The 57671-nt window shown below is 72.9% G+C and carries 50 protein-coding genes (2 of these 50 cut by a window edge); 16 read left to right on the top strand and 34 right to left on the bottom strand.

Going from position 1 to position 57671, the window contains the following annotated elements; genetic code table 11:
- Together ABZU32_RS17830 and ABZU32_RS17835 are read right to left on the bottom strand one after the other, a co-directional pair.
- A protein-coding gene (locus tag ABZU32_RS17830) for a 5-(carboxyamino)imidazole ribonucleotide synthase (RefSeq protein WP_354923432.1) crosses the window boundary here: on the bottom strand, positions 1 to 563 show its 5' end (the start). Its footprint begins 607 nt before the window's first position; the window shows 563 of its 1170 coding nt (coding positions 1-563); its start codon is at positions 561 to 563; the stop codon falls past the left edge of the window.
- Positions 564 to 643: 80 nt separating this feature from the next.
- Positions 644 to 1603 carry a hypothetical protein gene (locus tag ABZU32_RS17835; protein ID WP_354923435.1) on the bottom strand — a complete coding sequence of 320 codons (960 nt, stop codon included), beginning with the start codon at positions 1601 to 1603 and terminating at the stop codon, positions 644 to 646.
- Between the two features lie 178 nt (positions 1604 to 1781).
- On the opposite strand from ABZU32_RS17835, the gene ABZU32_RS17840 reads away from it, so the two are divergent.
- On the top strand, positions 1782 to 2378 hold the full coding sequence (locus tag ABZU32_RS17840) for a GtrA family protein (protein WP_354923438.1): 597 nt from the start codon (positions 1782 to 1784) through the stop codon (positions 2376 to 2378).
- Here the strand turns inward: ABZU32_RS17840 and ABZU32_RS17845 are convergent.
- From ABZU32_RS17845 to ABZU32_RS17885, 9 genes are all read right to left on the bottom strand, one after another.
- Positions 2362 to 3633 carry an ATP-binding protein gene (locus ABZU32_RS17845; protein WP_354837195.1) on the bottom strand — a complete coding sequence of 424 codons (1272 nt, stop codon included), beginning with the start codon at positions 3631 to 3633 and terminating at the stop codon, positions 2362 to 2364. The two genes, ABZU32_RS17840 and ABZU32_RS17845, sit on opposite strands and share 17 nt — an antisense overlap.
- Positions 3634 to 3644: 11 nt before the next feature.
- A complete protein-coding gene (locus tag ABZU32_RS17850) occupies positions 3645 to 4313 on the bottom strand; it encodes a response regulator transcription factor (protein ID WP_030451323.1) in 669 nt (222 codons plus the stop codon).
- Between the two features lie 280 nt (positions 4314 to 4593).
- Positions 4594 to 5082, bottom strand: a complete 489-nt coding sequence (gene bfr, locus ABZU32_RS17855) for a bacterioferritin (RefSeq protein WP_354923441.1) — start codon at positions 5080 to 5082, stop codon at positions 4594 to 4596.
- 24 nt (positions 5083 to 5106) lie between these two features.
- Positions 5107 to 5322, bottom strand: a complete 216-nt coding sequence (locus ABZU32_RS17860; RefSeq protein WP_354923444.1) for a (2Fe-2S)-binding protein — start codon at positions 5320 to 5322, stop codon at positions 5107 to 5109.
- A 112-nt stretch (positions 5323 to 5434) separates the two neighbouring features.
- A complete protein-coding gene (locus tag ABZU32_RS17865; RefSeq protein ID WP_354837203.1) occupies positions 5435 to 6058 on the bottom strand; it encodes an MBL fold metallo-hydrolase in 624 nt (207 codons plus the stop codon).
- A gap of 40 nt (positions 6059 to 6098) precedes the next feature.
- Positions 6099 to 7184 carry an S-(hydroxymethyl)mycothiol dehydrogenase gene (locus ABZU32_RS17870; protein ID WP_354923447.1) on the bottom strand — a complete coding sequence of 362 codons (1086 nt, stop codon included), beginning with the start codon at positions 7182 to 7184 and terminating at the stop codon, positions 6099 to 6101.
- Between the two features lie 86 nt (positions 7185 to 7270).
- The gene (locus ABZU32_RS17875) at positions 7271 to 8278 is read right to left on the bottom strand and encodes an adenylate/guanylate cyclase domain-containing protein (RefSeq protein ID WP_354923449.1); all 1008 of its coding nucleotides are present in this window, start codon (positions 8276 to 8278) and stop codon (positions 7271 to 7273) included.
- 33 nt (positions 8279 to 8311) lie between these two features.
- The gene (locus ABZU32_RS17880) at positions 8312 to 8824 is read right to left on the bottom strand and encodes a PH domain-containing protein (protein WP_354923452.1); all 513 of its coding nucleotides are present in this window, start codon (positions 8822 to 8824) and stop codon (positions 8312 to 8314) included.
- A 77-nt stretch (positions 8825 to 8901) separates the two neighbouring features.
- Entirely contained in the window at positions 8902 to 10434 is a 1533-nt protein-coding gene (locus ABZU32_RS17885; protein ID WP_354923454.1) for a serine hydrolase domain-containing protein, read from the bottom strand.
- Between the two features lie 109 nt (positions 10435 to 10543).
- Here ABZU32_RS17885 and ABZU32_RS17890 point away from each other — a divergent pair, with 109 nt between their 5' ends.
- Positions 10544 to 11692 (top strand): histidine kinase, encoded by a 1149-nt coding sequence (locus ABZU32_RS17890; RefSeq protein ID WP_354923457.1) that lies wholly within the window; start codon positions 10544 to 10546, stop codon positions 11690 to 11692.
- Positions 11683 to 12339, top strand: a complete 657-nt coding sequence (locus ABZU32_RS17895) for a response regulator transcription factor (RefSeq protein ID WP_354923459.1) — start codon at positions 11683 to 11685, stop codon at positions 12337 to 12339. The genes ABZU32_RS17890 and ABZU32_RS17895 overlap by 10 nt, the downstream gene beginning before the upstream one ends.
- A 99-nt stretch (positions 12340 to 12438) precedes the next feature.
- On the opposite strand, the gene ABZU32_RS17900 is transcribed toward ABZU32_RS17895, so the two are convergent.
- Positions 12439 to 13263, bottom strand: a complete 825-nt coding sequence (locus tag ABZU32_RS17900) for a biotin--[acetyl-CoA-carboxylase] ligase (RefSeq protein WP_354923462.1) — start codon at positions 13261 to 13263, stop codon at positions 12439 to 12441.
- A 213-nt stretch (positions 13264 to 13476) separates the two neighbouring features.
- Here ABZU32_RS17900 and ABZU32_RS17905 point away from each other — a divergent pair, with 213 nt between their 5' ends.
- Together ABZU32_RS17905 and fdhD are read left to right on the top strand one after the other, a co-directional pair.
- Positions 13477 to 15693 carry an FdhF/YdeP family oxidoreductase gene (locus ABZU32_RS17905; protein WP_354837219.1) on the top strand — a complete coding sequence of 739 codons (2217 nt, stop codon included), beginning with the start codon at positions 13477 to 13479 and terminating at the stop codon, positions 15691 to 15693.
- The gene (gene fdhD, locus ABZU32_RS17910) at positions 15690 to 16616 is read left to right on the top strand and encodes a formate dehydrogenase accessory sulfurtransferase FdhD (protein WP_354923465.1); all 927 of its coding nucleotides are present in this window, start codon (positions 15690 to 15692) and stop codon (positions 16614 to 16616) included. Before ABZU32_RS17905 ends, fdhD begins: the two co-directional genes overlap by 4 nt.
- 122 nt (positions 16617 to 16738) lie before the next feature.
- Here the strand turns inward: fdhD and ABZU32_RS17915 are convergent, their stop codons facing one another.
- The 3 genes from ABZU32_RS17915 to ABZU32_RS17925 form a co-directional block, all read right to left on the bottom strand.
- On the bottom strand, positions 16739 to 19432 hold the full coding sequence (locus ABZU32_RS17915; RefSeq protein WP_354923468.1) for a phosphoenolpyruvate carboxylase: 2694 nt from the start codon (positions 19430 to 19432) through the stop codon (positions 16739 to 16741).
- Between the two features lie 124 nt (positions 19433 to 19556).
- Positions 19557 to 21113: a hypothetical protein gene (locus ABZU32_RS17920; RefSeq protein ID WP_354923471.1), complete on the bottom strand. Its 1557-nt coding sequence runs from the start codon at positions 21111 to 21113 to the stop codon at positions 19557 to 19559.
- Complete coding sequence (locus ABZU32_RS17925; RefSeq protein ID WP_354837227.1) at positions 21089 to 21931, bottom strand: ABC transporter ATP-binding protein; 843 nt, start codon at positions 21929 to 21931, stop codon at positions 21089 to 21091. The genes ABZU32_RS17920 and ABZU32_RS17925 overlap by 25 nt, the downstream gene beginning before the upstream one ends.
- 174 nt (positions 21932 to 22105) lie before the next feature.
- Between ABZU32_RS17925 and ABZU32_RS17930 the strand changes: the two genes are divergently transcribed.
- The 5 genes from ABZU32_RS17930 (at position 22106) to ABZU32_RS17950 (ending at position 27609) form a co-directional block, all read left to right on the top strand.
- Entirely contained in the window at positions 22106 to 23704 is a 1599-nt protein-coding gene (locus ABZU32_RS17930; protein ID WP_354837229.1) for an acyl-CoA carboxylase subunit beta, read from the top strand.
- Positions 23705 to 23713: 9 nt separating this feature from the next.
- Entirely contained in the window at positions 23714 to 23917 is a 204-nt protein-coding gene (locus ABZU32_RS17935) for an acyl-CoA carboxylase subunit epsilon (protein WP_354837231.1), read from the top strand.
- A gap of 103 nt (positions 23918 to 24020) precedes the next feature.
- On the top strand, positions 24021 to 24962 hold the full coding sequence (locus ABZU32_RS17940; RefSeq protein WP_354837233.1) for an NYN domain-containing protein: 942 nt from the start codon (positions 24021 to 24023) through the stop codon (positions 24960 to 24962).
- Positions 24963 to 25184: 222 nt separating this feature from the next.
- Complete coding sequence (locus ABZU32_RS17945) at positions 25185 to 27017, top strand: AlkA N-terminal domain-containing protein (protein WP_354923473.1); 1833 nt, start codon at positions 25185 to 25187, stop codon at positions 27015 to 27017.
- A gap of 85 nt (positions 27018 to 27102) precedes the next feature.
- Complete coding sequence (locus tag ABZU32_RS17950; RefSeq protein WP_354923476.1) at positions 27103 to 27609, top strand: methylated-DNA--[protein]-cysteine S-methyltransferase; 507 nt, start codon at positions 27103 to 27105, stop codon at positions 27607 to 27609.
- A gap of 20 nt (positions 27610 to 27629) precedes the next feature.
- Here the strand turns inward: ABZU32_RS17950 and ABZU32_RS17955 are convergent, their stop codons facing one another.
- The 14 genes from ABZU32_RS17955 to cutA all read right to left on the bottom strand — a co-directional run bounded on the left by ABZU32_RS17955 (position 27630) and on the right by cutA (position 41830).
- Positions 27630 to 28280, bottom strand: coding sequence for an MOSC domain-containing protein (locus tag ABZU32_RS17955; protein WP_354837239.1), 651 nt, complete (start codon positions 28278 to 28280; stop codon positions 27630 to 27632).
- Between the two features lie 198 nt (positions 28281 to 28478).
- The gene (locus tag ABZU32_RS17960; RefSeq protein WP_354923478.1) at positions 28479 to 29627 is read right to left on the bottom strand and encodes a serine hydrolase domain-containing protein; all 1149 of its coding nucleotides are present in this window, start codon (positions 29625 to 29627) and stop codon (positions 28479 to 28481) included.
- Positions 29628 to 29781: 154 nt separating this feature from the next.
- A complete protein-coding gene (locus ABZU32_RS17965) occupies positions 29782 to 30726 on the bottom strand; it encodes a hypothetical protein (protein ID WP_354923481.1) in 945 nt (314 codons plus the stop codon).
- Positions 30723 to 31496, bottom strand: a complete 774-nt coding sequence (locus ABZU32_RS17970) for a hypothetical protein (protein ID WP_354923484.1) — start codon at positions 31494 to 31496, stop codon at positions 30723 to 30725. The genes ABZU32_RS17965 and ABZU32_RS17970 overlap by 4 nt, the downstream gene beginning before the upstream one ends.
- A gap of 268 nt (positions 31497 to 31764) precedes the next feature.
- On the bottom strand, positions 31765 to 35109 hold the full coding sequence (locus ABZU32_RS17975) for a BTAD domain-containing putative transcriptional regulator (RefSeq protein ID WP_354923486.1): 3345 nt from the start codon (positions 35107 to 35109) through the stop codon (positions 31765 to 31767).
- A gap of 1 nt (position 35110) precedes the next feature.
- A complete protein-coding gene (locus ABZU32_RS17980; protein WP_354837249.1) occupies positions 35111 to 35554 on the bottom strand; it encodes a pilus assembly protein TadG-related protein in 444 nt (147 codons plus the stop codon).
- The gene (locus ABZU32_RS17985) at positions 35551 to 36015 is read right to left on the bottom strand and encodes a TadE/TadG family type IV pilus assembly protein (RefSeq protein ID WP_354837251.1); all 465 of its coding nucleotides are present in this window, start codon (positions 36013 to 36015) and stop codon (positions 35551 to 35553) included. Before ABZU32_RS17985 ends, ABZU32_RS17980 begins: the two co-directional genes overlap by 4 nt.
- The gene (locus tag ABZU32_RS17990; RefSeq protein WP_354837253.1) at positions 36012 to 36248 is read right to left on the bottom strand and encodes a hypothetical protein; all 237 of its coding nucleotides are present in this window, start codon (positions 36246 to 36248) and stop codon (positions 36012 to 36014) included. The genes ABZU32_RS17985 and ABZU32_RS17990 overlap by 4 nt, the downstream gene beginning before the upstream one ends.
- Positions 36249 to 37175, bottom strand: coding sequence for a type II secretion system protein (locus tag ABZU32_RS17995; protein ID WP_354837255.1), 927 nt, complete (start codon positions 37173 to 37175; stop codon positions 36249 to 36251).
- On the bottom strand, positions 37168 to 38082 hold the full coding sequence (locus tag ABZU32_RS18000; RefSeq protein WP_354923631.1) for a type II secretion system F family protein: 915 nt from the start codon (positions 38080 to 38082) through the stop codon (positions 37168 to 37170). The genes ABZU32_RS17995 and ABZU32_RS18000 overlap by 8 nt, the downstream gene beginning before the upstream one ends.
- Positions 38082 to 39389 carry an ATPase, T2SS/T4P/T4SS family gene (locus ABZU32_RS18005; RefSeq protein WP_354923489.1) on the bottom strand — a complete coding sequence of 436 codons (1308 nt, stop codon included), beginning with the start codon at positions 39387 to 39389 and terminating at the stop codon, positions 38082 to 38084. The genes ABZU32_RS18000 and ABZU32_RS18005 overlap by 1 nt, the downstream gene beginning before the upstream one ends.
- A gap of 221 nt (positions 39390 to 39610) precedes the next feature.
- Complete coding sequence (locus ABZU32_RS18010) at positions 39611 to 40402, bottom strand: hypothetical protein (protein WP_354837259.1); 792 nt, start codon at positions 40400 to 40402, stop codon at positions 39611 to 39613.
- Position 40403: 1 nt separating this feature from the next.
- Complete coding sequence (locus ABZU32_RS18015; protein ID WP_354837261.1) at positions 40404 to 41105, bottom strand: hypothetical protein; 702 nt, start codon at positions 41103 to 41105, stop codon at positions 40404 to 40406.
- 371 nt (positions 41106 to 41476) lie between these two features.
- Positions 41477 to 41830, bottom strand: a complete 354-nt coding sequence (gene cutA / locus ABZU32_RS18020; protein WP_354923492.1) for a divalent-cation tolerance protein CutA — start codon at positions 41828 to 41830, stop codon at positions 41477 to 41479.
- Positions 41831 to 42366: 536 nt separating this feature from the next.
- On the opposite strand from cutA, the gene ABZU32_RS18025 reads away from it, so the two are divergent.
- Positions 42367 to 47046: an FtsK/SpoIIIE domain-containing protein gene (locus ABZU32_RS18025; RefSeq protein WP_354923495.1), complete on the top strand. Its 4680-nt coding sequence runs from the start codon at positions 42367 to 42369 to the stop codon at positions 47044 to 47046.
- 23 nt (positions 47047 to 47069) lie between these two features.
- On the opposite strand, the gene ABZU32_RS18030 is transcribed toward ABZU32_RS18025, so the two are convergent.
- Positions 47070 to 47534 (bottom strand): TadE family protein, encoded by a 465-nt coding sequence (locus tag ABZU32_RS18030; protein WP_354923498.1) that lies wholly within the window; start codon positions 47532 to 47534, stop codon positions 47070 to 47072.
- A gap of 61 nt (positions 47535 to 47595) precedes the next feature.
- Positions 47596 to 47868: a WXG100 family type VII secretion target gene (locus ABZU32_RS18035; RefSeq protein ID WP_354837269.1), complete on the bottom strand. Its 273-nt coding sequence runs from the start codon at positions 47866 to 47868 to the stop codon at positions 47596 to 47598.
- Between the two features lie 229 nt (positions 47869 to 48097).
- Between ABZU32_RS18035 and ABZU32_RS18040 the strand changes: the two genes are divergently transcribed.
- The 3 genes from ABZU32_RS18040 (at position 48098) to ABZU32_RS18050 (ending at position 53012) form a co-directional block, all read left to right on the top strand.
- Entirely contained in the window at positions 48098 to 49843 is a 1746-nt protein-coding gene (locus tag ABZU32_RS18040; protein ID WP_354923501.1) for a biotin carboxylase N-terminal domain-containing protein, read from the top strand.
- A gap of 294 nt (positions 49844 to 50137) precedes the next feature.
- Positions 50138 to 51529: a hypothetical protein gene (locus tag ABZU32_RS18045; RefSeq protein ID WP_354923503.1), complete on the top strand. Its 1392-nt coding sequence runs from the start codon at positions 50138 to 50140 to the stop codon at positions 51527 to 51529.
- 253 nt (positions 51530 to 51782) lie between these two features.
- Positions 51783 to 53012 carry a pentapeptide repeat-containing protein gene (locus tag ABZU32_RS18050; protein ID WP_354837275.1) on the top strand — a complete coding sequence of 410 codons (1230 nt, stop codon included), beginning with the start codon at positions 51783 to 51785 and terminating at the stop codon, positions 53010 to 53012.
- A gap of 32 nt (positions 53013 to 53044) precedes the next feature.
- Here ABZU32_RS18050 and ABZU32_RS18055 read toward each other — a convergent pair whose 3' ends face one another.
- On the bottom strand, positions 53045 to 54436 hold the full coding sequence (locus tag ABZU32_RS18055; protein ID WP_354837277.1) for an NAD(P)H-quinone dehydrogenase: 1392 nt from the start codon (positions 54434 to 54436) through the stop codon (positions 53045 to 53047).
- Between the two features lie 220 nt (positions 54437 to 54656).
- On the opposite strand from ABZU32_RS18055, the gene ABZU32_RS18060 reads away from it, so the two are divergent.
- A complete protein-coding gene (locus tag ABZU32_RS18060; RefSeq protein ID WP_354837279.1) occupies positions 54657 to 55109 on the top strand; it encodes a gamma-glutamylcyclotransferase in 453 nt (150 codons plus the stop codon).
- Positions 55110 to 55117: 8 nt separating this feature from the next.
- Here the strand turns inward: ABZU32_RS18060 and kynU are convergent, their stop codons facing one another.
- Entirely contained in the window at positions 55118 to 56302 is a 1185-nt protein-coding gene (kynU, locus tag ABZU32_RS18065; protein ID WP_354923506.1) for a kynureninase, read from the bottom strand.
- Positions 56303 to 56413: 111 nt separating this feature from the next.
- Complete coding sequence (locus ABZU32_RS18070) at positions 56414 to 57031, bottom strand: RDD family protein (protein ID WP_354923509.1); 618 nt, start codon at positions 57029 to 57031, stop codon at positions 56414 to 56416.
- 86 nt (positions 57032 to 57117) lie between these two features.
- Here ABZU32_RS18070 and ABZU32_RS18075 point away from each other — a divergent pair, with 86 nt between their 5' ends.
- A protein-coding gene (locus ABZU32_RS18075; protein WP_354923512.1) for an RNA polymerase sigma factor crosses the window boundary here: on the top strand, positions 57118 to 57671 show its 5' portion. Its footprint extends 85 nt past the window's final position; 554 of the gene's 639 nt are visible here — the first part of the coding sequence; its start codon is at positions 57118 to 57120; its stop codon lies beyond the right edge, outside the window.

A 57671-nucleotide genomic window follows, 5' to 3' on the forward strand; every position in this document is an offset into this window, starting at 1 on the left:
GCCTCGGCCATCACCTCGGTGCCGCTGGCCAGGACCGCCGCGACCTCCTCGGCCGAGGAGCAGACCCACACGCCCCTGCCGTCGTAGCCGCCGCGCACGGCCTTGAGCACGACCGGCCAGCCGTGCTCCTTGCCGAAGGCGTCCAGGTCGTCGGCGGAGGAGACCCGGGCCCAGGCCGGGCAGGGGACGCCGATCGCGGTGAGGCGCTCGCGCATCACGGCCTTGTCCTGGGCGTGCACCAGCGCCTCGGCGCCGGGGCGGACGGCGAACCCGGCCGCCGCGAGGGCCTCGATGTGGCCGGTGGGCACGTGCTCGTGGTCGAAGGTGATCGCGTCGCAGCCCTCGGCGAACGCGCGCAGCGCGGCGAGGTCGCGGTAGTCGCCGAGCCGGGTGTCGGCGATCACCCGCGCCGCGCTCTCGTCGAAGGAGTTCGCCAGGACGCGCAGTTCGACGCCGAGCGCGATGGCGGCCTGCTGGGTCATCCGGGCGAGCTGGCCCGCGCCCACCATGCCGATGACGGGCCCGATGTGAGGGGTTTCCCTCCTGGTCACAACACTGGTCACAAGCCCAAACCCTACCCATGACGTTCCGGTGGCCGTGCTGTCGCCCGGGCCCCTCGCGGCCCGGGACGGTCAGGGGCCGGTCAGCGGGTGATGTCGGCGAGCCCCCGGGACATGGCGACCGTCGTCAGCTTCCCGTCCTGGGCGACCTTGGTGGCCAGCGAGACGATCTCGGTGACGTGGACGACGGCGCGGTCGCCGCCGCCGGTGAAGGCGCGCACGGCGGCGCCGCCGAACAGCGGGTGGGCGAGCTTGCGCCCGTGCGCCTTCTGCGTGTAGGTGATCTTGATGGCGTGGAAGACCAGCGCGCCGCCGCCGTCCACCCCGAGCGCCCTGGTGTCGCCCGGCAGGAGCTGGACGTCGTAGCTGAGCCGGTCGGGACGCACGGTGGCCGGCTTCCTGACCAGCTCGGTCAGCAGGCTCCTGATCGGGTCGCCCGAGGCGAAGCGCACGCCGCTGAGACCGACGCGGTCGGACAGGAACGCCAGGTGCTTCTGCGGCACCAGCCTGGCGCGCAGTCCGTCCTCGGGGTCGTCGGTGGGGACGACCCGGGTGATCGCGTCGGCGTCCAGGCGGGGCGCGTTCCCGACGAGCCGCACCGGGCCGTACGCCAGCCGCCAGCGGTCCTCCTCGTAGGCGAAGACGAAGTAGGACGGTTGCGGCTTGCGCGCCAGCGCGGCGAACCAGGGCCGCTCCTCGGGGCTGTCGGGCAGGAAGTACTCGACGTCGCCGTAGGAGACGGGCGCGGGAACCGGGCGGCCGTTCCGGGTGGCCTCGCAGGCACGACCGCCCAGTTCGCTCGCGGCGGAGGTGGTCAGGAACAGGACCTTGTCGCAGTCGCGCTTCCCGCGCGCTTCGTCGAGCTCTTTGAGCAGCCCGAACGCCGTCGCGGCCTCGTCCTCCACGACCGTGCGGGCCGTGGCGCCCTCGGAGGCGGGCTCCGGCGCAGGAGTCGCCTCGCCCCCGCTCCGCGCGCCGCATCCGGTCAGCAGGGCGACGCTGATGAGCACAGCGACCAGTCGGCGCAGCACGGCGGGAGCCACCTCTCCATGGCACACCTTGGCGATCTGCGGCGCAGCCTAGCGCACCACCTCGGTTACTCGCCGTGAAAGTACCGATATTTCAGTAAATAGCGGAAAGGACGCGCTTGGAGGACAAGACCCAGAGCGGCCGGCACACCGGTAACCTGAGGAGGCTCCCGGACACCTAGGAAGGACCGTTGTGCAGTTCATCCGTCGCCTGTATGACCAGTTCTCCTCGCTCCTCCGAGAGCTCGCCAAGTTCGGCATCGTCGGCGCGGTCGCCTTCATCGTCGACTGGGGTTCCACCAACCTGCTGAGGTACGTGGTCGAGCTCGGCCCGCTGACCTCCAAGACCTTCGCCACGGTGCTCGCCGCCACGCTGGCCTACCTGGCCAACCGCTACTGGACCTGGCGGCACCGCGAGAAGAGCGGCCTGGCCAGGGAGTACTTCCTGTTCTTCGTGCTCAACGGCATCGGCCTGCTCATCTCGCTGCTCATCATCGGCTTCGTCGAGTACACGCTGAAGATGACCGACCCGCTGAGCTACAACGTCTCCCTCGTCATCGGAACCGCGCTCGGCACGCTGTTCCGGTACTGGTCGTACAAGAAGTGGGTGTTCCTGCCGCCGGAGCTTCCCCCGGTCGACCCGCACACCGGGCTGCCCGAGGCCGGCCCGGCCGACGAGCAGCCCCCTCAGCGCGGCGCCCACCCGCTCCCGGGTCCGCAGCTCCCGCCGGTCACCGGCGCCGAGACCAGCGCCAACGGCAACAGTCCAGGCATCACGCCGGTCCGCTGACCACGCGGTGGCGGGCGGTCTCGCCGGCCGGCCGCAGGAACAGCGCGAACACCGCCGGGCGCATGCGCACCAGCTCCAGGCGGCCGCCGTCGGAGGCGGTGAGGGCGCGGGCCAGCGTCAGACCGAGCCCGGTGCCACCGCCGCCGCTGACGTTGCGGTCGAACACGCGGGCGCGCAGGTGCTCGGGAATGCCCGGTCCCTGGTCGGCGACCTCGATCACGATGGACTTGTCCGAGCTGCCCGTCGTGATCGTCACCGCGCCGTCGCCGTGCTCCAGCGAGTTCTCCAGCAGCGTCGAGACCACCTGACTCAGCCCCCCCTTGCTGACCAGGGCGCGCAGGTCGCGGTCGCCGGCCAGGCGGAGCGTCCTTCTGGCCCGGCGGAAGGCCGGCTCCCATTCGGTGAGCTGCTGGCGCAGCACCTCGTCCACCGGGATCGCCTCGGCCTGGGCGTGCCGCTGGCGCCGGGCGGCGGCGAGCAGTTCGTCGATGACCGCGGTGAGCCGCTCGGCCTGGACGATCGCCGCCTCGCCCTCCTCACGGACGATGGCGGGCTGGTCGGCGGCGTCCACGATCTCCTCCAGCCGCATGGTCAGCCCGGTGAGCGGCGTGCGGAGCTGGTGGGAGGCGTCGGTGGCGAACTCCCGCTCGCGGCTCAGCAGGTCGGCGATGCGGGTCGCGCTGCGGTCGAGCACCTCGGCCACCCGGTCGAGTTCAGGTATGCCGTAGCGGTGCCTGCTCGGCCGGGCCTCGCCTGAGCCCAGCCGCTCCGCGATCCTCGCCAGGTCCAGGAGCGGCAGGGTGAGCCGGCGTGACTGCACGACGGCGAGCGACACGGCGACCGCCAGCGCCAGCCCGGCGAGGGCCACGATGAGCATGAGCCATCCCCGGACATTGCGCTCGACCTGGGCGCGGTCGCGCGTTATCCGGACATAGACCCCGCTCTCCGAGTGGGTCTCCTCGGTCATCTGGCGGCCGGGCGGGGGCTCGGCCCCGACGATGACGGTCGGGCTGTTGCGGATGAAGATCTGGACGTACCTGCTGGGATACTGCCGCTGCAACTCGTCGGGATCGATCGGCCGATCTTCGATGCGGGCGTATTCCACCTGGCTGAGCAGCAACGTGGCCTGCGCCCGGAGCTGCTGGACCGCCTCGTCGTTGATGAGACGGGTGACCACCAGACCGAGCGGGACCCCCAGGAGCAGGACCGCTATGGCCGCGACCACCAGGGTCGAGGACAGTAACCTCCGGCGCATCTAGCTATGGGCTATTCGCGTTCGAATCGGAAGCCGACCCCACGGACCGTGGTGATGTAGCGCGGCTTGGCGGCGTCGTCCCCCAGCTTGCGCCGCAGCCACGAGATGTGCATGTCGAGAGTCTTCGTGGAACCCCACCAGTTGGTGTCCCAGACCTCCCGCATGATCTGCTCGCGCGTGACGACCTTGCCGGCGTCACGGACGAGCACGCGGAGCAGGTCGAACTCCTTGGTGGTGAGATGCAGCTCCTTGTCTCCCATCCAGGCGCGGCGCGAGTCGGCGTCGATGCGCACGCCCTGGACCACGGGGGTCTCGGACGTGCCGCGCCGCAGGAGCGCCCGCACCCGGGCGAGCAGTTCCGCAAGCCTGAACGGCTTGGTCACATAGTCATCGGCACCGGCGTCGAGCCCGACCACGGTGTCGACCTCGTCGACGCGGGCGGTCAGGATGAGCACGGGCGTGCCGTGCCCTTCGGCGCGGATGCGGCGGGCGACCTCCAGGCCGTCCATTTCCGGTAGGCCCAAATCGAGCACGATGAGGTCGACGCCCCCGGACAGAGCCCTTTCCAGGGCCTGCGGGCCATCGGGGCTCACCTCAACCTGATAGCCCTCTCGGCGCAGCGCGCGCGCCAGGGGCTCGGAGATCGAGGTGTCATCCTCGGCGAGAAGTACGCAGGTCATAAAGCGATCGTAGGACCTTAGGCGATCGTTTCCCGGGTACAGCGCGCGGTTTGACTCGTCGTTGACCCACCAATTGACCTGGGCAAAGACTCAGAAACTCGGACGACCCCGCCCGCATTGCCTTCTACCCCGATGGCCCCAGGAGTACGCTCGCGAACCGGCACGAGAAAGCGGAGCGGCGCGTCGCGGCGACCCTCCGCGACCGGGTCCGGGGACACGCCGAAACGCCCCCCGGTCGCCGGCGGGCCGGCGGTCGGGGGCGCGACACGCGGTCGTGCGATCAGGAGGCGGAGCCGCCGGGAAGGTCCACGTAGCGCTGGAGGTACAGCCCCTCACCCAGGGTCTCCAGCAGCTGCAGCTCGGTCTCGAGGTAGTCGATGTGGTGTTCCTCGTCCTTCAGGATGTCCTCGAAGAGGCGCGCGGAGGTGTGGTCACCGCGCTCGCGCATGAGCTGGATGCCCGGGCGCAGGCGCCGCACGACGTCCAGTTCGAGCTCCAGGTCGGCCGTGTGCTGCTCCAGGATGGTCTGCCCGATGTGCAGCGTGCCGAGCTTCTGGTAGTTGGGAAGGCCCTCGAGGAACAGGATGCGGTCGGTGAGCACCTCGGCGTGCCGCATCTCGTCGATCGACTCGGCTCTGGTGATGGCGGCGAGCTTGGTGTAGCCCCAGTGCTCCTGCAGCTTGGCATGCAGGAAGTACTGGTTGATGGCGGTCAGCTCGGACGTCAACTGCTCATTCAACAGAGCGATGATGTCTTTGTCCCCCTGCACGGGCAGCATCCCTTTCTATGCGTTCTATGCGGTCGCGACCAGATCCTCCGCTCTTTTCAGCATCGCACAGATCTTCCGCACGCACGTCGCGCAGTCCCCTCCGGCGCCCGTGAGATCGCGGATCTGCCGTGCGCTCCTGGCGCCCGAGGCGATGCAGTCGTGCACCTCGTTCTCGGTCACGGCTCGGCAGATGCACACATACATGGGGGTATGCCCTTCACGTCTACGTAGGTAAAGCATACCTAAGGTAACTCACACGGGTAAGGGTTGCCTATGTGAGCTGTGCAACACCGACCGAGCCTTCACCCCGCCATGCCACGCCCCGGCGCGTACCCGCGTCCGGCCCGCCCGCTCAGTGCCCCCGGTCGATCCACTCCTGAAGATCGGGCGCCTCGGCGCCGATGCTGGTGGAGTCGCCGTGCCCGGTGTGCACGACCGTCTCCGGCGGCAGCGTCAGCAGCCGGTCGCGGATGGAGTCGATGATCGTGCCGAAGGACGAGTACGAACGCCCGGTCGCCCCCGGCCCGCCGGAGAACAGCGTGTCCCCGGTGAACACGGCGCCGAGCTGCGGCGTGTACAGGCACACCGCCCCCGGGGCGTGGCCGGGGGTGTGCAGGACGTGCAGCGCCGCTCCGGCGACCTCGATCACGTCGCCGTCCTTGAGCGGCTCGTACTCGCGCTCGGCGTCGTAGACCATCTCCCACAGCACGGCGTCGGCCGGGTGCAGCAAGATCGGCGCCCCGGTCGCGTCGGCCAGCGCGCCGGCCGCGTTGATGTGGTCGTTGTGCGCGTGCGTGCAGACGATGGCCTTCAGCCGCCGGTCGCCGACCGCCTGGCGGATGGCCTCGGCGTCGTGCGCGGCGTCGATCACCACGACCTCGTGGTCGTCGCCGACCAGCCACACGTTGTTGTCGACGTCCCAGCTTCCGCCGTCCAGCGTGAACGTCCCCGAGGTGACGATCTTCCCGATGGTCATCGCGGGCCCTCCTCTCGTGTCACGGCCCGCCGCGCGCGGGTCACAGGACCACCACCGAGCGCAGGACCTCGCCGCGCTGCATCTTGGCGAAGGCCTCCTCGACCTGGTCCAGTTCGATGGTCTCGGACACGAACCCGTCGAGGTTGAGCCGCCCCTGCAGGTAGAGGTCGATCAGCATGGGGAAGTCGCGGCTCGGCAGGCAGTCGCCGTACCAGGAGGACTTCAGCGCCCCGCCCCGGCCGAAGACGTCCAGCAGCGGCAGGTCGAGCGTCATGTCGGGGGTCGGCACGCCGACCAGCACGACGGTGCCCGCCAGGTCGCGCGCGTAGAAGGCCTGCTTGTAGGTCTCGGGACGGCCCACCGCCTCGATGACCACGTCGGCCCCGTGCCCGCCGGTCAGCTCGCGGATCGCCTCCACCGGGTCGGCGGTCGAGGAGTTCACGACGTGCGTCGCGCCGAACCCGCCCGCCAGTTCGAGCTTGCGGTCGTCCACGTCCACCGCGATGATCCTCGCGGCGCCGGCGAGCGACGAGCCGAGGATGGCCGCGTTGCCCACGCCGCCGCAGCCGATGACGGCCACCGAGTCGCCGCGCGAGACGCCGCCGGTGTTGATCGCCGCGCCGAGGCCGGCCATCACCCCGCAGCCGAGCAGGCCCGCCACCGCCGGGCGCGCGTCGGGGTCCACCTTGGTGCACTGGCCGGCGGCGACCAGGGTCTTGGCGGCGAACGCGCCGATGCCCAGGGCCGGGCTGAGCGGCGTGCCGTCGGCCAGCGTCATCCTCTGCGCGGCGTTGTGGGTGGCGAAGCAGTACCAGGGGCGGCCCCGCAGGCAGGCGCGGCAGTTGCCGCAGACCGCGCGCCAGTTGAGGATCACGTAGTCGCCGGGGGCGACGCCGGTCACGTTCGGGCCCACGGCCTCGACCACTCCGGCGGCCTCGTGCCCGAGCAGGAAGGGGAACTCGTCGTTGATGCCGCCCTCGCGGTAGTGCAGGTCGGTGTGGCACACCCCGCACGCCTGCACGTTGACGACCGCCTCGCCCGGCCCGGGGTCGGGGACGATGACGGTCTGCAGCGTCACGGCCTCGCCCTTGCCACCCGCGATCACGCCCTGGACTTCGTACGGCATGGTGCGTCTCTCCCTCTGTTGGCCTGCACAACGTATAGCGGCACGCATGTGCGTTGACAACGTCGACGGGCCCCGGGGCCGCCCGGTCAGGCCGGGCCCTCCGGGGGCCGGCGCAGCACGTAGGGCTGGATCACCCCGAGACCCCGGGCGGGCCTGCGGCGGATGCGGTGGAGCAGCAGGCCGGGGCTGCCCTCGACCGCCTCGGCGAGGCCCGCGTCGACCAGCACCGTGCAGGGCCGGGCGATCGCGGTGAGCCGCGCCGCGAGGTTCACCGTGGTGCCGAAGACGTCGCCCATGGCCGGTAGGACGGGGCCGTACGACAGCCCGATGCGGACGTCCCTGCCCTCCTCGCGGAGCACGTCCACCAGGTCCAGGGCGACGCGCGCCGCCGTCTCGGCCGTCGGCGCGGTGAACAGCACCTCGTCCCCGAGGGTCTTGACCAGCCGGGCGCCGTGGCCGGCGACCACGTCGGAGGTCTTGGCCTCGAAGTTCTCCACCAGCTCGGCCAGGCCCTGCTCGTCCAGCTCGCGCGACACCTGCGTGAACGACACCAGGTCGGCGAACCCGACGGCCATGCTCGGGCGGCCCGGCCCCGTCTCGGCGCCGACGTCGGCCATGGCGAGCAGGCGGGTGCCGGCGGCGGCGAGCTGCGCCCGCCACACGTGCACGAGCAGCGCCTCGAAGTCGGGCAGCAGCCGCCGCGTGGCCTCCACCGCGCCCGCGAGCTCCTGGTCGCCGGGCGGCTCCGCCGGGTCGAACAGCGCGCCGATCATGATCTCGGACTGCCACTGCGCGAGCCGGGCCGTGGTCTGGCCGAGCGCGCGGGCCATCCGCACGACGGTCTCCTCGTCGATCGTCTCGCCGCCGAGCATCCCGGCCACGCGGCGCAGCGCCTCCACGTCGGCGTCGGTGAAGGCGGGGGTGTCGTCGGCGGGCGTGGCGAACCCGAGGGCCCGCCAGATGCGCCGGGCCAGCTCCGGGGGGACGCCGGCCAGGCTCGCCACCTCGCCGCGGGTGTGGCGGGGCGCCGAGCCCACGAACAGCCGTTCGATCTCCTCGGCGGTGGGACGGCGCACGGTGTCGGTCTCAGCCACCTTCAGGAGGTTACGCCACCTTCGGGGCATGTCTCACCGGCCGTCGATGTCCCCGTCGGAGGCGTCCTCCACCAGCCGGAACAGCTCCGACCGGACGGCCTGGATCTTGGGGATGTCCCTGAGGTTGATCTCCCCCTTGTCGGAGGCCGACTCCACCACCAGCGTGCCGCAGCCGAGCATCCGCTCGATGAAGGTCTGGTCGGAGCTCACGCTGTTGACCTTGGTCAGCGGGATGTCGTCGTCGGACTTGCTGAGGATGCCGGTGCTGATGTTGAACCGGTGGGTGGTCAGCGTGTACGAGGTCGTCTTCCACCGCAGGTAGGGGATGAACGACCAGAGGGTGAGCGCGACCACCGAGACGACGGCGACCGCGATCCACGCGTACCTGGCGTACTCGTAATCGGTAGGAATCAGGAGAAAAGCCGCGCTGGACGCGGCGATGACGAGCAGCAGCGCCATGAACGGCAGGACAAGGCGCTTCCAGTGCGGGTGGAACGAGTGGACGACCCGCTCCCCCGTCGTCAGATGATGTTCAGGGAGACCCATAGGGCAAATCGTGACACGCCCAGCGGCCCGGCACCTGCGAACGCCGCCCTCGGCGCGGCGGGTCCCATGCCGGGCTTTTACCGCCGCCGTGCGCCCATGGCGCCGAGGAGCCGCGCGACCACCACCGCCGTGCAGGCCACCGCGGCCACGACCAGCCAGAGCATGAACGTCGGGTAGAGGTACCACAGCTGGATCCACGCGATGTCGCGCCCCCGGGAGAGCACGCGGAACACCGGGACCATCCCCGCGCACAGCGCGAGCGGCGCCAGATAGGGCACCAGGCGCGACCGCTGCCATCCGGTACGCCGCGCGGCCCAGCGCCGGGACCTGGTCACACCGCGAGCGGCCAGACCGGCGGTGGCCAGGGTCAGCGACAGCAGAACGACGTCGATGAGGAGGTAGGGCAGCGCGGAGGGCACCTCGGGCTCGGCGTCCTCGATCAGGGCGACCAGACCGTCCGTGATCGCGTGGGCGTCGCCGAAGGCCGTCCCGGTGTTGGCCATGACCGCGACGCCGTACCCGGACCCCGGCATGCGCAGCTGGTCCGCCGTCGAGGTGAACAGGTCGCCGCCGTGCCCGATGAAGGGGGTGCCACGCCCGGTCGTGCCGAGCTCCCAGCCCAGGGCGTACCGGGCATGCCGCTCCGATGCCGCGCGCAGCTCCCGGGCACTCCGCTCGGACAGCACGCCGCGGTTCTGCGCGATCAGCCATCGGGCCATGTCGGCGGCCGTGGACAGGACGCCGCCCGAGCCGGCGCCGAACCCGGCCGGCTCGGGCACCGCGAAGGGATGGCCCACGACGTACAGGTGGCCGCGCGCGCTGCCGGGCAGGTCGCGCTCGGTGTCGACGGTACTGCTGTGGCGCATGCCGAGCGGCGTGAACACGTGCGCGCGGAGGTAGTGCGCGAACGGCTCGCCGCTGACCACCTCGACCAGCCGCGCGGCGACCTGGAAGTTGGTGTTGTGGTAGCTGAACGCCGTCCCCGGCGCGGCGGCGAGCCGGGCCGTCCTGAGCCGCGCCACGGCGCCTTGGAGCGTCGCGGGCAGCGGGAGGCTCCGCTCGTGGAAGGCGGAGTCGGCCATGCCCGAGGTGTGGTCGAGCAGTTGCCGGACGGTGATCCGCGCCGCCCGGGGGTCCGCCATGGTGAACTCGGGCAGGTGGTCGCGCACCGGCCCGTCCAGGTCCACCTCGCCCATCTCCACCAGTTGCATGACGGCGAGCGAGGTGAACGACTTGCTGACCGAGGCGACGGCCATCGGCGTGTCCGCCGTGACGCGCTCGCCGGTCGCGGTCCGGCCGTCCCCGGCGACGTACACGACCTGGCCCCCCTTGACGACCGCGACCGCGACACCCGGTAATCCCGTCGCCTCCCGGTACCGATTGACGAACGCGTCGACGGCGGCGGGCGTGACGCCGGGCGGGGCGCCCGCCGTGGCGGCGCCCCCCGAGGACGGGACGGCGGCGAGCAGAACGCCCGCCAAGGCCGGGACGGGGGCGAGCGGAACGCGCGCGGATGACGGGAGGGACGCCGGAAACCCGGCGGACGCCGGCAGCGGGAGGGACATGGGCAGCAGGGCGACGCAGAGCGCCGCGAAGGCGTTTCGGACCACCCGACGACGCTAGGGAGCCGCCCCCGCCTCCGACATCACGGAAACCCGTGGCGTCTTTTACGGGAAACCACCATGCCCCTGGCGCCCGCGAGGTGCCTAGACTGCCGCCGTGTCCGGCAACCGCATTGCGCGCACCACCGTCGGCGTGCTCGCGGGCGTGGTCCTCGGCTGGGTGGAGCTGGTGTTCCTCTGCGCGGCCTGGCCGGCCCGCCTGGTCCCCGCCGCGCGTCCGGTCACGGACCGCGGCCTGGCATGGCTGGTGGCCCTGGAGCGCGCCCGGCTGACGGCCTGGCTCGACCACCCCGTCCCGCCGACCGGCGGCGGCTACGGCTTCGTCGCGGCCCGCGCCGCGCTGGGCGTCCTCGGCGGGTACGGCTGCGCCGCCGGGCTGTTCCTGGGCGGGCTGCTGCTGACCGGCGGGCTGTGGGAGCTGGCCTCCGGCGGGGCCGAGGACGTTCCGCTGCGCATGCCGGGGGTGCGGGTGACCACCAACAGCGGGGTGCTCGGACTGACCTGCGCGGGGGGCGTGCTGACCCTGGTCGCCCTCGGCGTCCTCGCCGTGGGGGCGGGCGAGCGGCGGCTGGCCGACCGCTTCCTCGGGCCCGGCGGCGCGGAGTCGATGCGCAGGCGCATCGCCGAGCTGACCCATACCCGCTCGGGCATCGTCCGGGCGGTGGACGACGAGCGCCGCCGCATCGAGCGCGACCTGCACGACGGGGTACAGCAGCGGGTGGTCGCCCTGGCGATGCTGCTCGGCCGGGCCCGGCACGCCACCGACCCGGCCCGCGCCGACGACCTGGTCACCCAGGCGTACGGGGAGTCGCGCCGGCTGCTGGACGAACTGCGCGAGGTGGCGTGGCGGATCTACCCCGCCGCGCTGGACGAGCTCGGCCTGCGGACCGCGCTGGCGAACCTCGCCGATCGCTCGGGCATCCCGGTCACCCTGCGCTACGAGCTGTCGGAGCGGCCGGCGTCGGAGGTCGAGACCGCCCTGTACTTCGTGGCCCGCGAGGCGATCACCAACGCGGTCAAGCACGCGGGGGCGCGGGACATCCTGGTCGAGCTGACCGAAGACCAGCGGGCGGTGACCGTGACGATCTCGGACGACGGCGCGGGCGGCGCCGATCCCGCCGGCGGCGGGCTGGCGGGGCTGGCCAGGCGCGTCCTGGCGCTGGACGGCGCGATGAGCGTGCACAGCCCCGAGGGCGGGCCGACCCGGGTCAGCGCGACCATGCCGAAGGGCGTGCCGTGCGGCTGATCCTCGCCGACGACTCGGTGCTGCTCCGCGAGGGCCTCGCCCGCCTGCTGGAGGACGCCGGGCACGAGGTCGTCGCCGCCGTCGGGGACGCCCCGGCGCTGCTCGACGCCGTCGAGCGGCACCGCCCGGACGTCGCGGTGGTCGACGTGCGCATGCCGCCGACGCACACCGGGGAAGGGCTACGGGCGGCGCTGGAGATCCGGCGGCGCCGGCCCGAGGTGGGGGTGCTCGTCCTGTCCCAGTACGTGGAGCGGACCTACGCCACCCGGCTCCTCGCGGGCGACACAGCAGGGCTGGGCTACCTGCTCAAGGACCGCGTGTCGGAGGTGGCCGCCTTCCTGGACGGGCTGGAGCGGGTGCGGGCGGGCGGCACGGTGCTCGACCCGGAGGTGGTCCGCCGTCTGCTCGCCCACACCGCCCGCGCCGACACCCTGAGCAGGCTGAGCCCGCGGGAGACGGAGGTACTGCGGCACCTGGCGCAGGGCCACGTCAACACGGCGATCGCCGGACGCCTGCACGTGTCGCTCAGCACCGTCGAGAAGCACATCAACGCGATCATGGACAAGCTCGGGCTCCCCCGCGACCCGGAGTACAACCGCAGGGTGCTGGCCATCCTGCGCTACCTCGGCGACGACCCCGGCGGCTGACCGCCCACGCCGGCGCACCCCGCACGCGCCCGGCGGACGGCACGCGCGCCGGGCCGGGCCGGGTGGCGAGAGGACGGTCGCGACGCGCCGCGGCAGGCGTCAGCCCTTGGCGGGGCGGACGTGGACCACGTCGCCGACGCTGAGGGCGTGGTCGGCGCCGTCCGCGCGCACGAGCAGGTGCCCTGAGGCGTCCACGCCGGTGGCCAGGCCCTCCAGCACGCTCCCGCCGGGCAGTTCGACCCGTACCTGCCGCCCGATCGTGGCGCTCGTCGCGGCGTACGCGGCCCGCAGCCCGCTGGCGTCGGCGTCGCCGCCGGCCGCGATCCAGTCGCGGTAGTGCGTCTCGATCTCGCGCAGCACCGCCCTGATCAGCGGGTCACGGTCGGCGCACTCGGCGTTCTCGATGGTCAGCGAGGTGGCGGTGGGGACGGGCAGTTCCTCGGGCCGCAGCGAGACGTTGAGGCCCATGCCGACGACGACGGCGTCCTCCACCCGCTCGGCCAGGATGCCCGCGAGCTTGCGCTCGCCGACGAGCAGGTCGTTCGGCCACTTCAAGCGGACGTCCACGCCGGCGAGGCGGCGCACGGCCGAGGCGGCGGCCAGCCCCACCAGCAGCGTCACCCACCCTTGCCTGGCCGGGGACACCGCGGGCCGGAGCAGCACCGAGAAGGTCAGGCCCGCGCGCGGCGGCGCCGTCCACACCCGGCCGAGGCGCCCGCGCCCGGCCTCCTGCAGTTCGGCGATCAGCACGGCGCCCTCACCGGCCCCGCGGCCCGCCTCCTGGGCCAGGTCGGCGTTGGTGGAGCCGGTGCGGTCGACGACGGCGAGCCGCGACCACAGGCTTCCGGGGCGGACGACCGCCTTGGTCAGCGCGGCCTGCGACAGCGGCGGCCGCTCGAGATCGGTGTACGGCGAGTCAAGCACCCCTCCATCCTCCTCCCTTCCTCCGCGTCGCGCCTCCCCGCCCACGGGACGACGGGCCGACAGTGGGTAGTGCGGTCATCACCGGGAGGCGGCGGAACGGGCCGCCTGCCGCCCGTGAACCGGGCCCGGTTCGTCAGATCCGGCAAATGGGTGATGCTATGAACTAGCCGCGCGAACGGCCGGCAGCAGGGACGAGAAACGGGTGAACGTCCGGTGAGCAAGCGTCTGGACCCTCGAAACTGGGCGAGCTGGAAGCCCTTCGGCATCGGCGAGCGCAAACCCAACAACTATCTGGAGCTGTGGAAGGCCTTCCGGTCGGTCAAGGGCAACCGGCGCTACGCCTGGCGCATCCTCACCCAGGGCACCTGCGACGGGTGCGCCCTGGGCACCCGGGGCATGCGCGACTGGACGATGGACGAGATCCACCTGTGCAACATCCGGCTGCGCCTGCTCCAGCTGAACACCATGCCGCCGCTGGACACCGCCCGGCTGGCCGAGGTCTCGGGGCTCTCCTCGATGCGCAGCGCGGAGCTGCGCGACCTCGGCCGCCTGCCCCACCCGATGCTGCGCCGCCGGGGCGAGCCCGGCTTCACCCGGGTGAGCTGGGATGAGGCGCTGGATCTGGCGGCCTCGCACCTGCACCCCGGTGCGCGGCTCGGGGCGTACCTGACCAGCCGGGGCGTGCCGAACGAGAACTACTTCGCCGCCCAGAAGGCCGTGCGGGCGCTCGGCACCAACTCCATCGACAACGCGGCGCGCATCTGCCACTCGCCCTCGACGGTGGCACTCAAGCAGACCATCGGCGCCGCCGCGACCACCTGCTCCTACACCGACTGGATCGGCTCGGACCTGATCGTCTTCATCGGGTCCAACCCCTCCAACAACCAGCCGGTCGCCATGAAGTACCTGTACCACGCGAAGAAGGCCGGCACCCGCGTCGCGATGGTCAACTCCTACCGCGAGCCCGGCATGGAGCGCTACTGGGTGCCCTCCAACGCCGAGTCGGCGATGTTCGGCACCAAGATCACCGACGACTTCTTCGGAGTGAACGTCGGCGGCGACATCGGCTTCCTCAACGGCGTGCTCAAGCACCTGGTGGAGAACGACTGGCTGGACAAGGCGTTCATCGACGCGCACACCGCCGGCTTCGACGACGCCCTGCGGGCCGTCGCCGGGCAGTCGTGGGAGTCGCTGGAGGCGCTCAGCGGCGCGACGCGCGAGCAGATGTACGAGCTGGCCAAACTGCTCGGCGAGGCGAGGTCGGCGGTGCTGGTGTGGTCGATGGGCATCACCCAGCACTCCTACGGCGAGGAGAACGTCCGCTCCATCGTCAACCTGGCGCTGGCCAGGGGCTTCGTGGGGCGGGACCACTGCGGGCTGATGCCGATCCGCGGGCACAGCGGCGTCCAGGGCGGCGCCGAGATGGGCGCCTACGCCACCGGCCTGCCCGGCGGCCTGCCGATCACCCCGGAGAACGCCGGCCTGTTCGCCGGGAAGTGGGGCTTCGATGTGCCCGCCACACCGGGGCTCACCGCGACCGACATGATCGACGCGGCGCACGCGCGCGAGCTGGACGTCCTGGTCTCCTCCGGCGGCAACTTCCTGGAGGTGCTGCCCGACCCGGCCTACTGCCGCGAGGCGCTGGGCCGCCTGCCGCTGCGCGTCCACATCGACATCGTGCTGTCCAGTCAGATGCTGGCCGAATCCGAGGGCGACGTGCTGCTGCTGCCGGCGCAGACGCGGTACGAGATGGCGGGCGGGGTCACCGAGACCTCGACCGAGCGCCGTGTCATCTTCTCCCCCGAGGTCCGGGGGCCGCGGGTCGGCGAGGCGTGGCCCGAGTGGAAGATCTTCACCGAGCTGGCCGCCCGCGCCCGTCCCGAGCTCGCCGGCCTGGTCCGCTACCCGGGCGGCACGCCGCAGATCCGCCGGGAGATCGAGGACGCCGTGCCGTTCTACGCCGGCATCGCGAAGCTGGCCGCGTTCGGGGACAACGTGCAGTACGGCGGGCGGCACCTGTGCCCCGACGGCCGGTTCCCCACCGCCGACGGTCTCGGCCGTTTCTCCGCCGTCGCCCTGCCCGAGCTGGAACGCCCCGACGGGTCGTTCATGGTGGCAACGCGGCGCGGCAAGCAGTTCAACAGCATGGTCCACGAGCGCCGCGACGGCTTCAACGGCGCCACCCGCGAGGCCGTCCTGATCAGCCCGTACGACGCCGACCGGCTCGGCCTGCCCGACGGCGCCGAGGTCGAGCTGCGCGGCGCCGCCGGGCGGTTCACCGGCCGGGTGCTGCGCGCGCCGCTGACGCCGGGCAATCTGCAGATCCACTGGCCGGAGGGCAACGTCCTGCTGGACGCCGCCCGCCGCTCCCCCGACGCCCGCATCCCCGACTACAACGCCGTGGTCACGCTCACGAAGACCGCGCCATGACCACCGGCGAGCTGCCGGAGCGGCGGGTGGCCGGCGCCCTCGGCCACCCGCGCCCCGGGCCGACCAGCAGGGTACGGGTGCGCGAGGTCTCCGGCACGGCCGTGCGCGACCGCCGCGACGACCTGGCGACCGAGGAGCCGCTGGAGATCCGCATCGCCGCGGGCGGCGACACCCGCACCCTGGCGATCACCATGCGGACGCCGGGGGCGGACTTCGAGCTGGCGGCCGGGTTCCTGTCCGGCGAGGGCATCGCGGGGCCGGACGACATCGCCTCGATCGCCTACTGCACCGACGAGGACCTGCCGCCGGAGGCGCGCTACAACACCGTCACCGTGCACCTGCGCGGCCGCGTCCTGCCCGAACACCCCTCCATGCAACGGCACTTCCTGACCTCCAGCGCCTGCGGCGTCTGCGGCACCGCCAGCCTCGACGCCCTCCACACCCGCCACGCCGCCCTCGGCCGGCCCGCCGTCGACCACACCTGCGACCGTGGGCACGCGCTGCCGCCCGTACCCGCACAGGTCCTGTACGAGCTGCCCAACCGCCTGCGGCAGGCCCAGGGGATCTTCGGAAAGACCGGCGGCCTGCACGCCGCGGGCCTGTTCACGGCCGACGGGTCGCTGCTCGCCGTGCGCGAGGACGTCGGCCGGCACAACGCCGTGGACAAGCTGGTGGGCTGGGCGCTGCTGTCCGGCCGCCTGCCGCTCGCGGGCAACCTCCTGCTCGTCAGCGGCAGGACCAGCTACGAGATCATGCAGAAGGCCCTGGCCGCCGGCCTGCCCATGGTGTGCGGCGTCTCGGCCCCGTCCTCCCTGGCCGTCGACCTGGCCAGAGACTTCGGCATGACCCTCATCGGCTTCCTCAGAAACGAACGCTTCAACATCTACGCCGGCCCCGACCGCGTCGTCACCCATCCTGAGTGACACAACAGCCACCACACCTCCCGGCGATGCCGTGGCCACACCATTCCAGCCAGGCGGCCGACAGACACGCAAGATCGTGCGTACCCGGGCCCGGCTGGATCGCCGACACCTCGGCGAAGGTGTCAGCCGGTGTTCTGGAGGCCGGCGGCTACGCCGTTGACGCTGAGGAGCAGGAGGGTCTCCAGGCGTTCGCGCTCGGCCTCTGAGAGGGGCTCCTCGGCGCGGAGGGCGGCGAGGGCGCGCAGTTGCAGGTGGGACAGCGCGTCGACGTAGGGGTCGCGGAGCTGGACGGCGCGCGACAGCACGCGCCTGCTCTCCAGCAGCCGCGCGTGGCCGGTGACGGCGAGCACGAGCGTGCGGGTGAGGTCGTACTCGGCGAGCACCTGCTCGGCGAAGTCCGGACGGCCGCCGAGGGCCAGGTAGCGGGCGGCGATCTCGCGGTCGGTCTTGGCCAGGGACATCTCGGCGTTGTCCATGAGCGAGGCGAACAGCGGCCACTCGCGGTAGGCCTGGCGCAGCTCCTCGAGCCCCGGCCCCGGGTCGGCGGGGGTGGCCGGGTCGGGGCGGGTGGCGGCGAGCAGGCCGCTGCCCAGGCCGTACCAGCCGGGCAGGTTGACGCGGGTCTGCGCCCAGGCGAACACCCACGGGATCGCGCGCAGGTCGTCCAGCGACCGGGGGGCGCCGAGGCCGCGCCGCGCCGGACGGGAGCCGAGGCGCAGCGAACCGAGCTCCTCCAGCGGGCTGACCAGCCCGAACCACTCGGGGAACCCGGGCGCCTCGGTCAGCGAGCGGTAGGCGTGCTCGGAGGCGGAGGCGACCCGCTCGGCCAGCACGCGGTAGCGGGCGGCGGCGTCGGCCGTGCGGGACTCCACCGAAGGAGTGGAGGCGAGCAGGACGGCGTTGGTCACCTGCTCGATGTGCCGGAGGGCGATGGCCGGGTGGCCGTACCGGGCGAAGATCACCTCTCCCTGCTCGGTGACCTTGAACCGGCCGGAGACCGAGCCGGGCGCCTGGCCCAGGACGGCGCGGTTGGCCGGGCCGCCGCCGCGGCCGAGGGCGCCGCCGCGGCCGTGGAACAGCGTCAGCCGCACGTCGTTGGCCTGGGCCCAGGCGGCCAGCTCGGCCTGCGCGTCGTACAGCTTGAGCGTCGCGGCGGCCGGGCCGAGCTCCTTGGCGGAGTCGGAGTAGCCCAGCATGACCTCAAGTCGGCGCCCGTTGGCCTCCACGCGCTTGCGCACGGCGGGCAGGCGCAGCATGCCGGCGAGCACGTCGGCCGAGTTGGCGAGGTCCTCCCCGGACTCGAACAGCGGCACGACGTCGAGCACGGGCGCACGGCCGCCGAGCGCGTGCTCGGCCAGCTCGTAGACGGCGGCGATGTCGTCCGCCGACCGGGTGAACGACACGACGTACCGGGAGCAGGCCGTGACCCCGAAGCGCTCCTGGATCCAGGCGATCATGCGGATGGTGGCCAGGACCTCCTCGGTGCGCTCGGAGAGGGCGCCCTCGGCGATCTCGCGCAGCGCCGCGGCGTGCACCTGGGAGTGCTGGCGGACCTCCAGCTCGGCCAGGTGGAACCCGAAGGTCTCGACCTGCCAGATGAGGTGCTGGACCTCCCCGTACGCCTGGCGCGCCGCCCCGGCCGCCACCAGGGAGGACTGGCACAGGCGCAGGTCGGTGAGCAGGTCGTCGGGCGAGCGGTAGGCGAGGTCGAGGTCGCGGCGGCGGGTGGCGGCGATCTTGGCGGCCACGAACAGCAGCCACTGGCGGTGCGGCTCACGGGGCGAGCGCTTGGCCAGCTCGGAGACCAGCTCGGGGTGGTCGTCGGCCGCCGTGGTCAGCGCCTCTACCAGCTCCTTGCTGGGCGGGCTGTCGCCGTTCCAGACGGTGAGGCTGCGGCCGATGCGGGTGGTGGCGTTCTCCAGGGCGGTGAGCACGTGCTCGGCCTGGATGAGCACGGCCTCCCTGGTCACCCGCGCGGTCACGTTGGGGTTGCCGTCACGGTCGCCGCCGATCCAGCTGCCGTAGCGGATGTAGGCCCGGGCGAGCGGGGCCCGCCTGCCGGTGCCCTCGGCGAGCGCGGCGTCCAGCGAGCGGTAGATGCGCGGCACGGTGCGGAACAGCGTCTCGTCGAAGGCCGCCATCGCCGTGCGGACCTCGTCCAGCGGGTCGAGCTTGGTGTGCCGGAGCTGGGCGGTGCGCCACAGCAGGTCGATCTCCTCCAGCAGGTGGCGGTGGGCCTCCTGCCGTTCGTGCGCCCCGCGGTCGGGGGCGTTGTACTCGGCGAGCTGGACGCTGACACGCTGGATCGCGGTGGCCACGGCGCGGCGGCGCGCCTCGGTGGGGTGCGCGGTGAGCACGGGACGGAACTCCAGCTCGGCGATCAGCCGGGCGAGCTCGTCGTCTCCGAGGTCGTGCTTCAGCTCGCCGACCGCCGCCGCGAGCGACTCGGGCAGCGGCGCCTCGCCGGTGTCGCGCGAGCGCAGGATGCGGATGCGGTAGTGCTCCTCGGCGAGGTTGACCAGGTGGAAGTAGCAGGTGAAGGCGCGGGCGATCTGCACGCTGCGGTCGACCGGCCATTCGGCGACCATGGCGGCCACCTCGTCGACCGACAGCTCGCGCCTGCGGGCGGCGATCACCGCCTTGCGCAGCCGTTCGACGTCGGCCAGGAGGTCGGGCCCGCCGTCCTCGGCGATGACACGGCCCAGCAGCTCCCCCAGCATGCGCACGTCGGCGCGCAGTTCGTCGGGCATCTCGGAGACGGCACTGTGCCGTTCGGCAAGAGAACGTTCTGCCTGCTGTGATGCGTTGGCGGCCATACCACGAAGGGTATCCAGTGTCTCCGACACGCTGGATACCAGTCTCATCCATTGGACTAGACCACTTGCCACGAGCCGGTGAACCGCACGGGACCCGCAGGTGAACCCGCACGCCGGGCCGGGGTCAGGACGGCCGGGAGACGGCGGCGAGCAGGTCAGGAAGGCGGGCGTAGCCGATGGTCGCGGCGAGCCTGCGGCCCCCGACGCCCACCGCCACCCCGTAGGGGACGACCAGCAGCGACGCCCAGGTCAGCCCGAACAGCACCGGCAGCACCACCGGGGCCGACAACAGGCTCGTGCCGAGCATGGCGCCGAACGACCCGGCGAAGGCCACCCCGCCCTGGCCGGGGGCGGCGCTGGTGAAGGCGTTGATCCGCTCGGGGTAGGTGTAGGGCAGCACCACGCTGATCACCGCGCCCACGCCGAGCGCGATCTGCAGCAGCCCGATCGAGGCGAGCAGCGCCGGGACGGCCCAGACCGCGTGCCCGGCGACCAGCCCACCGGCGACGGACAGCAGCGCCAGCAGCGGGGCGGCGACCAGCGAGACGGCCAGATGCCGGCCGGCGAGGTCGGTGCGCAGGTCGCGCTGGGAGGAGTACACGATCGCGTTCATCCACAGGGCCCGCCCGTCGATGCCGAAGGCGTTGGCGCCCTGCAGCCCGATCATGAGCGCTCCGGCGCACGCCGCGGAGACGGCCAGCGTCGCGCCGGCCAGGCCGTTGGGGCCGCTGCTCAAGGAGAACATCAGCACTCCGGAGATGCCCACGGCGGCGATCCAGCCCATGCGTCCTCGCGGCTCGCGGCGCAGGTACTTCAGCTCCTTGGACACGACGGCGCCGAGCGGGCCGGCGGGGAGCAGCCCGTCGAAACGGCTGCGGCGCACCGAGCCCACCTCGGTGGAGGCGTCGGAGCGCACCATCGTCCGGCGCAGCACGACGACCCACACGTCGGCGAGGATCAGCACCACCACGCCCACGGCCGCCACCTCGGCCAGCCCGACGAACGAGCCGTCCGCGATCGCGTGCGCGGCCATGCCCGGCGGCCCCCACCGCACCGCCTCGGCGAGGCTTCTCAGCAGTTCGCGCGGCGCGCCGCCGATGCCCCGGTTGAGCAGGAGGTTGGGCACCTGGGTGAGCAGGATGACGAACACGACGCCGATGGCCAGCAGGTCGCGTCCGCGCCGGGTGCGCAGCACCCGCGACAGCGCCGTGGTGACCACGCGCGAGGCCACCAGGCAGAACGCGAGCTGGAAGAGCGCCGCCACCAGGCCGATCAGCGCTCCGGAGACATCGCGCGACAGGCCGACGACCGCACCTAGGAGCGTGAACAGCGAGGCCAGCGGCCAGGGCCCGGTGACCGAGGCGGCGAACATGCCGACGGCCATCTGACCGGCGGTCAGCGGGAACAGCGACAGCCGCGCCGGGTCGAGGGTCTCGTCCACCCCGAAGACCAGCAGCGGGCCGGCCACCCAGATCAGCGCGAGCAGGGTGAACAGCACCATGCCGGCGTCCGCCGCGACGTCGGCGGGCGCGAGCCGGAGCAGGCTGGTCAGCACCAGGCCGCCGCAGGCCGCCGCGGCCGCCCCGATGAGCGTGAAGACGAAGCCGATCTGGCGCATGGCGTCGCCGCGCAGGTTGCCGGCGATCAGCCGCAGCTTCAGCCGGACGAAGAGCCACGCCATGGGGCCCCCTCTCCGGAACCGAGCCACGACAGGCCCTCCTCGCCGTTGTCCCTGGCGCCGACCAGGTGGAGCAGGGCCTCGTTGAGGGTCTGGCCGCCGCGGACGTCGGCGAGCGGGCCCTGGGCGACGATGCGGCCGAGGTTCATCACCGACACCCAGTCGCACAGCCGCTCGACCAGCTCCATCACGTGGCTGGAGAACACGACGGTGGACCCGGAGGCGGTGTAGCGCCGCAGGACCTCGACCAGCGTGTTCGCGCTGATCGGGTCGACCCCCTCGAACGGCTCGTCCAGGAACAGCACCCGGGGATTGTGCAGCAGCGCGGCGGCCAGGCCGATCTTCTTGCGCATGCCGGTGGAGTAGTCGACCACCAGTTTGTCGGCCGAGCCGACGAGGTCCATGACCGTGAGCAGCTCCTCGGCGCGCCGGGCGACCTCGTCCTTGGCGATGCCCCTGAGCTGCCCGTTGTACATGAGCAGCTCGCGACCCGACAGCCGCTCGAACAGGCGCAGCCCCTCGGGGAGCACGCCGATGCGGGCCTTGACCGCGACCGGGTCGCGCCAGACGTCCACCCCGCCGACCTCGGCCGAGCCGGCGTCGGGCACGAGCAGGCCGGTGATCATGCTGAGCGTCGTGGTCTTGCCCGCGCCGTTCGGGCCCACCAGCCCGGCGAAGCTGCCGCGCGGCACCACCAGATCGACCCCCGCCACCGCCACCTGGTGCCCGAACCGCTTGAACAGCCCTCGTGTGCGGACCGCCTCGGCGCGTCCGGCCTGGCCCGCGTCGGGCGCGTCGTCCCCGGCGGCGAAGTGGGTCATGCCGTCACTCTAACCGCGAGCGCCGCCGCGACCGGCCGAACCGATGCCGTGACCGGTCGAACGACGCCCTGACCGGTCGAACGACGCCCTGACCGGTCGAACGACGCCCTGACCGGTCGAACGACGCCGCGACCGGTCGAACGACGCCGCGACGGGGAGGACTACCCTACGGGCATGAGCGCTGACCCGGTTCCGCACGTCGATGGAGTTGACCCGCACACCACCGCGGGAAAGATCGCCGACCTGGAGCGGCGCCTGCACGAGGCCGCCAACGCCGGGTCCGCCCGGGCCGTGGAGAGGCAGCACGCCAAGGGCAAGATGACGGCGCGCGAGCGGCTGGTCGCCTTCCTCGACGAGGGCTCGTTCGTGGAGTTCGACGAGCTGGCCCGCCATCGGGCCACGGCCTTCGACATGGCGGGCGAGCGCCCGTACGGCGACGGGGTGGTGACCGGGTACGGCACCGTCGCGGGCCGTCCCGTGGCGGTGTTCGCCCAGGACTTCACGGTGTTCGGCGGGTCGCTCGGGGAGGTCTTCGGCGAGAAGATCGTCAAGGTCATGGACCACGCGCTGAAGACCGGCTGCCCGATCGTCGGCATCAACGACTCCGGCGGCGCCCGCATCCAGGAGGGCGTGGTGTCGCTCGGCCTGTACGCCGAGATCTTCAAGCGCAACGTGCACGCCTCTGGGGTGATCCCGCAGATCTCGCTCATCATGGGGCCCTGCGCGGGCGGCGCGGTGTACTCCCCGGCGCTGACCGACTTCGTGCTCATGGTGCGGGAGAAGTCCCACATGTTCATCACCGGGCCGGACGTCATCAAGACGGTCACCGGCGAGGAGGTCACCTTCGAGGAGCTCGGCGGGGCGCGCACCCACAACTCCAGGTCGGGTGTCGCCCACTACGAGGCGGCCGACGAGAACGACTGCCTGGAGTTCGCCCGGGCGCTCCTGTCGTATCTGCCGTCCAACAACATGGACGAGGCCCCGGTGTTCGACTCCCCCGCCGACCTGACGGTCACCGACGCCGACCGCGAGCTCGACACGCTGATCCCCGACTCGGCGAACCAGCCGTACGACATGCACCAGGTGATCGAGCATGTGCTGGACGAGGGTGAGTTCCTGGAGATCCACGCCGCGTTCGCGCCGAACATCGTGGTCGGGTTCGGGCGGGTCGAAGGGCAGCCGGTGGGGGTGGTGGCCAACCAGCCGATGAACTTCGCCGGCACGCTGGACATCGCCGCCTCGGAAAAGGCCGCACGCTTCGTCCGTACTTGCGATGCTTTTAATATCCCTGTGCTGACTTTTGTCGATGTACCGGGCTTCCTTCCGGGTACGGACCAGGAATGGAACGGGATCATCCGACGGGGCGCCAAGCTGCTGTACGCCTACGCCGAGGCGACCGTGCCGCTCGTGACGGTGATCACCCGCAAGGCGTACGGCGGCGCGTACGACGTCATGGGCTCCAAGCACCTCGGGGCCGACATCAACCTGGCCTGGCCCACGGCGCAGATCGCGGTCATGGGCGCCCAGGGAGCGGTGAACATCCTCTACCGGCGCGAGCTGGCCACGGCCGAGGACCCCGAGACCGAGCGCACGCGTCTGATCACCCAGTACGAGGACACGCTCGCCAACCCCTACCTCGCGGCCGAGCGCGGGTACGTCGACGCGGTGATCCGGCCGTCGGACACCCGGGTGCGCGTCGTCAGGGCGCTGCGCGCGCTGCGCAACAAGCGCCAGGCGCTGCCGCCGAAGAAGCACGGCAACATCCCCCTGTAGGAGGCGGCCATGGATCAGCCCTATCTGAGGATCGTTCACGGCGGCGCCACTCCGGAGGAGGTGGCCGCGCTGGTCATCGCCGTCGCCACAAGAACCGCGAAACCGGCCCAACCCGTCCGAAGCCGCGAACTATGGCGTAACCCAGCACATCAGATGAGAAGAGTCTTCCCCACCGGGCCAGGAGCGTGGCGGGCGAGCTCACGGCCTCATTAGATCTTTGGAAGTGGGTGTCAAGCGCGCTGAGAGTTGGGACTATCTAGAAATGGGGGAATATAGTCAGCCGATCATCGCCTAGGACCGAGGCCTGGAGGAGAGCATGGCAATCCCGGACCTCACACCGCATCCCGTGGCGGCGAAATACGCCGTCCTCGTGGACGTCGGCTATCTCTACGCTGCGGCGGGCGAGGTCATCCTGGGGGCCAAGGAGCGCAAGGAATACCGCGTCGCCGCGGACGAGCTCATCCAGGCCCTCAAGAAGCACGCGATGGAGCGCATCCCCGGCGAGCTGCTGCGGGTCTACTGGTACGACGCCGCCCGCGACCGGGTGCCCACCGTCGACCAGCGCGTGATCGCCCAGCTGCCCTGGGTCAAGGTGCGCCTCGGGAACCTCAACGCCCGCGGCCAGCAGAAGGGCGTCGACGCCCAGATCCGCAGCGACCTCGAAGCCCTCGCCCGCCACCACGCCGTCAGCGACACCGTGCTCATCGCCGGGGACGAGGACATGGTGCCCGCCGTCGAGGCCGCCCAGACGTTCGGCGTGCGCATCCACCTGTGGGGGGTGGAGCCGCCCTACGGCACCAACCAGGCCGAGCGCCTGGTCTGGGAGTCCGACACCGTGGAGGAGCTCACCGCCGACTTCCTGCGCCCGTACTTCAGCCGCTCCGCCCAGGTCGTGCCGGCCGCGCCGTCACCGCCCTCGCCCGCCCAGGTGTTCGCCGGGCGCACCGCCATGGCCAAGCCCGTCGTCAAACAGCCCGGTCAGGTCACCAAGCTCGGCCCCAGCCGGCCGAGGGTCGAGGAGGTCGGCGAGCACGTCGCGCAGAAGTGGATCCTCACCCGGGGCCGTGACAACATCCGCGACCTGCTCCCTGGACCGCTCCTGCCGACCGTCATCGACACCGAGCTGCTCATCGAGGCCGAAAAGGAGCTGGGCCACTCACTGCGCCCCTACCCCGAGGCCCGCGTCTGGCTCCGCGACGGCTTCTGGGCCCGCGTCTACCGAGAATTCGACCTCGGCGTCGGCATCTCCACCAAATAACCCCCCATCCCCCGAGCGCCGCCGAGGATCGGTGTACCGCATGCCCACGCCTCATCCTCACCGTCGGACGGCCGATCGACCGGCGCCGCTGCGGCGGGAAGTGGTGCGTCGGGGGCCGGCGCCATCGCGCGGTGGGGGGCCGGGGAAGCGTGGCGCCGAGTGGTCACAGCGGCGTCCGAATTCCGCCGGTCGCCGGGGTTGAGCAGGGCATAGCCTCGATCTGTGACTCCACACCAGACCCTCGACTTCGACTCCTGTTACCGGGCGGCGAGCGCCCGGGACATGCGTTTCGACGGGCGGTTCTACACGGCCGTCACCTCGACCGGCATCTACTGCCGCCCCATCTGCCCGGCCCGCACCCCCGCCAGGCGCAACGTCCGCTTCTACCGGCACGCCGCCGCGGCCGAGGCGGCCGGGTTCCGCCCGTGCCGCCGCTGCCGGCCCGAGCTCAGCCCCGGCGACCCCGGCTGGGACGTCGCCGCTGACCTCGTGGGCCGGGCGCTGCGGCTGATCGACGACGGGGTGGCCGACGAGTACGGCGTGGCCGGGCTGGCACAGCGGTTGCACGTGACCGAGCGCCATCTGCTGCGCCTGTTCACCGCCCGGCTCGGCGCCGGTCCCCTCGCGGTGGCGCGGACGCGGAGGCTGCTGCTGGCCAAGCAGTTGCTGACGGAGACCGCGCTCCCGATCACCGATGTCGCCTTCGCCGCCGGGTTCGGCAGCGTGCGCCAGTTCAACGCGACGATGAAGGAGGCGTACGGCTTCGCCCCGAGTGAGCTGCGCACGTCGAACGGTCCCCTCGCCGCCGCCCGCAGAGCCCCGGCGCCACGGGCGGCCGACCACGCGGTTCCCGGGACACGGCTCAGCGCCGGCCCGGCCGCCGATCGTGATGTTCAGGGCACCCGGCCCGGTGACGCTCAGAACACCCGGCCCGGTGACGCTCAGAGCATCCGGCTCGGTGACGCTCAGAGCACCCGGCTCGGTGACGCTCAGGGCGCCCGGGCGGGTGATGCTCAGGACGCCCGGCTCGCCACCGCCACGGAGCCTCCGGCCGCGCTCACGCTGCGGCTGAACCACCGGGCTCCCTACGACGCTGCGACGCTGCTGGGCTTCCTGGCCGCGCGCGCGATCCCCGGGATGGAGGAGGCGAGCCCGAGTGGCTACCGGCGCGCCGTCACCGGAGGGTCGATCACGCTCACCCCGGCGGACGGGCACGTCAAGCTGTCGGTGACCCTGGACGACACCCGCCACCTTGCCAAGATCGTCTCGCGCTGCCGCCGCCTGCTGGATCTGGACGCCGACCCGGTCGCGATCGCCGACGCGCTGGGCGCGACCACGCTGCGGGCGCTGGTCGCCACGCGGCCCGGGCTCCGGGTGCCGGGCGCCTTCGACGGCTTCGAGCTGGCTGTGCGCGCCGTGGTGGGCCAGCAGGTCTCCGTGGCCGGCGCCAGGACCCTGCTCGGCCGCATCGTCGCCCGCGCCGGCACCCCCGCCAGACCGACCCCGCCCGGCGGCGGTATCGCCAGACCCACACTGCCCACTGACGCGACCGAGCGGCCCACCCCGCCCACTGACGCGCCCGAGCGGTCCACCCTGCCCACTGACATGACCGCGCGGTCAACCCCGCCCGCCGACGCGACCCAGTGGTCCACCCCGTCCGCCGACGTGACCGGCGGGGCCGGAGCCGACGGGCCGTTCCTGCTGTTCCCCACCGCCGAGCGGCTGGCGGAGGCCGATCTGTCCGGGCTCGGGCTCACCGGCCGCCGGGTCGCGACGCTGAAGGCGCTCGCCGAGAAGACCGCCGCCGGCGAGCTGGCCCTGGACGCGGGCGCCGACCCGGCCGAGACGGCGGCGCGCCTGCTGGAGATCCCCGGCATCGGCCCGTGGACCACCGGCTACATCGTGATGCGGGCGCTGCGCGACCCGGACGCCTGGCCCGATGGCGATCTCGGCCTGCGACGGGCCATGCGCGCGCTGGACATCGCCGAGGACGACGTCGAACGCTGGCGCCCCTGGCGCGCCTACGCCGCCATGCACCTCTGGAGCTCGGAGTGATCCCATGCCACCGACCCCGGCACCGATCGAACAAAGCGTGATCCCGGCCTATCAGTTAACGCATTCGCGCATGCAAGGAGATCTCATGACATCGACCGTTGACGCCCAGGTTCTGGCCACGCCGGCGGGGCCGCTGTCGCTGCTCGTTCATGACGGTGTGCTGGTCGCGGCCGGGTTCACCACCGACCCGACGCGGATGTTCGAGCGCCTGCCCGCCGCGCTCAGGGCGCTGCCGCTCCAGGCCGTCGAGGACCTGGGCAAGCCCGCCCAGGCCGTCCGGGACTACCTGGAAGGCGACCTGTTCGCCCTGGACGCCGTGGAGGTGGACCAGCCGGGCACGCCGACCAGGCAGCGCCTGCTGGCAGCGCTGCGCGCGGTCCCGGCGGGCACGACCGTGAGCTACGCCGAACTGGCCGAGCGCGCCGGGCTGCCGAGGACGGCCGCGCGGGCCGCCGGATCGGCCTGCGCCCAGAACCTCATCGCCCCCTTCGTGCCGTGCCACCGGGTGCTGCCCTCCGTGGGCGGTTTCGGCGGCTACTACTACGGCAGCCCGGTCAAGGAGTGGCTGCTCAGGCACGAGCGCGCCATCTGACCCCGTGTGACCGCCACCGCCTATGTCCCCGTACGACGGTGCGCCTGCTGCCTGATCCCCTCGGGGAGCGCCTCGGCGGTGGTCAGGCGGGGCAGGAGGCCGGGTTCCAGGGTGAGCGCGCGGAAGGTGACGGCGACGGTGACGTCGTGGCCGGGCCGGTGGACGATCTCGATCGGGTCGCCGGCCCTGATGTCACCCGGCTCGACGACCCGCAGGTACGCGCCGGGCGACGCCGCCTCGGTGAACCGATCGATCCACCTCTCGCGCTCCAGCCACCCCTGGAAGGTCGAGCAGGGGATCCGCGGGCAGGACACCTCCAGGACCACCTGGGACCCGATGCGCCACCGCTCGCCGATCAAGGCGCCGTTGACGTCCAGGCCGGCGGTGGTGAGGTTCTCCCCGAAGACGCCGTTCGCCAGCGGCCGGCCCAGCTCAGGCTCCCAGCGGTCGAGATCCTCGCGCGCGTAGGCGTAGACGGCCTGGTCGGACCCGCCGTGGTGGGCGAGGTCGTACACCCGGTCCCCGGCGAGGCCGACGGCTCCGGTGCCCTTCGGCCCGGGGTCGGACACCCTCACCGATCCTTCGACGGGCCCTTTGTCGATGCCGGTCGTCCCGGCGCTCTTCCACGGGTTGGGTCTCGGCTTGCCGACGTTCACCGACAGCAGTCTCATACCGGCGACGCTACGTGCCGCCCGCCTCCCGGGACGACCCGATTTCGCGACGAATCCGCTCCCGCGATGTTTCGTTTCTCCAGACGGCCCGTTGTCCGGGACGGCCCGTCCCCCGGGGCGGTCCAGCCTCCAAGACGGCCCGCTCTCCGGGACGGCCCGTTGTCCGGGACGGTCTCTTCCGCGGGCCGCCTCGGGAGGTCAGGCGCCGGCGGCCCAGCGCCAGAAGGCGCGCATGACCGAGGGCGGGGTCGGACCGGCCAGCTCCACCTGGGTGAGCAGGATGGTGACCGCGCCGGTGGCGGGGATGATGTGCGCCGCCGTTCCGGTGCCGCCGACCCAGCCGTAGCGGCCGGGGACGTTCCACGGGTCGATGGCCTCGACGTCGACCGAGCCGCCGAACCCCCAGCCCTGCCCCTCCAGGAACAGCCTGCCGGCTTCGCGCTGCGACGCGGTCAGGTGGTCGCTGGTCATCTGCCGCACCGCCGCGCTCGACAGCACCCGGCGTCCGCCGACGGTGCCCTCGGCGAGGAGCATCCGGCCGAACGACAGCCAGTCATCGGCGGTCGAGACCAGCCCACCGGCGCCGGACGGGAACGCGGGCATGCTGCTCCACTGCCCGTCGGGGGCGTCGACGAGGTCCAGCCCGCCCTCCGGGCTGAGCCGGTAGAAGTGGACGAACCGGTCGCGTTCGGCGGCCGGCACCTCGAAGCCGGTGTCGGTCATGCCGAGCGGCTCGAACAGCCGCTCGGCGAGGTACTCGGGCAGCGGCCGTCCCGTGACCCGGGCGATCAGCACCCCCTGGATGTCGGAACAGGTGTTGTACAGCCAGGCGTCCCCCGGCTGGCACAACAACGGGATGCGGCCCAGCGTCGCCATCCACTCGTCCTGCTCCGGGACGATCTGCGGCTGCGGCGGGCCCTGCTTGAGCTCGGCGAACAACGGCGCGAGCGCCGGCAGCGAGAAGTCGGACGGGAAGCCGTACCCGGCGCGGAAGGTGAGCAGGTCCTCCACGGTGATCGGCCGGGCGGCCGGGACCACGTCGTCCACGGGGGCGTCCATCGTCCGGACCACGGACGGCGAGGCCAGCTCGGGCAGCCACTTCGCGACCGGTTCGTCCAGCGCGATGCGGCCGTCGTCGACCAGCGTCATGACCGCCGCCGCGACGATCGGCTTGCCGATCGAGGCGATGCGGAAGATGGAGTCTCTGCTCACCGGGGAGGCGCCGTGGACGTCGGCCGAGCCGACGGCCTCGACCTCGACGTCGTCGCCGCGCGCCACCAGGGCCACCGCGCCCGGCAGTGTTCCCTCACCGGTGCAGCTCCGCAACAGGCCGTTCAGTGTCGTCATCGGTCCACCCTCTCAAGGGCACGGCCCGAGCGTAAGCCGAACGATCCACCCCGTTCCGGACGAACCCGACTGCGTTCAAGGCCCGCGTTCAAGGCCCGCATATGAGGGCCGTGCCCAAGACCCGCGTTCAGGAGGCCCGTTCAGGAGGCCGCGTTCAGGAGTCGTCGGCGCCGTCCCTGACCGTGGTCTGGACCTCGCCCACGGGAACGTCCCGGGTGGCCGTCGCCTGGACCGGCTGGAAGGCGAAGCCGACGTCGCCTCCGCCCGTGACCGGCCAGACGCTGGTCACCGACATGACGTACACCTTGCGCGGCTGGTCGACCGAGGCGCGCAGGTAGCGCACCCCGCAGCGGAAGGCGCCGCCCTTCACGTAGGGATGGCCGGTCGGGCCGCAGTCGTCCTTCACCTCCGCCCGCCCGGCGGGGGCGCCCGACTTGATCTCGACGCGGGCGAGGGTGGCGGTCACCGTGGCCGACATGACCCCGGGGATCTCCGCGGTCACCGAGCGCGTGGTCTGCCCGGCGCCCGCGAGCCAGACCCAGGTGGGCAGGTTCACGTAGCTCTTGACGTCCGGGCTGAGCTTGATCTGCGGTTCGGGGACGGTCAGCGCGGCCCGGGCGAGCTGGTAGAGCTCCTCCAGGGTGATCCCGCCCGGCGGGGTGCCGCCTTCGGGCACCCACACGGCCCCTTCGAGCCCCGTCCAGCAGGAGAGCCCGTCGGGGTCGGCGGCGTTGTACGCGGGCACCCACCAGCGGCCGTTCTCGCCGACCTTGTCCTTGTACTGCTTGATGAAGGCGTTGAAGTCCTGTTCGGTGCCGTCCGGGTGGGTGTGGAACCAGAACTCCCGGACGCTCTGGTCCTGCTGCCGGTTCAGCATGGTGTCGGCGTTGTCGCCCGGCTCGTACCAGCAGGGCCGTTTGACGCGGTAGCCGTCGCTCTTGGCGCCGAGCCCGTCGCCGCTCAGCACGATCTTGGAGTTGCGCAGGACGACGCCGCTCGTGCGGTCGTTCTGGTACCCCTCGCCCATGGGCCCCCCGGGGTCGGCCATGGGAGCGGTGACCATCGTGGCGGCCAGGACGGACGACAGCAGTGATCTCATCGGCGGCACTCCTTCGCACGCTGATGGGGGTAGGAGGCGTGCATGTAGGTCCGGACCCGGAACGCTCCGTCGTCGCCCTTGCGCACGGCGGCGACCTGCAGGTAGACGGCGGCGGGCGGGCGGGTCCAGGCCGGCTGGCGGGCCACGGGGCGTCCTGCGGCGGCGTCGGTCACCCGGACGCCGGACTCGTCGACGCAGGCGTCGACCTCCGCGCCGCGCCCGGTGACCGAGGCCACGCGGACGGCGTACAGCTTGGCCGACCCGGTGGCGGACTCGCGGCGGTCCACGAAGCCGCGCACCCAGGTGTAGGCGTCGCGGCTCGCCTGGTCTTCGACGCCGGCGAGGTAGCCGTCGTCCTCGCCCTGGCTGACGACGGCCTTCCACGAGGCGACGTAGCCGTCGGTGAACGCCTTGACCATGGCCTGCTGTTCGGCGTCGAGGCCGGCGGGCCACTCGATGGAGACGGTCATGCCCGGGGTGACCTCGACGGTCTGCGCCCACGGGGTGGACAGCGCGCCGGGGGCGTCCGCGGCGGAGGCGGACGGATCGGCGGGGGCGCCGCTGGAGGCGAGATCGCCGCCGGGGGTGAACGGGCGCTCGGGCCCGCGCTCGGCGCAGCCGGCGCCCAGCAGGCAGCCGCCGCCCAGGATGACGGCGGCCAGGACGGCGCGGGCCCGCGTACCGGCCCGCCCCAGCATGCCGGGCCGCCCCAGCATGCCTGGCCGCATCCGCAGGCCGGCCCGCCCCAGCATGCCGGCCCGCATCCGCATGCCGCCGACGCTAATCACGCCCCGGACGGCCGAACCACCGTTATGCACGTATCGGCATGAGTCACTCGAATCACTCCAGCGATACCGGCACGAGTCGCCCGAACCCGGATCACCGCACGGGCATGGCCCACCCGGGCCCGGCGTACCGCGCCGGCATGGGTCGCCCGCGTCTCTCAGGCCCCGTGTCGTCCGAGCCACCACCGTGACCTCTGCCTCCTCACCTGGACGGGCGATCATGCGCGAATCGGATCATCTGGACCGGCGGCCGTCAGGCCGACGGCATCGAGTGCAGCCGCCAGCTCGGCAGCAGTTCGTCGATCAGCGCCTCGGTCTCGGGGGCCATCCCGCCCCCGTAGGGATGGGAGGACGCGCGGCGGTGCAACCCGTCCACGACGGCCCGCAGCTTGAGCGGGTCGCCGGTGGCGTGGGCGGCCCGGAGCAGGTCGCGCCAGAGCCCCTCGTCATCGGCGGCCAGCAGCAGCCCGGCCCGTACCGCGGCGACGGCGGCCTCGGGGTCTCCGTGCGCCAGCCGGACCTCGCAGAGCCGGTGCGCGGCGTCGGCCACGCTGGCCATCACCTCGTACTCCAGCTCGTCGGCCGCGAGCCAGGCGTACCGCCCGCGCGGCCTGCCGTTGAGGAGCGGGCCGCGGACCAGGCCGAGCGCCTTGTCCAGCAGCACGGCGCGCGCGCCGGGGTCGTTGTGGGAGCGGCGGACCAGCTCGCGGAACAGCTGCCAGTCGGAGCGCACCTCGGGGCCGAGCCGCAACCGGCCGGTGTCGTCGGTGCGGAGGTTCGGCCGGCCCTCGCTGTCGGTGCCCAGCCAGTCGGCGACCCGGGCGATCGTCGCGTCCCGGACGACGGCCTGCACGCCGCGCGGCCACAGGATGCCGCCGAGCACGACGGGATGCACGCCGGCCGGATGGGTGGCCAGGTACACGATCATCTCGCACGCCAGCTCGCCGCGGCCCTCCTCCAGCGGCGGCAACGGCCCGATCTCGATCGGGCCGAGGATGCGCACGTTGATGGAGGGCGTGGTGGTGAACTCCCGGGGCGCCTCCTCCTCGCGCACCGGCTCGCCGTCGCTGCGCGCGGCGGTGCGGAACAGGTCGATCACCGCGTCGTAGTGGCGGCGGGGCAGTAACTGGGCCGCCACGGTGACGCCGAGCGCCGCTATCTTCGCCTTGCCGTCGTCGGTGATCTGCCAGGTCCACGTGGCGTGCGGGAAGTCCCCGGCGATGACGTACCCGGCGGCCATCCGGGTGCCCGCGCGGCCGAGCATGGCCAGGCGGCGCGCCTCCTCCGGGTCGGGCGCGATCGCCGAGAGCAGGTAGTGCGGGGGCCAGGCGGGGTCGGCGGCGCGTCCCTGGACCCGGCCGGTCAGCACGTGGCCGCCGGCGGCGGCCGTCTCCTCGGCCCTGGCCTCCAGCTCGGGCAGCGCCTCGGCCAGGCTGCCGGCGACCCGGACGCGGTCGGGGGCGATCATCGCCAGGTCGGCGCCGAAGCCCACGAGCGTGATGCGCATCTGGTCGGACCAGCGGTTGGTGGCCAGCTCGACGGCGAGCGCGGACAGCGCGTCGCGCACCCGGTGCCCGCTGACGGCGATCACACCTTGCGCGGCCTCCAGGTCGATCAGCACGCGGCCGGTCTCGGTCACGCCGAGCGAGACCAGGCCCGGGTACGGCGCGGGCACGTCCGCGAGGGCGTGGTCGTCGATGGCGCGGCCCTCGTGGGCGAGCAGCCGCCAGGTGCGTCCACCGTCGTGCGACTCCCACGGCTCGGGCGCGTCCTGCTCCGGCGGGTGGATCCACAGGTCGAGCCCTCGGGCGGACAGGTGGACGGCGTAGATGGTCGGCGGCACGCGGCCCTGCTCGGCCAGCAGCTTGCCGAGCAGGCGCAGCCCGGTGTCCAGCATGCGGCTGCCGGGAGCGTCGGAGCCGAGGCGCAGCGCGACCTCCGCGCCGGCGGCGTCGCCGCGCGGCCGGGGGATGCGGTGGCCGAAGGCGCGGTGCCAGAGCTGCTCGCGCCGGCGTCGGCCGAGCGCCACGAGCAACCCGGCCGCGGCCAGCGACCCGCCGGCGAGGTACTCCAGCAGGTCGAGGCCGCCGCCGTGGTCGCGGGTCTCGGGCGTCTCGGCCACCGGCGAGACGGTGGCCCTCGGCGCCTTGGCCGAGACGGAGGGCGCCTTGGACGGGGGCGGCAGGTGGTAGGCGCGTTCGGGCAGCCCGGCCGGCGGCAGACCCACGCCGGTGCGTCCCCGCTTCGCCACCTCGCCGTCACCGCCCTGCCCCGCCCGGTCACCCTGCCCACTCTGGCCGTCCTGGCCGCTTTGGCCGCCCTGCCCTGCGCGGTCGGCCTGCCCGGCGCGGTCGGCGCCGGCGCCCTCCCGGTCCGCGTCCCGGCCGGCGTCCGTCGCCTTGGGGCCGCTGGTGGCCGCGGGATCGCCCTTCGCCTCCGGGACCTTCGCCTCCGGGGCTTTGGCCTCCGGGCCGCCGGTGACCGACGGCCGGCTCGTCGCCGTGGGATCGCCGGTCGCCGACGGCCGGCCGGTCGCCATGGGCCCCGTCGTCGCGATCGGGCCGCGCGTCCCGGTGCCGGACGGATCGGCCGTGCCCTGTTCGTGGCCGGTGGCGGAGGGCGCGCGGCCGTGCTCCGCCGGTCCGGTGGTGCGCCGGGAGTGCTGGGTCACGCCGGTGCTCCGGCCGCCCCGCGCGTCGTCCCCGGCCGCGTCTTCGCCCGCGGTGGACGGCAGGAACTGGGTGCGGCCGTCCAGTTCGGCAGGCGCGTCCGCGTGCCTCTTGAGCGTGGTCTCCCGCCGCTCGTCCACCGGGACGACATGGACGTTCCTGGCGTCGTCCGGCATGTCGAGCACCCAGCCCGGCCGGATCAGGTCGGCCATCTGCAGGCGGCTGCCGTCCGGCTGCTGCTTGTGCTGGTTGAGCCGGTAGATCTCGGGGTAGCGGCGCCCGTCCCCCAGGCACTTGTCGGCGATCTCCCACAGGCTCTCGTGGTGGCGGCCGTGCGGCGGCTGGACCACGTAGACCTTCTTGACCTGGCGGACCTCCTCCAGCGCGGACCCGCTCATCACCCCGGCCGTGGAGCCGCCCTCGGGGATGGGCGCGGTCAGTGCCGCGGCCACCACGGCGGGACGGGCCGGCGGCGGCGCGGAGCCGATGCCGGCGATCGGGATCGCGACGGCGGACACGGTGAACAGCATCAGCGCGGTGGAGACCAGCCGGTTGGCCAGCGCCTGCGGCCCGCCCGACAGCGGCACGCGCGCGGGCATGCCGATGCGGCGGATCCCGGAGTAGACCTCCACGATCACGCAGATGACGAGCTGGAACCAGGTGAGCCACACCAGCAGCACCAGGATGGCGACGGCCGTGGTGGTGCTGATCTGCCTGGTCAGCAGGTCGCCGTTGAGCAGGGCGGCGGGGAGCGGGGGGCCGGTCAGGCGCAGCAGGGCGTAGGGGACGCCGCCCATGAGCGCGGCCAGCGCCACGAGCGCCGCGATGCCGGCGATCACGTCGCCTGCGGTCCGCCGCGGCCGGATGCGCTGCACCGGCGGCGCCGCCCGGTACGGCGGGCGCGCGGGGGGTCTGCGCGACGCGGTCATGCTATCCCTCCTGGTCGCCGGGGTCGGGGCCCGCGGTGGCGGTGCCGGACATGTCGGAGCCCGCGAACCCGAACGCCGCGAGGAACATGGCGTCCCAGTGGGCGCTCACCGCGACGGTCACCGCGACCTGCCCGGCGGCGACGCCGCACCGGGTGAGCTTGACGTCGTCGCCGTCGTGCGCGTCGACGATCTCGCGGGCCCGGCCGCAGACGACCCGCTCGTCGCCGAGCAGGCGCACCTGCCCGGTGCCGCGCAGGTTCTCCACGTCGATCTGGTCGGCGGCCGCCCGCGCGGCCTGCTCGGCGACGTCGGAGGCCCGCAGCCGGGCGTTGATCGCCGCGCCGCCGTCCACGAGCAGGCCGGCGAGCAGGAAGACCACCACCGAGAAGATCACCACGAACACCGACATGGACCCGCGGTCCTCCGAGGGCCGCCGGGCGGTCATTCGACCCTCCGGAACTGCTCCAAGGGCACCACCGAGTCGCCTTTCATCCGCCTGGCCGCGCCGAACCCGAGGAAGTCGAGCTTCAACTCGCAGGTGACGCTCGCGCGCACGGTGCCGCCCTCGCGCCAGTCGCTGCCGCTGAGGCTCACCGCCGGCGCGCACTGCGCGTCCAGCGCCGAGCGGGCGGCGTCGCGGGCGGCGCCCTCGGCCGCGTTCAGCGTGCGCTGGACGGACGCGGCGCGGGCGGCGTCCCTGGCGGCGCCGTTGACCTCGCCCTGCGCCTCGACGACGCGTCCCGCGCCGACCAGGAACAGCAGGAACAGCAGGAAGACCGGGGCCAGCATCACCGTCTCGACGGCCATCGACCCCTGGTCGCGCCCGCGCCGCCCGGCGGGCGCCGGGACGCCGCGCGATGCGGCGGCCGCGGTGGCGCCCTGGCCGGGCGCGGGGCGCGCGGTCACGGCTTTCCGCCGGTACCGCCACCCCCGCCGCCGAAGTTGCTCTGGATCTCGGCCTGCTTCTGCGTGACCAGCGTTTTGATCAGCGTGGCCAGGCCGAGGGCCACGCCCGCGATGATGGCGGTGATGATCACCCATTCGACGGCGGAGGCGCCGCGCGAGGGGGCGTTCCTGGCTCGGTCGAGACGCACGTGGAGTACGGCGATCAGGTAGGTGAACCACGGTGGTGTGAACATCTAGGACCCCAACATCTTCATCGCTGCCGGAAAACTCAGGAAGATCACGAAGCCGGCGCAGAGCAGGAGCTGGGCGACCAGCATGGACTGTGAACGCTCCCCCGCCTGGCCCTCGACCTCGGCCAGCTCGCGCCGGCGCATGGTCGCGGCCCGGGCGGTGAGCGAGGCCCGGACCTTGGCGCCGTCGTCGGCGACCAGGCCGAGCGCCGCCGACAGGTCGCGCAGCTCGTCGACGTTGATCTCGTCGCCGAGCCGGCCGAGCGCCTGCCAGGGGGTGATGCCGATGATCCGGGCGTTGGCCAGGGCTTCGCGGATGCGGGCCATCGCCCAGTTGCGCGAGTCGCCGCCCTCGCCGACCGACACCGCCATCAGCAGCGCCTCCGGCACGCCTCGGCCGCCCGCGAGGTTCATGGCGACCAGGTCGAGGAAGGCGCCCACGGCGTGCCGGAAGTCGCGGCGGCGGACGGCGGCGTCCCTGCGGATCTGCAGGTCGGGGAGGAAGAAGAAGACCAGGGCGACGATCAGCGCCGCCCACAGCGGCACCTGGAGCGGGACCCCCGCCTCCATCAGGGTGAGCCAGCCGGCCAGGATCGGGAACGCCAGCAGGCCGGACACCGCGAGCAGCACCTTGGTGGCCAGGTAGCCCTCGAACGACTTGCCCAGCAGCGCCAGGTCGGCGCGGGTGGAGCGCACCTCCCAGCCCCGCGCGGCGTACAGCTGCGCGAGCCGCACGCCGACCTCGCGGCGCAGGGCGCTGACCTCCTCGTCGGGGTTGATCAGCCGCAGCCGCGCCGCGTCGTCGACCTCGCGGGCCGAGTCGAGGGCGAGCAGCCGCGCGACCAGCCCCGGCCGAGGCGGGAACAGCGCCCTGACGAGCAGGAACACCCCGAGGCCGAACACCGCTCCCGCGAGCACGTTCTCAACCATGGACGCTCACCCCTCCCGTCACCGGTTCGCGTTCCAGCGGGGCGCCGGAGACCGGCCCGAGGAGCCGGGCGGGCTTGTCGAAGCGGGCGAGCCGCCGCATCCACGCGAAGCCCGCGCCGAACAGGCCCGCGACGACGACCAGGACGGCCTGTCCGAGCAGGGAGTCGTACTCCACGACGTAGGACGGGTTGAAGATCACCAGGGCGGCGGCGAAGGCGACGGCCGTGCCCACGACGATCTGGACGCTGCGCCGCGTCGAGCGGCGCTCGGCCTCGACGCGGCGGCGCATGTCGAGCTCCTCGCGCGCCGAGACCGCCAGCGCGCCCAGCACCTCGCGAAGGCCCGGGCCGCGCAGTTTGGCGTTGAGGATGAGGGCGGCGATGACCAGGTCGGCGGAGGGGTCGTCCAGCTCGTCGGCGAACATGCGAAGCGCGTCGGGCAGCGGCATGCGGGTGTGCAGGCGGTCGACCATGGCCCGCAGGTGGGGCCGCAGCGTCGGCGCCGCGGCCCTGATCGACGACGGGATCGCCTGCTCCAGACCGGCCGCGCCCGCGATGGTGTCCCTGAGCGACTCGGTCCAGGCCGCCAGCCCTTCCAGGCGGGTCATGGCCGCGCGTTCCTCGGCGGCCCCGCCGGTCAGGCCGCGCCAGGCCAGCACGAGCAGGACCGCGCCCGCCGCCATGACCGGCCAGCGGGTGACGACCAGCACCAGGGCGCCGGTGACGGTCGCGATCGCCGAGCGGGTGGACAGCCGGCGCACCAGCTCGCGCCGCCGGGCCCTCCGGTCGGGCGTCGCCGGGCCCGGGCGCACCCCGTACAGGGCCAGGCCGAGCAGGAACAGGCCGCCGCCGGCCGCCGCTCCCGCGAGGACCGCCAGAGGGTCGAACAGCCCGGCCGGCAGCGGCATCACGACCACGCTCCCATGGTCGGGTCGTAGCCGTGCTCGGCCAGGTCGTCGACGCAGGCGATGGGCGCGTGCGGGACCGCGTGCCCGTCCGGCCCTGGGGCGAAGACCTCCGAGGACAGCACCCGCCCGTCCACGCCGGCGACCTCGCGGACGCTCGCGACGTACCGCCGCAGCCGGCCGCCCTGGTGGTAGTCGTTGCGCTTCTGGATGAAGACCACGAAGTCGATGGCGCCGGCGATCAGCATGTGCGTCGCCTCGATCGGCAGGCGCTCCTCGGCCTGCAGCGCGTAGGTGGCGATGCGGTTGAAGACCTCCATCGAGGAGTTGGCGTGGATGGTGGACAGCGACCCGTCGTTGCCCTGCGTCATGGCGTTCAGCATCGTGACGATCTCGTCGCCCAGCACCTCGCCGACGATCACCCGGCTCGGGTTCATGCGGAGCGAGCGCCGCACCAGCTCGGCCATCGTGATCTCGCCCTGGCCCTCGGAGTTGGGCAGGCGGTGCTCGAAGGCCACGACGTTGGGGTGCAGCTCGGGGAACTGGTCGAGGCCGAGCTCCAGCGCGCGCTCGACGGTGATCAGGCGCTCGTGCGGCGGGATCTCGTTGGCCAGCGCCCGCAGCAGGGTGGTCTTCCCGGCGTTCGTCGAGCCGGCGATCATGATGTTCTTCCTGGCCGCGACGGCCGACGACAGGAAACGGCCGAGCTCGGGGGTCAGGGTGCCGTTGCCCACCAGGTCACTGAGGAAGACCTTGCCCAGCCGCGCGCGGCGGATCGACACCGCGGGCCGCACCGTGACTTCCATGACGGCCGACAGCCGGGAGCCGTCGGGCAGGCGCAGGTCGAGCTGCGGGTTGGCGGTGTCGAACGCGCGGCTCGACAGGCCGCTGTAGGCGGCGAGGATCTGGATCAGCTCGACGAGCTCCTCGTCGGAGTCGGCCACCGGGTCGTGGACGAGCTCCTGGCCGTCGGCGTATCCGACGAACACCCGGTCGCAGCCGTTGACGTCGATGTTCTCGACCTCGGGGTCGTCCAGCAGGGGCTGGAGCCGGCCCACGCCGAACAGCGCGGCGTGGATGCCCGCCGCCAGGGCCTCCTCCTCCTCGGCCGTCGGCGGGGTGCGTCCCGAGCCGATCTCGTTGCGCGCGTGCTCCTCGAGCACCTGCGAGATCAGCGCCCGCGCGAACTGGCGCTCGTCCTCGCCGGACATGGGGGTCAGGCCGCTGGCCTGGTCCAGCCGCCGCTGGTGCGCCAGCCGATCGCCGACCTCCTGCCGGAACCGCTTGACCAGCGTGTGGTCTGTGCTCATCTCCTCGCTCCGCTCGCTGAGTGAGGGCGTCCTTGAGCCGGCGGCTTCCCTCGTCGCTCACAAGCGCTCGTTCCTCGCACTTGCTCCCTCCTCAGTCCAGCCACCGGCACGCCCTCACTCCGCTCATCGGCCCGCTCCACATCCGGGGCGGGGACGTGCCTGAGCCCGCGTCCTGCTCGTCGGCTCCCTCCGCCGGTGGGGCCGGGGCGTCGTCGGGAAGCTCATGCTCGGTCCCCCGTTCTCGGGCGGGGCAGGTCGGTGAGGGGGTCGGCGGCGCGGACGGGGGCGACGCGGGCGGCCAGGCGGCCGGCGAGCTCGCGGGCCGTGCGGATCAGCAGGGAGCGGTCCAGGCGGCCGCCCCACTGGCCCCGCAGCAGTTCGGCGCCCTTGGGGTCGTAGGCCAGGCCCGCGACGAAGGCGACGTCCCTGCTCGTGGCGGCGACGATGCGGCGCACCTCGTCGATGGAGGCGCGGTAGGAACGGGGATCGGAGATGACCACCACGCCGATCTGCCCGCCGATGAGCATGAGCCGCTCGCGCAGGTGGGCCACGTGGTCCAGGCTCGGCCGGGTGAACAGCAGCGTCACCTCGGCCTCGGCGATGAGGTCGGCCATCTGCGGGTGGGCGCCGAGCCGGCCGCAGTCGGCCAGGACGTCGGCGCCGGGCAGCGCGGCGAGAGCCCGGCCGAGCGGCCCCCACAGCCAGGTGAGCCCGGCGGCCTGCTCGCCGTGGGTGAGGCCGGTCAGGACGTCGAGCCCGCCGACGAGCTTCTGGGTGTGCTCGTGCACCTGCTCGGGGCGCAGGCCCCGGCGGGCGGTCGCGCCGAGGCTGAGCAGGCCGCGCGAGGGGTTCAGCACGCCGCCGTCCGCGCCGGGCAGGCGGTAGACCAGGTCACCGCCGGAGGGGTCGCATTCGGCCAGCAGCACCGGCCTCGGCCAGACGGCGCCGAGCGCCGTCGCGGCGGTGGTGACGCCGGGCGCCCCCTTGTCGGCGGCGAGCGCGATGAGGGCCACCTCAGCCCGCTCCGGCGAGCTTGCCCAGGGCGATCTCGCCGCTGGAGGAGTACATGGCGATCGTCGGGGAGACCGTGGCGTCGACGATGACCGACACCAGGCCCGAGCCGCTGCGCTCGCTGTCGCCGACGCTCTCGACCAGCGCGCTCGGGGCCAGCACCTTGCTCTGCGCGGCGCCCCGGCCCGACCCCGGGACGTACACCACCTGCACGTGGTCGCCCGCCCGCAGGCCGAGCGGGACCTGCCCCGCCTTGAGGGCGAGACCGACGACGACCTTGCCGGGGCCGACCTGCTCGCTCGTCCTGCTGGTCATCGGCTCGGTCAGCAGGGTGCCGGGCAGGAGCGTGACCCGGGCGAAGGTCGCGGCGACCTGGTCGCGGTAGACCCAGGGGACGTAGGCGACGCCGGTGTCGGCGATCTGGACCTCTTCCATCGCGTCGGTGGCGATCGGCTGGCCGGGGCCGATCTGCCGGCTGATCTGGATGGCCGAGACGCGGTCGCCGCTGCGCATGACCAGCAGCGTGGTGGCCAGCGCTCCGCCGAGGACCAGGAGCAGCGCCAGAGCCGCGAGTGCGGGTTTGCGCTCGCGGGGCGGCACGGGGAGCTTGCGGGAGGCCGGCCCGGACAGCGCGCCAGGCGACCCCGGGCGCTCCGCGTTCGACGGCGCGCGGCCGTCGCGGTCGGATTTCTCGCTGATCCTCATGGGTGGGGGGCTCCCGGATCGGGGACCGGGCCGGCAGCCTCGACCATGCGCTGACACCGACCAGCGCCAGGGCCGATCGAGATGAACCGCATGACCACGGTGCGGAACGGCATGGTCACGGATATGGAGGACGGGGGGTCGCTGACTTATCTTTCCGGAAATGTCATCTCATTGTGTGCAGCTTGCACCACGTGCAGGGACAGAAACCGGACCCATGCTTATCCACTATGGATCGACTGTCAACGGGAGGGTCAAGAATCGAACTGTCCCCGCGACACCGATGGCGCGGATATATCGGTGGATATTCTCCTTTGTATCGCCGGTAACGCGTGTCACACTTACCACTGCTCTTTCCCCGGCGGGCCGCCGCCTTAACCGCCCGTTGCCCGTTCTTGACCTTCCGGGTCCGGCGAGGTCTCCTCGTCGATCCAGCGCAGATACGCCGGGAGGCCGCCCTCGACGGGCAGAAGGATGATCTCGGGGGTCTCGTAGGGGTGCGCCCGCCGTATGTGCTCGGACAGCTCGCCGGAGCGCTCCTGGGTGGTCTTGATGAGCAGCAGGTACTCCTCGGCCGTCTCCACCTCGCCCTTCCACCGGAAGACGCTGGTGACCGGCCCCACTATCTGGACGCAGGCGGCCAGCCGGGCGCGCACCGCCGAAGCGGCCAGCTCGGCGGCCTTGGCGCGCTCGTCCACCGCGACCTGCACCTGGACGTACTCCGACATGAAGACTCCCTCCCGATCGCCCGGACAGCCCGGACCGCCACATAGGCGATGCACACCGCGTTATCCACAGCACCACGACGTTATCCCCCGGCCCGCATCCGCCCGAATCATCGCCAGATATCCGATTCAAGGCCAGAAATCCCGCCACAAGGTCATCGAGTTATCCACAGGGCGAGCAGTTGTCCACAGCTCCACCCACAGCCCATGTGGGCAACCGTCCCGCCACATCGAACGGCAGCCCCGCTGGCCGCTCAGTACAAATCGCCCTATTAACCACATATGGCATCAAACATGCATGAAGCTCCCGAAATCCGCAGCTCGACCGGCCTTGCCACGGACCGCGAGTGATGGAGAATCACTCGGCATCGGACGGAACAACGTCGGGCGGCGAGTGGTACGTCATTGGGCCTGACGGCAACAAAGTGGACGAGCACGAAGACGGGCACCCGCAGGTCTGGTTGACGTAAACCTCCGGACCGGCCGAACTCCCGTCGCTACGTTGAAGCGCGGGAGCCCGGACCCGGAGGAGACGTCGCATGCGGATCATGCTTACCGTGGTCTCAGAGCACGGCCACCGTGAGGTCGTCGTCGACGGCGACGAGGAGACCACGGTCGCCGGGCTCGCCGCCGCGCTGGACGGCTCGCCCGCCGAGCGTCACGGCAACGTCGTGCGCCTGCCGCGCGCCCGCGCCCCGTACGGGCTCGGCGGGCAGCCGCGGCCGCGGACGGCGCCCGAGGCGCCGTCGCTGTGGGTGGACGGCAGGCGGCTCGCCCCGGACGCGCCGGTCACCGCCGCGCTGCGCGACGGCGACCTGGTCACGCTCGACCAGCGCGCCGCGGGGTCCACCCTCCTGGCCGAGCCGGGCGGCGTGGTCGAGGTCAGGGTGGTGGGCGGTCCCGCCGCCGGCTCGGTCCACCGGCTGGGCCTCGGCGTCCACGTCATCGGGTCCGACCCGTCCTGCGCCGTCCACGTCGATGATCACCACCTGGCGCCGGAGGCCGCCGAGGTGCGGGTGACCCCGGAGGACGTGCTGGTCAGGTCCATGTACTCCTCCGGCGGCAGGGCCGCCAAGCCGTCGCGCCGAGCCCGCCGCGCCGCCCGCCGGCGCGCGCGGGGCCGGGCCCCCCACGGCAAGGGACCGGTCGCCGTGGCCGCGGGCGCCGAGGTCATCGGCGACCTGACGCGCGGAGCCGCGCACACCGTCCCGAGGCTCGCGGGCGAGCCCGTGGGAGCCCCCCGCCCCTGGCCGGAGGGCACGCCGCTGGCCTGCGGGAACTCCGTGCTGGTGCTGCGGGCCACCGAGCCCGCCGACGCGCACCTCGACGCCCTGCCGGACGGCGGCCTGGCCTACAACCGGCCGCCGCGCCTGCGCCCGGCCGAGCGGCGCCGCCGCTTCGAGGTGCCGGCCGAGCCGAGCCGCGGCGAGGGGGCGCGCCTGCAACTGCTCGCCGCCCTCCTGCCCGCCGTCCTCGGCATCACCCTGGTCGCGGTCTTCCACGTCTGGTTCTACCTGCTGATCGCCTTCATGACTCCCGCGATCATGATCGGCCAGTGGATCAGCGACCGCCGGCACGGCCGCAAGAAGTACCGCCAGGCCATGAAGGCCTACCGCGAGCGGCTGGCCGCCTTCGAGGCCGCGATCGACAAGGCCAGGGCCGTCAACGAGGTGGAGTGCCGCGCCGCCTCCCCCGACCCCGCCGAGCTGCTGCTCACCGCGACCGGGCCGCGCGGGCGCCTGTGGGAGCGCAGGAGCCACGATCCCGACGCCCTGCGCCTGCGCATCGGCCTGGCCGACCTGCCGGCCGAGATCGAGTTCGTCCCCGAACGGGGCGCTTCGCCCGACACGCCGATGCCCGAGCCGCCGCTGTCGGGGGCCGTGCCGGTCTCGCTGGCCATGCGGCGCCTCGGCGTGGCGGGCGTCACCGGGTCGCGCGAGGTCGCGCTCGGCCTCACCCGGTCCCTGGCCGGCGCGGCCGCCACCCTGCACAGCCCCCGCGACCTGGCGGTGGTCGTGCTGTCGGCCAACGCCGACGGCGCGGCCCAGTGGGGATGGACGCGCTGGCTGCCGCACTGCGCGCCCAGGGACGCCGAGTGCGTCGCCCTGGTCGGCGCCGACCCCGAGGCGGCGGCACAGCGGGTCGCCGAGCTGTCGGCGCTGATCGCCGAGCGCCTCGGCGACGACGACGCGCACGGCCTCGGCGCGCTGACCTCCGCCAAGGGATGGGGCCGGTCCTTCACGCCGGACGAGGAGCCGCTGTACGCCTCCTACGACGACCGGCCCTACGACGTGCTGCTGATCCTGGACGGCGCCCAGGTGCTGCGCACCCTGCCCGGCATGCCGCAGGTCCTGCGCCAGGGGCCGCGCGCCGGGGTGTACACGATCGCCATCGACGAGGACCGGCGGCTGCTGCCGGAAGAGTGCGCGACGGTCGTCGAGTGCGGGGGCGACGGCTTCGTCCGGCTGCGCGGCGGAGGGCTCGAAGCCATCGGCGAGATCCTCGCCGACCAGGTCTCGCCCGCCTGGTGCGACCGCCTCGCCCGGTCGCTGGCACCGCTGCGGGACGTCAGCAGGGACGACGCCGCGGCCGTGCTGCCCGGCTCCGTCCGCCTGCTCGACCTGCTGGAGCTGTCCCCGTCCGGCCGGGCCGTCGCGGCGCGGTGGCGGGCGGGGGGCCGCACCACCGAGGTGCCGATCGGCGTCGGGCCCGATGGGCCGTTCAGCGTCGACCTGCGCGCGGACGGCCCGCACGCGCTCGTCGCCGGCACCACGGGCGCGGGCAAGTCCGAGCTGCTCCAGACGCTGATCTGCTCGCTCGCCGTCGCCAACCGGCCCGACGAGATGACGTTCGTGCTGATCGACTACAAGGGCGGCGCGGCGTTCAAGGAGTGCGTTCGACTGCCGCACACGGTCGGTATGGTCAGCGACCTCGACGAGCATCTGACCCAGCGGGCGCTGGCCTCCCTGGCCGCCGAGATCCGCCGGCGCGAGCGCCTGCTGCTGGCCGCCGGGGCCAAGGACATCGACGACTACCACGAGCTGCGCGACCACGGCGTCCGGGGCTCCGCCGCGACGCCCCTGCCCCGCCTGCTGCTGATCATCGACGAGTTCGCGGCCATGGTGTCCGAGCTGCCGGACTTCATGGACGGCCTGGTCGACATCGCCCGGCGCGGCCGGTCCCTCGGCATCCACCTGATCCTCGCCACACAGCGGCCGGGCGGCGTGGTCACCGCCGACATCCAGGCCAACACCTCCCTGCGCATCGCGCTGCGCGTCACCGAGCCGTCGGAGTCGGCCGACGTGATCGCGGGGCCCGAGGCCGCGCACATCTCCAAGGCGACTCCCGGACGGTGCTACGTGCGCTCCGGCGCCGGACCGGCGCAAGCCGTGCAGACCGCCCGCATCGGCGGAAGGGCGCCGTCAGCCGCACGCCGCGGCGGCGGGCCGAAGGTCGTCGAGGTGGGCTGGCGTGACCTCGGACATCCGCTGCGCACCGGGCCCGAGGCGGGCGCTCCGTCCGCCGCCGACGCCGGGCCCGCCGCCGACCTGGCCCTCCTGGTGGACGCCGTCGCCGACGCCGCCCGCATGCTGGGGGTGAAAGAGCAGCCCAGCCCCTGGCTGCCGCCGCTTCCCGACACGTTCCTGCTGCCATCGGACGGCCGTGCGGAATCCGGCGGCGCGGCCGAGCAGGGCGAGGTGCCGCCGCTCGCGTTCGGCGTCACCGACATGCCCTGGGCGCAGGACCGCAGGCCGCTCGTGCTCGACCCCGCCCACGGCGGGCACCTGCTGATCGCCGGGACGGCCCGCACCGGGCGCTCCACGGCCCTGCGCACCCTGGCCGGCGCCATCGCCGCCCACGCCTCCCCGCACGACCTGCACCTGCACGCCGTCGACTGCGGGTCGGGCTCCCTGCTCCCCCTGGTCGCGCTGCCGCACTGCGGCGCGGTGGTCACCCGCGACCAGCTCGACCGGGTGGAGCGGCTGCTCACCCGGCTGCGCGAGGAGGTCGGCCGCAGGCAGCAACTCCTCGCCGAGGCCGGGTACGCCTCCCTCGCCGAGGCCAGGGCCGCCCAGCGGCGCGGCCCGGACGGCGAGGCGGCGCCGCGGCTGCCGTGGCTGGTGCTGATGCTGGACCGCTGGGAGGGCTTCACCGCCGCGTTCGAGGGCTACGACTACGGACGGCTGCTCGAGGCGTTCATGCAGCTCCTGCGCGAGGGCCCGGCCGTCGGACTGCGCGCCGTGGTCACCTCCGACCGCTCGGGGCTGCTCGGCCAGATCTCGACGCTGTTCGAGGACCGCCTGATCATGCGGCTGGCCGACCCCGCCGACTACGGCCTGGCCGGCCTGCCCCCGCGCGGCATCCCGTCCTTCCTGCCCCCCGGGCGGGCGATGTCCCTCGGCGAACAGGGCGTCGTCGAGAGCCAGATCGCCCTTCTGTGCGATGACCCGTCCGGGCCGGCGCAGGTCGCCGCACTGCAGGACCTGGCCCGCGCCGCCGCCGAGGCCTTCCCCGAGCCGGCCGCGCCGCTGCGGGTGGACGCGCTGCCCCTGCGCGTCACCGCCGCGCAGGCGCTGGACCTGGCCCCCGGCTTCAAGCCGCCCTCGCCGCTGTGGGCGCTGCTCGGCGCCGGCGGCGACGCGCTGGCCCCGCTCGGCGTCGACCTGCTGGCGCAGGGTCCGGCCGCCGTGGTCGCCGGGCCGTCGCGGTCGGGGCGCTCGTCCGCGCTGGTCACGGCCGTGCGGTTCCTGCTCGGGCAGGACACCCCGGTCGCCCTGGTGGCCCCCCGCCGCAGCCCGCTGCGCGAGCTGTCCGGCGAGCCCGGGGTGCTCGGGGTGCTCACCAGCGACGTCCAGGACCTCGCCGCGCTGGTGGCCGGCCAGGAGCGGTACGTCGTCGTCGTGGACGACGCCGAGCTGGTCTCGCCGGACTCCCCGCTGGGACAGGCGCTGGAGGAGACGCTGCGCAGCGGCAGGGACGGCGAGCACGCCCTGCTGATCGCCGGCACCACGGGAGACCTGGCGACCGCCTACCGGGGGTTCGTGGCCGAGGCGCGCAAGGCGCGGACGGGGCTGCTGCTGTCGGTGCAGAGCCCGGCGGACGGCGACCTGTTCAACGTCCGCCTGCCGCGCGGCGCCGTCGGCGGCCCGCCCGGCCGCGGGCTGCTGGTGACCTCAGGCACGCCCGTGCCCGTCCAGGCCGCCCTCACCGCCCCCTGACGCCCCTCCGGGCTCCGGGGGGGTCACTGGCAGCCGGTGTCGCCGTCGTCGGGGCGGAAGCACTCGATGGGCCCGCCGAACGTCGAGGAGATCTTGAAGGTCATTCCGGGGAACAGGGGGACCACGGCGACGGCGTCGCCTTCGACGACCACGCCGCGCTGGTCGCCCTTCTCCCAGGCGCGCACCTGGACTCCCTGGAGCATCTTGGGCCCGATGGCGCGCACGATGCCGCGCGCCCGGGCCTCGGCGGAGGACTGCCAGCCGCCCGCGGAGGCGCCGGCGCCCCGGGCGACGCGCGCGCCCTCACGGGCCGCGGCGTCGGCCACCTGACGCCCGTGGAAGACCAGCGCGAACTGCACGACGAGCAGGATCACCGCGAGCACGACCGGCATGATCAGCGCCAGCTCGATGACCGAGGCGCCGCGGTCGCCCGCTCGCCCCCGCCCGCCGCCGTCCGCCGTCGCCGTGTCCTGCCGCGGTGTCCTCACTCTCTCTCGCGCCATGGCCGCCACCCGGGCGGCCGCGCGCGAGCACGCCCGGCGCACCGGGCTAACGGGTGGCGGACTCGATGTTGCCCCGGTAGGTCGTGATGATGCGGGACGCCTCGGCCAGCTCCTCCGACATCCGCTGGAAGGCCTGGCGGTAGTTCTGCCAGGCGCCGCCGAAACGCACCGCGCCCGGGCCGGTCCAGGCGGTGCCGACCTTGGCCGCCTCACGGTCGAGCGCGGCCATCGTCTGGCGCACCTGCTCGGCCTGCTGTGTGAACTGGGCTGCCATGTTCTGCATTTCCGCGGGGTCGCCGCCGAGCAAGCTCTGGCTCATGGCCGGTCTCCTTCGGGATCGGTCGCACACAGTGGGTAGCCAAACGCCCCTACTTTAGACGGCCAACCCCTCAGACGCACCGGTTATACCTAGTGATTATCGGCTCCGCGCCGTACAAACGATCGTAGGACGCGCATGTAAGCGGGGGGGTAGGGGCTCACGGCGGATCAAAGCCCGCTTACACTCCGTTGAAGGCGCGCAAGGCCTCTGGAGGAAAGGGACGACCTCGGTGCGGAAGGTCCTGATCGCCAATCGTGGCGAGATAGCAGTGCGGATTGCCAGGGCGTGCAAGGACGCGGGCCTCACCGGCGTCGCGGTCTACGCCGACCAAGACCTCGACGCGCTGCACGTGCGCATGACCGACGAGGCGTACGCGCTGGGCGGGCAGTCGCCCGCCGAGACCTACCTCGACATCGGCAAGCTGCTGCGCGTCGCCGCCGACTCCGGAGCCGACGCCGTCCACCCCGGTTACGGCTTCCTCGCGGAGAACGCCGAGTTCGCCCAGGCCGTGATCGACGCCGGCCTCACCTGGATCGGGCCGCCGCCGTCCGCGATCACCGCGCTCGGCGACAAGGTCGCGGCCCGGCACATCGCCCAGGCCGTCGGCGCCCCCCTGGTGGCCGGCACCCCCGACCCGGTGTCGGGCGTGGAGGAGGTCGTCGCCTTCGCCTCCGAACACGGCCTGCCCATCGCGATCAAGGCCGCCTTCGGCGGCGGCGGGCGCGGCCTGAAGGTCGCCCGCACGATGGAGGAGATCCCCGACCTGTACGAGTCGGCCGTGCGCGAGGCCGTCACGGCGTTCGGGCGCGGCGAGTGCTTCGTCGAGCGCTACCTCGACCGGCCCCGGCACGTCGAGACCCAGTGCATCGCCGACCGGCACGGCAACGTCGTGGTGGTCTCCACGCGCGACTGCTCGCTGCAGCGGCGCCACCAGAAACTCGTCGAGGAGGCCCCGGCCCCGTTCCTGTCCGGCGAGCAGCTCGATCTGCTGTACTCCTCCTCCAAGGCGATCTTGAAGGAGGCCGGCTACGTCGGGGCGGGCACCTGCGAGTTCCTGGTCGGCCAGGACGGCACGATCTCCTTCCTGGAGGTCAACACCCGGCTGCAGGTCGAGCACCCGGTCAGCGAAGAGGTCACCGGCATCGACCTGGTGCGCGAGATGTTCCGCGTCGCCGACGGCGAGCCCCTCGGGTACGGCGACCCCGAGGTGCGCGGCCACTCCATCGAGTTCCGCATCAACGCCGAGGACGCCGGCCGCAACTTCCTCCCGGCGCCGGGCACGCTGACCACGCTGCGCGCCCCCGCCGGCCCCGGCGTGCGCCTGGACGCCGGCTACGAGGCCGGCATGACGGTGCCGCAGTCGTTCGACTCGCTGGTCGCCAAGCTGATCGTCACCGGCCGCACCCGCGAGGAGGCCCTGGCCCGCTCGCGCCGCGCGCTGGAGGAGTTCGTCGTCGAGGGCATGCCCACCGTCCTGCCGTTCCACCGGGCCGTCGTGTCCGACCCCGCCTTCACCGGCGAGCCGTTCTCGGTGCACACCCGGTGGATCGAGACCGAGTTCACCGGCACGATCGAGCCCTACGCCGGGGAGAGCGCCGCCGAGGAGCCGGTCGAGCGCGAGCGGGTGGTCGTGGAGGTCGGCGGCAAGCGGCTGGAGGTCGTGCTGCCCGCCGCCTCGGCGATGACGCGCCAGGCCGCGCCGAAGAAGCCGTCCCGCCGCGCCGGCGGCAAGGGCGCGGCGGCCGCCGCCACCACCGGCGACTCGCTGGTCAGTCCGATGCAGGGCACGATCGTGAAGGTGGCGGCCTCTGACGGCGACGTCGTGCAGGCCGGAGACACGGTCGTGGTGCTGGAGGCCATGAAGATGGAGCAGCCCCTCACCGCGCACAAGGCCGGCGTGGTCACCGGCCTGGTGGCGGCCGTCGGCCAGACGGTCACGGCGGGCGCGGCCATCTGCGAGATCAAGGACGCCTGACCCCGCGCCTCGGCGGTCTGGACACGCGTCTCCGGCGACGGCTCGTATGCGTCTCCCGCGACGGCGCAAGCGATGTCGCCTGCGCGAGGAGACGTGCCACCGCGCGCGAGGAGACGTGCCACCGCATGGGCGAGAAGGTATCTCACGCACGCGCCCGTCGCGATGTCGCATGCGCGAGGAGATCATTTGCGTACGCGTCTGTCGCGACTTCGCGTACGCGTGGAGATACGGTGGCGTACCGAGGAACTCAGACGACCCGCCATTCGTCCTGTAGGACGAAGGAGGCATAAAGCCGTGACCACTCATACGATGCGCCGCGCCACTGCCACGTTCGTGGCCGTGCTGGCCGGACTGCTGACGCTGTTCGCCTTGCCGCACGCGGCACAGGCCGCGGCCCCCCCGGATCCCAACACGATCATCGCCGCCTGGAAGACGGGCGACCCCCTCTACGTCGCCCCCGGCGTCTCGCTCAGCTCCAGCCAGCTCTCGGACATGCGCAAGACCCTCAAGGGCGCCGACAGCAAGATCTACGTCGCCGCGCTGGCCGACGGCACCGTCACCGACAGCGCCTCGGCGGGCCCGCTGATCACCGCGCTCGGCCGGGCCCTCGCCGCCGAGGGCCGTCCGCGTGCCACGGTCGCCGTCCTGGACGGCACCACGCTGTTCGCCGGGTCGAGCGCGATCCGCAAGACGGGCCTGGCGGGCCAGCTCGCCACCGCGGCCACCAGCAACAACAAGGACGTCGTCTCCGGCATGGAGGACTTCGTCCACCGGGTCGACAAGGCCGTGAGCGGTGACACCAAGGGCGCGCTCAAGGCCGGCAGCGCCGCGGGCGGCGGTGGCGGCGGCGGGGTGCTCATCGGCATCCTGGTCCTGGCCGTCGTGGGCGGCCTCGGCATCTTCTTCATCTCCCGCAGCAAGAAGCGCAAGCGCGAGGCCCGCGAGGCCGCCGAGCTCGCCCAGGTCAAGCAGACCGTCGAGGAGGACGTCACCAAGTTCGGCGAGGAGATCACCGCGCTGGACCTCGACGTCAAGGTGTCGGACAACCAGGCCAAGACCAGCGGCGACTGGCAGCAGGCCCTGGACGCCTACGAGCGGGCCAAGAACGAGCTGACCGCGGTCAAGCGCGCGGACGACCTGCGCGGCGTGACCACCGCCCTCGAAGAGGGCCGCTACGCCCTCGCGTGCGTCAAGGCCCGGGTGAACAACGAGCCGCTCCCCGAGCGGCGCGCCCCCTGCTTCTTCAACCCGCAGCACGGCCCGTCCGCGCGCGACGTCCTGTGGGCCCCGCCCGGCGGCGCCCCGCGCGACGTCCCTGCCTGCGCCGCCGACGCGCAGCGCGTGGAGCAGGGCTTCGACCCGCACATGCGCGAGGTCATGGTCGACGGCCAGCGCCGTCCCTACTGGGACGCGGGCCCCGCGTACGCCCCCTACGCCTCCGGCTACTACGGCGGCTTCGGCGGCGACCTGATGACCGGCATGCTCATCGGCACCATGCTCGGCGGATCCTTCGGCGGCTGGGGCGGCGGCGGTTACGGCGCCGGGTACGACGCCGGCTTCGCCCAGGGCGCCGAGTCCGGCGGCGGCGACTTCGGCGGTGGCGGCGGCGACTGGGGAGGTGGCGGCGACTGGGGTGGCGGTGGCGACTTCGGCGGCGGCGACTTCGGCGGCGGCGGCGACTGGTAACCCCTCTCCTCAGACACAGAGCCCCGGCCCGCGCACGCGGCCGGGGCTCTTCCCTTGCCCGCCTTGACCCCGGTCTCCTCACCCGACAGGGTGCTGGATGTGATCGGCGCCGGGGCGGCGGGTCGTGGGACGGCGATGCCGGGGCCGTCGTACGGCGGGGCACCGGTGCACGCGAAAGCGATCTGCAAGGTGGGTGCAACCCGCCGTATATGATCACCTGCCACACTCGGCCCAGTTGTCGAGGAGGCTTGCGTTGCGTCGTTCCATCCCCCTGGCCCTGATGTCCGGGCTGTTCGTTCTCGCCGTCCCCGCCGTGCCGGCGTCGGCGGCGTCCCCTGCCGCCGCCACGGCGGCGCACACAGCGCTGGCGGCGCCCTGCAAGCCCGGGTCCGGGGTGAAGCTCCGCGGCAAGGACTTCACCGACGGGGCCGCCCTTCCGGAGAACCTGCGCTGCGCGGACCTGACGAACGCCAAGCTGGACGAGGTGGACTTCACCCAGAAGGACCTTTCCGGGGCGATCCTGCGCAACGCCTCCATGAAGGAGGCCGACTTCACCCAGGCGCACCTGGAGTACGCCGACCTGACCGGCGCCGACCTGTCCAACGCCGACCTCGGCCAGCTCCACGCCAAGCACGCGACCCTCAGGAACGCCGTGCTCACCGACGCCGACGCCGGCCAGGCCGAGCTGCCGCACGCCGACCTCACCGGCGCGGTCATGGCACGGGCCGAGATGACCCAGGCCAACCTGACCGACGCCAAGCTCTCCGGCGCCGATCTCAACGAGGCCACCCTCGGCCAGTTGCAGGCCAGGAACGCCGACTTCACCAAGGCCAAGATGCACGAGGCGAAGCTGGGGCAGGCCAAGCTCCAGTTCGCGGTGTTCAAGGGCGCCAACCTCAGCGAGGCCGAGTTCACCCAGGCCGAGATGGACGGCGCCGACCTGCACGGGGCGACGGTCGAGCAGGCGTCCTTCACCCAGGCCGACGACCTCGACCTGACCGGGGCGCTCGGCGAGCCCAAGGACGTCCCCAGCGACGCGAAGGGCAGCACCGAGGACCTGCCCGAGGACGCCGGTGACACCACGTCCGACTTCGGGCAGCCGGCGGCCTCCCGGGGCAAGGGCGGGCTGGGCCTGGTCCTGGTGATCCTCAGCGGCGTGGGCCTGAGCCTGACGCTGATCTTCTGGGGCCTGTCGCACCGGCGCAGGGTCGAGCGGGCGGCGCGGTTCGCCGGCGCCCGGCGCGCCGCGGAGGAGAACGTGATCAGGTTGGGCGAGGAGATCGACGCGCTCGACTTCGACTACAAGATCAACCACATGAACACCGGCAGCGTGGACCAGGACTGGCGGCGCGCGCTGGACGCCTACGAGGCCGCCAAGCACTCCCTGACCAACGCCCGCTCCGAGCCCGAGCTGGCCGGGGTCGCGGCGGCCCTCCACCACGGCCACGAGGCCCTCACCCGCGTCCGCTCCCGCCTCACCTGACCGGGCCGAGACCGGGCGACGGCGAGGCGGGATCAGATGATGGTCGCGCCGGGGAGCATCAGGCGGCGGGCGGCCTCGGTGATCGAGCCGGCGAGCGAGGGGTAGACCGCGAAGGTGTGGGCGATCTGGTCCACGGTGAGCCGGTGCTGGACGGCGAGCGACACCGCGAGGATCAGCTCCGAGGCGCGCGGGGCGACGACGACCCCACCGAGCACGATGCCGGTGTTCGGCCGGCAGAAGAGCTTCACGAAACCGTCGTTGAAGCCCTGCATCTTGGCCCGGGCGTTGGTGGCCAGGGGCAGCTTGACGATGTTCGCCTCGACCTCTCCGGCCTGGATCTGCCGTTCGGCGATGCCGACGGCGGCGATCTCGGGATCGGTGAAGATCGTCGAGGCGACGGTGGCCAGGCGCAGCGGCTGCACGGCCTCGCCGAGCGCGTGCCACACGGCGATGCGGCCCTGCATGGCCGCCACCGAGGCCAGCATCAGCACGCCGGTGCAGTCGCCGGCGGCGTAGACGCCGGGGGCGGAAGTGCGCGAGACCTTGTCGACCTGCACGAAGCCGTTGCGGTCCAGCGTGACGCCGGCTCCCTCGAGGCCGATGCCTGAGGTGTTCGGGACCATGCCGACGGTCATCAGGCAGTGGCTGCCCTCCGCCGTCCGGCCGTCCTCCAGGGTGACGACCACGCCGTCCTCGGTGCGCTTGACCGACGAGGCGCGGGACTTGCCCATGACGTTCATGCCGCGGCGCCGGTAGACCTCCTCCAGCACCTCGGCCGCGTCGGCGTCCTCGTTCGGCATCATCCGGTCGCGGGAGGAGACGAGCGTGACCTCCGAGCCGAGCGAGCGGTAGGCGCCGGCGAACTCGGCGCCGGTGACGCCCGAACCGACGACGATGAGGTGCTCGGGCAGCTCGGGAAGGTCGTAGAGCTGGCGCCAGTTGAGCACCCGCTCCCCGTCCGGTTCGGCTCCCGGCAGGACGCGCGGGGTGGCGCCGGTGGCGACGATGACGACGTCCGCCCTGATGGTCTGGTCGCCGACCCGGACGACCTGCGGGTCGACCAGCCGTCCCGCGCCCTGGACGACCTGGACGCCCTCGGCGGCGAGGCGGGCGGCGATGTCGGCCGACTGGTGGGCGGCCAGCTCCTTGACGCGCTTGTTGACCAGCGGCATGTCGGCCCGCACGCCGCCGACGTCGCCGTCGGGGCCGCCGGTGAAGTTCACGCCGAGGGAGGAGGCGTCCAGCAGGGCCTGCTTGCGGACGGATGTGGCGATCATGGTCTTGGACGGCACGCAGTCGGTGAGCACGCAGGCTCCGCCGGGACCGTCGCGTTCGACCACGGTGACCTCGGCTCCGAGCTGGGCGCCGACCAGCGCCGCCTCGTAACCGCCGGGCCCGCCACCAATGATCACAATCCTCGTCACGTACCCCATTGTCCCGCATGACGAGCAGTGCGAGGCATGCAATACCCGGCCTAAACCCTCGAAGACCAGTAAAAAAGGTTGATTAGCCCCGGAAAACCCCTATGAATCCACGGTAGTGGTGTCGATCACCGGAAGAACGGCGCTGGTCGGCCACGGTTCCGCGCGTGTTGAAACCGCGAGGCCGGATCCGCGCGCCGATCTTGGATTAGTCTTGTGTGCCGTGCCGGTTTACGCCGCCTATGGCAGCAACATGGACCCGAAGCAGATGGCTCAGCGGGCTCCTCACTCGCCCATGCGCGGGACGGGCTGGCTGCAAGGCTGGCGCCTGACCTTCGGTGGAGAGGACGTCGGCTGGGAGGGCGCGCTCGCCACGATCGCCGAGGACCCCGACGAGCACGTCTTCGTCGTCCTCTACGACGTGCCCGAGTGGGATGAGACCTCCCTGGACCAGTGGGAGGGCGCCGTGCTCGGCCTCTACCACAAGGTCCGCCTGCGCGTCGCCACCCTGGACGGCGAGGTCGTCGCCTGGTTCTACGTGCTCAACGACTACGAGGGCGGCCTGCCCTCGGCCCGCTACCTCGGCATCCTGGCGGACGCCGCCGAGAAGGCCGGCGCCCCGGACGACTACGTCGCCGACCTCCGCACCCGCCCCTGCACCTCCATCGGGGGCTGAGCCGTCGCTCAGCCTGACCTGGCGAGGAGGGCCGCGAGGGATGTCGCGGCTTCCAGGGCGTCCTGGTAGCGGACATACAGGGGTGCGAAGCCGAGGCGCAGGATGTCGGGGGTGCGGTAGTCGCCGATGACGTCACGGGCGGTCAGCTCGGCGACCAGCGTCTCGGCGTCCGGGTGGCGCAGGGACACCTGGTGGCCGCGCCGGTCGTCGCGCGGCGTCACCACCTCGACGGCGCCGCCGAGCAGCTCGTCCGCGCAGTCCATGAAGAACTCGGTCAGCGCGAGCCCTTTGGCGCGCACGTCCACCAGGTCGACCTCCTGCCAGACGTCCAGCGCGGCGTCCAGGGCCAGCAGCGAGAGGATGTCGGGAGTGCCGGCGCGGGCGCGGGCGATGCCGGGCGCGGGCTCGTACCGGGCGTCCATCGCGAAGGGGTCGCGGTGCCCGCCCCAGCCGGACAGCGGCTGGCGGAACTCCGCCTGCAGGCGGTTCGGCACGTAGATGAAGGCGGGCGACCCGGGACCGCCGTTGAGGAACTTGTAGGTGCAGCCGACGGCGAGGTCCACCCGCAGCGCGTCCAGCGCGATGGGCAGCACGCCGACGCTGTGGCACAGGTCCCACACGACCCTCGCACCGGCCGCGTGGACCTTCGCCGTGGCGGCCGCCATGTCGTACAGCCGCCCGGTCCTGTAGTCCACGTGGTTGAGCAGGACCACCGCCGTCCGGTCGCCGAGCGCCTCGTCGAGGGCGTCGGGCAGGACGGGACGCAGCACCGTGCCGGTCAGCTCGGCCACCGACTCGGCGATGTACCCGTCGGTCGGGAACGTCGCGGCGTCCACGACGATCTCGCGCCGTCCCGGAGCCATGCGCACGGCCGCCACGAGCGCCTTGAAAAGGTTCACGCTGGTCGAGTCGGCCACGACCACCTGGCCCGGCGCGGCGCCGACGAGCGGGGCGATCTTCTCCCCCACCCGTTCCGGCGCCGTCCACCAGCCCTCCGGCCACGACCTGATCAGCCTGCGGCCCCACTGCTCGCGGACGACCTGCTCGACCCGCTCGGCCACCCGGCGCAGCGGCGCTCCCAGCGAGTTCCCGTCCAGGTAGACGACCTCGGGGTCCAGGTCGAACTCGTCCCGGACCCGCCGCAAGGGGTCCTCGGCGTCCAGTTTCGCCGCCCGCTCGACCAGCTCACCCATGCCCGCGCCCTCCGGCCGCCTGCCTCACCACCGAAATCCCATTTCCTGACGAACGTTACGCAATACGCGTTTCGCCCGGTACCACGGGGCCCGGACCTCCTGCCCAGGACCTCAGCCCCAGGCGATCCAGAGGAACCACGCGAACGGCAGGGCGATCACCAGCAACCCGATGGTGAGGACGAGGGGGCGACCCGAGCGACCGCCGGTCTCCCCCGCCACGGCCTTCAGATCGACCACGACGGTGCCCGCCACGACGTCATGCAGGCACCTCTTACTCGGGCCGAAGATCCACAGGCCGTCCACCAGCGAGAAGAGAAGCCCCACGTAGGGGATCGAGTTCCCCGCCGCGGAGACGACAGACCGCACTCCGGCTTGGGACGGCGTCAAAGGGGTGCCGTCAGCACGGACGACCCGCAGCCGGCACAGCCGCTTTCCGATGGTCTGTCCCCAGTAGGCGTGACAGATCCACAAGTACAGCAACCACATGACGGCCACCGCGACGTCGAGGTACCAGAACGGGTTTCCGGCATAGGGGTTGGCGAACCAGAGGTCGAGCCAACCGGACCCGGCGGCCTGCTCGCCGCCGTCCGTCGCGGGACCGCTCAAGGCCACGGCGCGGATGGCGACCCCGGGCACGGTCAGGATCAGCGTATCGATGAGGCTCGCGCCGAACCGGTGACGCCGCGCGGCGATCACCGCTCTCGGCGGAGCGAGGGGGAGTGAGGTCACCGGGGAAGTGTGGCAGCGCTCTCCACCTCCCGCCACAGGTGGTGGATGCCCCGGCGGCGGGGCGAGAACCGCCGCCGGGGGTTCGGGTGAAAGAGGGTGACCACACCGAGGAACGGAGCACAGGCTTGACAGCCGAAGCGATTCTGGAGGACGCGGAGCTGATCCAGCGGTCCAGACGCGATCCCGCGGCCTTCGGGGTCCTGTTCGACCGGCACGCGCCCGCTTTGCACCGTTATGTAACCCGACGGCTGGGCGATTCACTGGCCGACGACGTCGTGGCGGACACGTTCCTGGCCGCCTTCAGGCGCCGCGACCGTTACGACGCCCGCCACCCCAATGCCCGCCCCTGGCTGTACGGCATCGCCGCCAACCTGATCGGCAAGCACCGCCGCACGGAGGTGCGGTTCTATCTCGCCTTGGCCAGGACCGGCGTCGATGAGGTGGCGGAGAGCTACGCCGACCGCGTCGAGGCCCGCGTCTCCGCATCGGCGGCGCAGCGCGATCTCGCGGGGGCGCTCGCGCTGCTGTCGCCGGAGGACCGCGAGGTCCTGCTGTTGATCGCCTGGGCCGATCTGAGCTACGAGGAGGTGGCCCTCTCCCTCGGCATACCCATCGGAACCGTTCGCTCGCGGCTGCATCG

It is taken from the genome of Sphaerisporangium sp. NPDC005288 (assembly GCF_040607475.1).
In the GTDB taxonomy this organism is placed as follows: Bacteria; Actinomycetota; Actinomycetes; order Streptosporangiales; family Streptosporangiaceae; genus Sphaerisporangium; species Sphaerisporangium rhizosphaerae.

What these genes read in the sequence shown, in the direction of transcription:
- ABZU32_RS17870 (WP_354923447.1), bottom strand. Translation starts at nt 7,184, where the DNA reads ATGCCGTACGAAGTCCAGGGCGTGATCGCGGGTGGCAAGGGCGAGGCC.
- ABZU32_RS18005 (WP_354923489.1), bottom strand. Translation starts at nt 39,389, where the DNA reads ATGAGCACAGACCACACGCTGGTCAAGCGGTTCCGGCAGGAGGTCGGC.
- ABZU32_RS17865 (WP_354837203.1), bottom strand. Translation starts at nt 6,058, where the DNA reads ATGACCATCGGGAAGATCGTCACCTCGGGGACGTTCACGCTGGACGGC.
- ABZU32_RS18025 (WP_354923495.1), top strand. Translation starts at nt 42,367, where the DNA reads ATGCGGATCATGCTTACCGTGGTCTCAGAGCACGGCCACCGTGAGGTC.
- ABZU32_RS17995 (WP_354837255.1), bottom strand. Translation starts at nt 37,175, where the DNA reads ATGGTTGAGAACGTGCTCGCGGGAGCGGTGTTCGGCCTCGGGGTGTTC.
- ABZU32_RS17940 (WP_354837233.1), top strand. Translation starts at nt 24,021, where the DNA reads ATGGCAATCCCGGACCTCACACCGCATCCCGTGGCGGCGAAATACGCC.
- ABZU32_RS17980 (WP_354837249.1), bottom strand. Translation starts at nt 35,554, where the DNA reads ATGACCGCCCGGCGGCCCTCGGAGGACCGCGGGTCCATGTCGGTGTTC.
- ABZU32_RS17850 (WP_030451323.1), bottom strand. Translation starts at nt 4,313, where the DNA reads ATGACCTGCGTACTTCTCGCCGAGGATGACACCTCGATCTCCGAGCCC.
- ABZU32_RS17960 (WP_354923478.1), bottom strand. Translation starts at nt 29,627, where the DNA reads ATGACGACACTGAACGGCCTGTTGCGGAGCTGCACCGGTGAGGGAACA.
- ABZU32_RS17935 (WP_354837231.1), top strand. Translation starts at nt 23,714, where the DNA reads ATGGATCAGCCCTATCTGAGGATCGTTCACGGCGGCGCCACTCCGGAG.
- kynU (WP_354923506.1), bottom strand. Translation starts at nt 56,302, where the DNA reads ATGGGTGAGCTGGTCGAGCGGGCGGCGAAACTGGACGCCGAGGACCCC.
- ABZU32_RS17845 (WP_354837195.1), bottom strand. Translation starts at nt 3,633, where the DNA reads ATGCGCCGGAGGTTACTGTCCTCGACCCTGGTGGTCGCGGCCATAGCG.
- ABZU32_RS17965 (WP_354923481.1), bottom strand. Translation starts at nt 30,726, where the DNA reads ATGAGATCACTGCTGTCGTCCGTCCTGGCCGCCACGATGGTCACCGCT.
- ABZU32_RS17920 (WP_354923471.1), bottom strand. Translation starts at nt 21,113, where the DNA reads ATGGCGTGGCTCTTCGTCCGGCTGAAGCTGCGGCTGATCGCCGGCAAC.
- ABZU32_RS17930 (WP_354837229.1), top strand. Translation starts at nt 22,106, where the DNA reads ATGAGCGCTGACCCGGTTCCGCACGTCGATGGAGTTGACCCGCACACC.
- ABZU32_RS17925 (WP_354837227.1), bottom strand. Translation starts at nt 21,931, where the DNA reads ATGACCCACTTCGCCGCCGGGGACGACGCGCCCGACGCGGGCCAGGCC.
- ABZU32_RS17880 (WP_354923452.1), bottom strand. Translation starts at nt 8,824, where the DNA reads ATGGGTCTCCCTGAACATCATCTGACGACGGGGGAGCGGGTCGTCCAC.
- ABZU32_RS17950 (WP_354923476.1), top strand. Translation starts at nt 27,103, where the DNA reads ATGACATCGACCGTTGACGCCCAGGTTCTGGCCACGCCGGCGGGGCCG.
- ABZU32_RS17860 (WP_354923444.1), bottom strand. Translation starts at nt 5,322, where the DNA reads ATGCTTTACCTACGTAGACGTGAAGGGCATACCCCCATGTATGTGTGC.
- ABZU32_RS17975 (WP_354923486.1), bottom strand. Translation starts at nt 35,109, where the DNA reads ATGACCGCGTCGCGCAGACCCCCCGCGCGCCCGCCGTACCGGGCGGCG.
- ABZU32_RS17990 (WP_354837253.1), bottom strand. Translation starts at nt 36,248, where the DNA reads ATGTTCACACCACCGTGGTTCACCTACCTGATCGCCGTACTCCACGTG.
- ABZU32_RS17970 (WP_354923484.1), bottom strand. Translation starts at nt 31,496, where the DNA reads ATGCGGATGCGGGCCGGCATGCTGGGGCGGGCCGGCCTGCGGATGCGG.
- ABZU32_RS18015 (WP_354837261.1), bottom strand. Translation starts at nt 41,105, where the DNA reads ATGAGGATCAGCGAGAAATCCGACCGCGACGGCCGCGCGCCGTCGAAC.
- ABZU32_RS17915 (WP_354923468.1), bottom strand. Translation starts at nt 19,432, where the DNA reads ATGGCCGCCAACGCATCACAGCAGGCAGAACGTTCTCTTGCCGAACGG.
- ABZU32_RS17955 (WP_354837239.1), bottom strand. Translation starts at nt 28,280, where the DNA reads ATGAGACTGCTGTCGGTGAACGTCGGCAAGCCGAGACCCAACCCGTGG.
- cutA (WP_354923492.1), bottom strand. Translation starts at nt 41,830, where the DNA reads ATGTCGGAGTACGTCCAGGTGCAGGTCGCGGTGGACGAGCGCGCCAAG.
- fdhD (WP_354923465.1), top strand. Translation starts at nt 15,690, where the DNA reads ATGACCACCGGCGAGCTGCCGGAGCGGCGGGTGGCCGGCGCCCTCGGC.
- ABZU32_RS18000 (WP_354923631.1), bottom strand. Translation starts at nt 38,082, where the DNA reads ATGCCGCTGCCGGCCGGGCTGTTCGACCCTCTGGCGGTCCTCGCGGGA.
- ABZU32_RS18035 (WP_354837269.1), bottom strand. Translation starts at nt 47,868, where the DNA reads ATGAGCCAGAGCTTGCTCGGCGGCGACCCCGCGGAAATGCAGAACATG.